The sequence below is a fragment of the Albidovulum sp. genome, from assembly GCF_008933605.1.
GTDB lineage: Bacteria > Pseudomonadota > Alphaproteobacteria > Rhodobacterales > Rhodobacteraceae > Albidovulum.
Window position 1 is genome coordinate 1 of record NZ_WBUS01000009.1, and the last position, 48,539, is coordinate 48,539.

Here is a 48,539-nt window from a genome sequence, read left to right on the forward strand (position 1 = left end):
CCCTCAGTGCTTCCGGCGATCCGTGGCGCGCAGGTAGTCGGTCCAGTACGGGGCCGGTTCGGCGGGCAAGGCCGCCGAAAAGGCGCGGCCGAGGCTGAAGACTGCGCGGGCGAGTGCGCTGAACAGGCCGGTATGGCGTTGTACTGCAAGCATCTTTCGTCCCTCAAGCAAGGTTCCTGTTGCCCGAGGAGATAATCGACGCATGGGGGCGCAACCAGCCCCGTTTCGACAGGCCCGCCTTGCGTCCGGCGCATGGGGATGCGGCGGATGCAAGGCCGGACATCATGCCCCTTTCGGCCAGACGAACGAGGGCTGCAACCCTTCGTAGACCGGGCGGCCGTCAGTGGGCTTCGGGTAGCCCTTCGTCGTGTCCCAGAAGGCGTGGTAGGTGGCCTTGGGGAAGGCGGCATCGTCGTAGCCCATGACGTTCGGGACCGCCACGCGGATGCGCTGCTGCTTGTCGTCGAGCATCAGCACGGCCCCGCATTTCTCGCAGAGGCAGATCTCCAGGGGTCCGTTCGGGTTGTCGGCATTGAAGGGCACGCGCTTCATCGCGGCCTCGTTTTCGGTCTTCACGTCACCGTGATTGAAGAAGGCCACATGGGTCGTGTGCTGGCCGGTGACCTTCTTGCAGACGTTGCAGTGGCATTCGTGGTTGTCGATGGGTTCGGCAGAGGCGCGCACACGATGATGTTCGCATCCTCCCACATACGGGCTGGACATTCGTTCCTCCTCCTGTCGCCGTGCCCTTGCGGGCACGCAACGGAATTGCACACCACCCGAAGGGAAAAAGCGACATGATATTTGGTCGTGTTCTCCGGGATCGGATCGCGGGAGCCCCACGGCGCGTCCAGCCGGTCAGATGCCTGCGTCCGGCAGCGCCATGACACCGAGCGCCTCGAAGCCGCTCAGGATGGAATCGACCGCGACCGTGGCAAGAACGATCCCCATGACCCGGCTGACGACGTTCGCCCCGGTGTTGCCGATGATCCCCTTCAGGGGGCGAGCCAGCAGCAGGATCAGGAAGGTGATGGCAAGGACGAGCACGAGAAGCGCCGCCGTCACCATCTGCTCCGAAACCGTGTTGCGGTGGTTGTCGGTCAGGATCACGACCGCCAGCATTGCGCCGGGCGAGGCAATCGAGGGCATGGCGAGGGGAAAGACTGCACCTGCCATGTGGTCGCGCTCTGCCTCCTCGATCTCGCGCGAGGGCTTCGCGTCGCCGAAGATCATGGTGAGCGCGAAGAGGAACAGGATGATCCCGCCGGCGATCTGGAATGACCCGAGCCTGAGCCCGACCCCCTCCAGCAAGATCTGCCCCGCCACGAGGAAGAAGAACAGCACCGCGCCCGCGACAAGAACGCCGCGAAGGGCGAACCGCCAGTGCAGCGCCGCCGGCACGCCCCGGGTGGCGAAATAGAATACCGGCAGAGTGCCGACCGGGTCGATCACCACGAAGAGCGTCACGAATTCGCGCACGAGGGTTGCGATGTCCAGGTCGGGCAAGCGGAGGTCTCCACGCGTCGGGGGAATCACACCCAAGACTGTAATCCAAATCGCTCCCGGGTCCTCGGCCGGCGTGCACCGCGCCGGCGGGCCGGGGTTCATGGGCGCGGCGCCTCGGCCCCGGAGGTGTTTCGCGGGTTCGTCGCGTCCTGCCAGGCGGTGAGCGCGGGGATCGGATGCACCACGCGGATGGTCGTAAGGATGAGACTGTCGCGCGCGACCAGGGCGGAGAGCGCCTCGAGGGCAAGGATCAGGATCACGCTCCTGCCGGCGCCGAGCCAAACGCCCGCGGCAAAGCCTGCGAGCATGAAGAGATAGTCGCTGACCGCGTTGAGCACCGTGTCACCGATGTAGCCCTGGTAGATCGTCTGACCGCGGAACCGGTCGAGCACCCAGTCCGTGTGCTCCACGATCTCCCATGCGACGCCAGTCGCGATGGCGATCGCATAGGCGAGGGCGAACGGGAGCCAGCGCCCCAGAAGGCGCCCGGCAACCGCGATCAGAAGGCCGTGGATCACATGCGACAGCGTGTACCAGTCGGCGATCTGCTGGGAGTTCTCGTTCGACCAGACGGAATTCACCCAGAGCCGGACCTGCCCGCTGGTGGAGATGAGCGGCTGCCCCCAGGCCCAGAGCGTCATGCCGACTGCGACGCCCCCCAGAAGGGCCGCCAGATGGAGACTCCGCATCGTCACACCCGCTCACCCCCGCCCCGCTCGCGGGCGAGCCTATGTCGCCCGGTTCCCGGCATCAACGGGGTGAAAGCGGCTGGCAATCCATGGCCGGAGGTCCGCCAATGCGGAACGCCCCGCCTTGCGGACGGGGCGTTCGGAGGGTGAGGCCCAGGCGCGGGTCCGGGGCGACGGCGGCCCGTGAGATCAGCCGCGCTCTTCGACGATGGTCACGAGATGCGGGATCTTGTTGACCATGCCGCGGACCGAGGGCGTGTCCTCGAGCTCGCGGGGGCGGTTGATCTTGCCGAGACCCTTGAGCGTCTGACCTGCCACTGGTCTTTCATCCAGCCGCGACCGGAGCCCGGTTGATGTTTACGCCAAATGGCGCGGGTTGAGCAATTGCCCGACGCGCGGAGCTCTCATCTCGCGCAGCGTGTCGGGCAATTGCGGTGGTCAGGTTCCGCGCGAACCCGGCGGGGGTCTGGTATCCAAGGGCCGAATGTGGGCGTTGCGTGTTGTAATCGTCCAGCCAGGCCGCGATCAGATCACGGGCATGGGCGCGTGCTCACTCACCTGATCTTTCTACGACACCCGTCACAATGTACCCGAGGCTTGTATTGAAGAACCAATCGCGGTGCATCAACTCTCCGTTGACGATGTAGAGGTTTGCCGCCTTAAATCGGCTAAGGCCGCCACCGTCATAGTCGATCAAAATATAAGCGGGGGCATCGGCCGTTCTGACCAACGCGAAGTGCTTCTTGTCAGCCTTCTCGTTCAACTTCTCGAGCAATGCGAGAACCTGACCAAAGTCCGTGATCCGCTCATCGGCAAAATAGCATCCGCCTTCGACAGCGCTGACACCGACCGCCGCCACCGCACCTGCGACGATGGTTACGGGCGCGCTAACGATAGAGGCGGCTGTTCCGGCTATGCCAGCCGTTCCGCCTATGATTCCAACCGTTCCGGCAGCGGATGCGCCTGCGGCAGTTGATCCGATCATCGCCGCGCCTGAAGTGGAATGGGTGATGATGTATAAACCCGCAGCATGGAACAGCGCTCCAGTTGCTGCCGCGCCTCCTCCGGCGCCGATTACAGTGGCGGCAGCTGGGGGATTGACCAAGTGGCTGAGCCGATAGTCACATACACCAGCACTTGCGCTACCAGCAATCGCGCCGATGACAGCAACTGACGCCAAAAATGTCTTGCCAATATTCATTGCTCCCCCCCCCCGAGTTGCTCCGTGACTCCCACATCGGATGACGATCACGGAATTTCAAGTCTTCGAGATCTCGCAGGAACAGTAATCGCGGCGGAAAAGTTGAGAACGCCCCAGTTTCCCCAGGGCGTCTGCAGTCTTGTATTGTATCTTATGCTTTGAACTCAGCCGCGCTCTTCGACGATGGTCACGAGATGCGGGATCTTGTTGACCATGCCGCGGACCGAGGGCGTGTCCTCGAGTTCGCGTGTGCGGTTGATCTTGCCGAGGCCGAGCCCTTTGAGCGTCGCCGTCTGGACGGCGGGCCGGCGGGCGGGCGAAGCGATCTGCTTCACGACGATGGTTTTCTTCGCCATGTCTCTCAGGCCTCCGCGGCTTCGGCCACTTCGGGCTTCTTCAGGATATCGGCCACCTTCTTGCCGCGGCGCTGCGCGACCTGGCGGGGGCTCGCCTCCTGCTTCAACCCGTCCATCGTGGCGCGGATCATGTTGTAGGGGTTCTGCGATCCCATCGACTTCGCCACCACGTCCTGGACGCCCAGCATCTCGAACACGGCGCGCATCGGGCCGCCGGCGATGATCCCGGTCCCCGCAACGGCGGTGCGCATCACGACGCGGCCCGCGCCATGGCGGCCCTCGATGTCGTGGTGCAGGGTGCGGCCGTCGCGCAGCGGGACGCGCACGAGGCTGCGTTTCGCCTGCTCGGTCGCCTTGCGGATCGCTTCCGGCACTTCCTTGGCCTTGCCCTTGCCGAAGCCGACGCGGCCGCGCTGGTCGCCGACCACCACGAGCGCGGCGAAGCCGAAGCGCTTGCCGCCCTTCACCGTCTTCGACACACGGTTGATCGCCACGAGACGATCGGCGAATTCCGGGGTTTCCTCGCGCTCGCGCCGGTCTTCGCGGCGGTCGCGGCCTTCCCGGCGGTGTTCACGTTCTGCCATTCGGCATTCCTTGCATGATGGCGCGGGACCCCGCACCGTTTCGGCCGATCCTGGTGCCCCGGATCAGGTCCGGGGCCCGGATCATCGGGGTGGCGCACCCGTCACGGGGCGCCACCCGCATTCGTCAGAACTTCAGCCCGCCTTCGCGGGCCGCGTCGGCAAGCGCCTTGATCTTGCCGTGGAAGAGGAAGCCGCCACGGTCGAAGTAGCACGCCTCGACCCCGGCCTTCCTGGCGCGCTCGGCGATCGCCGCGCCGACCTTCTTGGCCGCCTCGACGTTGTTCTTGCCGACGATCCCCAGATCCTTTTCGAGGCTGGAGGCCGCGGCGAGCGTCACGCCCTTCACGTCGTCGATCAGCTGCACGCTGATGTTCTTCGACGAACGGTGGACCGAGAGGCGCGCCCGCCCGTCGGCCATCTTGCGAAGCTTGTTCCGGACGCGCAGGCGGCGCTTGAGGAACAGATCCCGTTTGCTGTTTGCCATCTCTGTCGTCCTTACTTCTTCTTGCCTTCCTTGCGGAAGATGAACTCGCCCTTGTAGCGGATGCCCTTGCCCTTGTAGGGCTCGGGGCCGCGCCATTCGCGGATGTTGGCCGCGACCTGGCCGACGAGCTGCGGGTCGATCCCTTCCACAACGATCTCGGTCTGCTTCGGGGTCGTGACGGTCACACCCTTTGGCACGTCGAAGTTCACCTCGTGGCTGTAGCCGAGCGACAGCTTCAGGACGTTGCCCTGAATCGCCGCGCGGTAGCCGACGCCCTGGATTTCAAGCTCTTTCTTGAAGCCCTTGGTCACGCCGGTGACGAGGTTCTCGATCATGGACCGCGACATGCCCCACTGCTGGCGCGCGCGCTTCGAGGTGCCGCGCGGCGCGACAGAGACGCTGCCGTCGGCGAGCGTGATCGTCACATCGTCGGTGGCCGTGAAGACGAGGGTCCCCTTGGGGCCCTTCACTTCGACGGTCTGGCCCGAGACATTGGCGGTGACGCCAGCCGGGACGGGAACGGGTTTCTTGCCGATACGAGACATAGACCCCTCCTCAGAACACGGTGCAGAGCACTTCGCCGCCGACATTGGCGGTGCGTGCGGCTGCGTCCGACATCACGCCCTTGGGCGTGGACACGATGGAGACCCCGAGGCCCTGGCGGACCGAGGGGATGTCCTTGACGCCGGCATAGACGCGGCGGCCTGGCGTCGAGACGCGCTTGATCTCGCGGATCACCGGCGTGCCCTCGAAGTACTTCAGGCTGATTTCCAGCTCCGGCTGGCCACCGGCCGCCGAAACCTTCTCGTAGCCGCGGATGTAGCCTTCGTCCTTCAGGACGTCGAGCACCCAGGCGCGCAGCTTGGAAGCCGGCGTGCGGACGGTGGATTTGCCACGCATCTGCGCGTTGCGGATGCGGGTCAGCATATCGCCAAGAGGATCGTTCATCGACATACCTCGGTCCTCCTTACCAGCTCGACTTGACCATGCCCGGGATCTGGCCCATCGAGGCGAGATCGCGCAGCATGATCCGGCTGAGCTTGAGCTTGCGATAGTAGGCGTGCGGACGGCCCGTCAGCTGGCAGCGGTTGTGAATCCGCGTGGCCGAGGAGTTGCGGGGCAGCTTCGCCAGTTTCATCGAGGCCTTGAACCGCTCTTCCATCGGTTTCGACTGGTCCTCGATCACCGCTTTCAGCGCCGCGCGCCTGGTCGCATACTGCTTGACCAGCTTGGCGCGCTTCGTTTCGCGGTTCACCATGGATTTCTTTGCCATTCGTTCGTCCTCCGCGATCAGCTGGTGAAGGGCATGTTGAAATGCTTCAACAGCGCCTTCGCTTCCGCGTCGTTGGTCGCGGTGGTGCAGATGATGATGTCCATCCCGAGAACCTCGTCGACCTTGTCGAAGTCGATTTCGGGGAACACGATGTGTTCCTTCAGGCCCATCGCATAGTTGCCGCGGCCGTCGAACGATGTGCCCTTCACGCCGCGGAAGTCGCGGATGCGGGGCATGGCGACGTTGATCAGGCGGTCGAGGAATTCGAACATCCGGTCGCCGCGGAGCGTGACCTTGCAGCCAAGCGGCATCTCTTCACGGACGCGGAAGCCGGCGATCGACTTCTTGGCCTTGGTGACGACGGCCTTCTGACCGGCGATGAGCGTCAGCTCCTCGGCGGCCTGCTTGACCTTCTTGGTGTCCTTGACGGCTTCGCCGACGCCCATGTTGAGAACGATCTTCTCGAGCTTCGGGATCTGCATCTCGTTCTTCAGGCCGAACTCTTCCTTGAGCGCGGCGCGGATCGTCGAGACGTAGAGCGCCTTCAGGCGCGGGGTGTAGGTTTGAGCGTCGAGCATCAGAGCGCCTCCCCGGTGGTCTTGGCGAAGCGGACCTTCTTTTCGCCTTCCATGCGGAAGCCGACGCGGGTCGCCTTGCCGTTCTTATCCAGCGCGGCCAGGTTCGACAGGTCGACCGGCATCGCCTTCGGCTGGCGGCCGCCCTGGTTCGTCTGGGTCTGGCGCTGGTGGCGGATCGCGATGTTCACGCCTTCGACCACGGCCTTGTTGGCCTTCGGATCGACCGAGGTGATCTCGCCCTTCTTGCCCTTGTCCTTGCCGGCAAGGACGACGACCTTGTCGCCTTTACGGAGTTTCGCAGCCATCACAGCACCTCCGGCGCCAGCGAGATGATCTTCATGAAGTTCTTCGCGCGAAGCTCGCGCACCACCGGCCCGAAGATGCGGGTGCCGACCGGTTCGCCCTGGTTATTCAGGATGACGGCGGCGTTGCGGTCGAAGCGGATGGACGTACCATCTTCGCGGCGAACTTCCTTGGCGGTGCGCACGACGACGGCCTTGCGGACGTCGCCCTTCTTCACGCGGCCGCGCGGGATGGCTTCCTTGACCGACACCACGATGATGTCGCCGACGCTGGCGTAGCGGCGGTGGGAACCTCCCAGGACCTTGATGCACTGAACCCGGCGCGCGCCGGAGTTGTCAGCGACATCCAGATTGGTCTGCATCTGGATCATTTGGTTTCTCCCGACCTATGGGCACGAGGCCCAGGGTTTCGTTTGAAGGATGGTGTGGGGTCAGGCCCTCAGGCCTCCGTCACGACCGTCCAACGCTTCGTCTTCGAGATCGGCGCGCATTCCTCGATGCGGACGGTGTCGCCGACCTTGAACTTGTTCTCCGCGTCATGGGCGCGGTATTTCTTCGACTTCCGCACCGTCTTTTGCAGCAGCGGATGCTTGAAGCGGCGTTCGACCAGGACGGTGATCGTCTGGGCGTTCTTGTCCGAGGTGACGACGCCTTGCAGGATACGTTTGGGCATGGGTCGGTCCTCTTACTTCGCGGCTTCTGCGGCTTTGGCGTTCAGCACCGTCTTTATGCGGGCGACGTCGCGGCGGACGGCGCGCATGCGGGCGGTGTTCTCGAGCTGGCCGGTGGCCTGCTGGAAGCGGAGGTTGAACGCCTCCTTCTTGAGCGCCACCAGCTCGTCGCGGAGCTGGTCGGGCGTCTTCGCTTTCAGTTCGGTGGCGTTCATCTCGCCGTCTTCCTTCTCTCACATCACCGGAAGGCCCTGTGCTGGGTGACCCTTTGCCCGGTGGAGTCAATGATGGACCCCCGAATCCGGGGAGCCCGGAATCGCAGGATGCGTCCCTATAGTGGAGGCGGGGCCGGGGGGCAAGCGGAAGTTTGGCTGACGCCGTGCAGGTCCTCTGCCGGCCGCCCTACTTCAGCGGAATGAGGTCGCGCGACGAGAGGCTCAGCTCCACCGCGCTGCCGACGGCCGGTGGCGGCATGTCGGGCCGGTTGAAGGTGTCGAGCGCGATGCGCGCGCCGGCGGCGGCGGCGGTCACGCGAATGACGGAGCCGAGGAAATGCACCTCCTCGACCGTGGCCGGAAGGACGATGTCGGACTCCGCCTCGCGGCCGAGATGCACGGCTTCGGGCCGGGCGGCGAAGTCCCCCTGCCCCACCGCCACGCCGCCGATGCGGCCCGCGTCGTCGGCCTTGAAGAGGTTCAACTGGCCCACGAAGTTCGCGACAAAGCGCGTGGTGGGGCGGTTGTAGATCTCGAAGGGCGTGCCGACCTGGTCGGCGATCCCGGCGTTCATCACCACGATTCGGTCAGAGATCGACAGCGCTTCCTCCTGGTCGTGGGTCACGAAGATCGTGGTGATGCCAAGATCGCGCTGGATCGCGCGGATTTCGTTCCGCAGCGACACCCGCACCTTGGCGTCGAGCGCCGACAGGGGTTCGTCGAGGAGCAGCACGCGGGGCTTCGGCGCCAGCGCGCGGGCCAGTGCCACGCGCTGCTGCTGCCCGCCCGACAACTGGAACGGGTAGCGCGCCCCGAGGTCGGGGAGGCCGATCAGCGCCAGCATCTCGGCCACGCGGGCGGTGATCTCGTCGCGCCGCGCGCCCTTGATCTTCAGCCCGAAGCCGACATTCTCCGCCACCGTGAGGTTGGGGAAGAGCGCGTAGGCCTGGAACACCATGCCGATGTTGCGCTGGTTCGGACGCTTGCCGACCACGTCCTCGCTGCCGATGCGGATTGCACCGGACGACGGCCGCTCGAACCCCGCGACCATGCGCAGGACGGTGGTCTTGCCGCAGCCCGAGGGGCCGAGGAGCGAGATGAACTCCCCCTGTTCGACCCCGAGGTTGAAGTCCGTCACGACGCGGTTCGCGCCGAAGGACTTTTCCAGGCGGGCAATCTCGAGATACGGCATCAGGACTCAGCCTTCATGTGTTTGGAAAACCGGGTGACAAGCTGGATCAGGCCCATGCAGGCCCAGGTGATCGCGAAGGCGATCACCGAGAGCGCGAAGGGCTCGTAGGGCTTGTTTGCGCCGATCCGTTGCAGGTAGGGCCCGAAGGCCGGGCGGTCGAGCAGGGCCGCGAGCGTGAATTCCCCGATGACGATGGCGAAGGTCAGGAAGGCGCCGGACAGCACGGCGGGCAGCACGTTGGGCAGGATCACCCTGGTCAGGATGGTCGCCCAGCCGGCACCGAGGCTCTGCGCCGCCTCGGTCAAGGTGGCGACGTCGATGGTCCGCAGGCCGGTATCGACCGCCCGGTACATGTAGGGCAGCGCCAGGACCGTATAACCGAACGCCAGGAGCAGGTTCGTACCCGTCACCGTGCCGGTCAGCGGCAGCCAGCTCGACGTGTTGTAGAGCCGGATGTAGCCGAAGACGATGACGATGGCGGGGATCACCAGCGGCAGGAGCGTCAGGAACTCCACATAGGGGCGCGCCCAAGGCATCTTCAGCCGGACCCAGAAGGCGGTCGGCACGACGATGAGGATGCCGAAGGCAATCGTCACCAGCGCCATGACCACCGAATAGCTGAAGGTCGCCTGGAACTCGGTATCGCCGATGATCTTGGCATAGGCGTCAAGGCTGTAGACCCCGCGGCGCGCCTTGAGCGAGAACTCGGTCAGGCCGAGGAGCGGAATGAAGAAATAGCCAAGGCCGAACAGGAGGACGATCCAACCGGTGAGGCGGGCATAGAGGCTCATTTCAGCCACCGTTCCGCGCGTATCCGCAGCCAGATGTAGAGCACGTTGGCGATGGCGGTGATGACGATCATGCCGAAGGCCATGGCATAACCGAGGTTCGGATTGCCGAGCACGTCACCCCTGATCTGCGCGAAAAGCTGGATCGGCACGATGTTGAGCGCCGATCCGGTCAGCGCGATCGCGGTGGCCACCGCCCCGAAGGCGTTGGCGAAAAGGAGGGCAAACGTGCCCAGGAGGGACGGGAACAGGATCGGCAAGGCGACCATCCGCCAGTATTGCGCCGTGGAGGCGCCGAGCACCTCGGCCGCCTCGCGCCATTCGCGGCGAAGGCCCTCCAGCGCGGGCGTGATGATCAGGATCATCAGCGGGATCTGGAAGAAGAGGTAGGTGACCGTCAGGCCCCAGAACGAAAGGATGTTGAAGCCAAGGTCCCGGCTCAGCACGATCCCGAAATTGTTGCGCAGGAAGACCGTCACGAGGCCCACCGGCCCGAAGGTCGCGAGGAAGGCGAAGGCAAGCGGAACGCCCGCGAAGTTCGAGGCGACGCCGGAGAACGTCATCAGTGGCGACTTGACCCAGCGCGGCACCGCGCCGAACACCACCGCCGCCGCCATGCCGAAGCCGATAAGGCAGCCGAGCGCGGCCGAGGCGACGGAGATCTTAACCGATATCCAGTAGCTCGACGGAATCGTGCCGGTGTTCAGGTCGCGGAGGTTCTGCAGCGTGAACGCACCGGAGCGATCCTGGAACGCACCGATCACGATATGCATCGTCGGCAGGACCAGGAACAGCGTGACGAAGATGACGAAGGGCATCAGGCCCAGCCAGGTCAACGGCAAATGCCGCCTTGGCGTGGCGGAAGGCGCAGGCATGCAAGGTCCGTCCCGTTGGAGTGGTCTTGTTCTCGTTGGCGCCCCGGCCTGATCGGATCGGGCCGGGGCGGTGTTCGCATCGGGTGCGGTTACTGGACGTTTGCGCCCACGACCGCATCCCAGCCGCCGGTGACCGCGGCCTTGTTGGCATCCACCTCTTCCAGCGTCGGGAAGTAGGCGGCCTCGTAGGATTCCGCCGGCGGCAGTTTCGCCATGGCGTCGGCGTCGAGCTTGCCCGCCGCGGCCATCGCGTTGAACCGTGCCGGGTGGCAGTAGCCCTTGAGCCAGAGGTTCTGCCCTTCATCGCTGTAGAGGTATTCCATCCAGAGCTTCGCGGCGTTCGGGTGCGGCGCGTAGGCCGAGATGCCCTGGACGTAGACACCGGCGAGCACGCCGCTCTTCGGCACCACAACCTCCACCGGCGGGTTGCCGGCGAGCTCATCCGCCCAGGCGAGCGCGTTGTAGTCCCAGGCGATGGCGATCGGGGTCGCGCCCTGGGCGATCGTGCCCGCCTTGGCGATGACCGGGACGAAGTTCCCTGCCTTGTTCACCTCTGCGAAGAAGTCGAGACCGGCCTTGCCAGCCTCTTCGCCGGCCTTGGCGCCCTTCGACAGGCCCGCCGCGAGGACGCCGAGAATCGCCTGGTTCGAGGCGCGCGGATCGCCCGCGAGCGCCACCTGCGCCGCATACTCCGGCTTCGTGAGATCCGCCCAGTCGGTGGGGGTATTGGCCACGAGGTCCTTGTTCACGATGAAGGACATGACGCCGTAGTAGTCACCGTACCAGTGGCCATCGGCATCCTTGATGCTGTCGGGAATCTCGTCCCAGGTGGAGACCTTATAGGGCTGGAGCAGCCCTTCCGCCTTCATCGAGGGACCGAAGGCAAGGCCCACGTCCACGACGTCCGGCGCCTGCGGGCCCTTGTTGTCCTTGTTGGCCTTGACCGCCTCGACCTCGTCGGCCGAGCCGGCGTCGGGGTTGAGTTCGTTGACCTGGATCTCCGGGTATTTCGCCTTGAACCCGGCAATCACGTCGCCATACCCGCACCAGCTGTGCGGCAGCGCGATCGTTGTGAGCATCCCCTCCGCCTTCGCGGCGGCCTCGATCTCTGCCAGCGACTGCGCGCTCACCATGCTGGTGGACGCGAGCAGTGCCGCAAACATTAGCCCGGCGGTGGTCGTCGTCTTTGTCATTTCCATCTCCCTAGGGCACAGGGCCCGGTGCGTGACGATTTCGTCCTATTGTTATCGTGTGACAGTTTCATGGAACTGTCCCGGTGCGATCTAATCAATGAAACGCGCCCCCCGCAATCGGGGCGTTACAATTCTGTTACGTTTTTGTTGCGTTTCTCTCCGGCCGACGGCCGGAGGGCACCGGCACGCATCGCCGCGCCAAAGGAAAAGGCGCGCCGATGGGGCGCGCCTTCCAGGAAAAAGCGAGGTTTCCCCCGGTCGGACCTACCAGTCCTCGCGCATCACGATGCGGGTCGTGACGGGAAGCTTCATCGCGCCGAGGCGGAGCGCCTCGCGGGCGATGACTTCGCTGACGCCGTCGATCTCGAACATGATCCGGCCCGGCTTGACCTTGGCCGCCCAGTAGTCGACGGAGCCCTTACCCTTGCCCATCCGCACCTCGGTCGGCTTCGACGACACCGGCACGTCCGGGAAGACGCGGATCCAGACCCGGCCCTGGCGTTTCATGTGGCGGGTGATCGCGCGGCGGGCCGCCTCGATCTGCCGCGCCGTGACGCGCTCGGGCTCGGTCGCCTTCAGGCCGAAGCCGCCGAAGTCGAGGTTGAAGCCACCCTTGGCCTCGCCGTGGATGCGGCCCTTGTGCTGTTTGCGGAACTTCGTCCGTTTCGGTTGCAGCATCTTGCGTACTCCTTAGCGCGCGTCGCGACGGTCGTCGCGGCGATCATCGCGGCGCGGACCGCGCGGCGCCGGACCGTCCTGGGCCTCGGCCGACTTGCGGTCGCGGGCCTGCGGGTCGTGTTCCATGATCTCGCCCTTGAAGATCCAGACCTTCACGCCGATGATCCCGTAAGGTGTCGTGGCCTCGGCGAGCGCATAGTCGATGTCGGCGCGCAGCGTGTGCAGCGGCACGCGGCCTTCGCGGTACCATTCGGTCCGGGCGATCTCGGCACCGCCGAGGCGGCCCGCGACGTTGACCCGGATGCCGAGGGCACCCATCCGCATGGCGTTCTGCACGGCGCGCTTCATCGCCCGGCGGAACGAGACCCGGCGCTCGAGCTGCTGGGCGATCGACTCGGCCACCAGCGCGGCGTCAAGCTCCGGCTTCCTGACCTCGACGATGTTGAGGTGCAGTTCCGACGCGGTGAAGTTCGCCAGCTTCTTCCTGAGCGTCTCGATGTCCGCGCCCTTCTTGCCGATGATGACACCGGGGCGGGCGGTATGGATCGTCACGCGGCACTTCTTGTGCGGACGCTCGATGATGACCTTCGAGACCCCGGCCTGCTTGGCGTAGTCGTGGATGAACTCGCGCATCTTGAGGTCTTCAAGAAGCAGGTTGCCGTAGTCCTTGCTGTCGGCGAACCAGCGGCTGTCCCAGGTCCGGTTGACCTGCAGGCGCATCCCGATCGGGTTGACCTTCTGTCCCATTACGCCTGCTCCCCGACGGTTTCTTCCACCTGCCGTACCTTGATGGTCAGCTCGCTGAAGGGTTTCATGATCTTGCCGAACCGGCCACGCGCCCGCGGACGACCGCGCTTCAGGGTGATGTTCTTGCCGACCCAGGCTTCGGCCACGACGAGCGCGTCCACGTCGAGACCGTGGTTGTTCTCGGCATTGGCGATGGCCGACTGAAGGCACTTCTTCACGTCACCGGCGATGCGCTTCTTCGAGAAGGTGAGGTCGGCCAGCGCCTTTTCCACCTTCTTGCCGCGGATCAGCGCCGCGACGAGGTTCAGCTTCTGCGGCGAGGTGCGCAGCATCTTCGCCTTGGCGAAGGCTTCGTTGTCGGCCACGCGGCGCGGATTCTTTTCCTTGCTCATGGCTTACTTCCTCTTGGCTTTCTTGTCGGCGGCGTGACCGTAGTACGTCCGCGTCGGCGAGTATTCACCGAACTTCTGGCCGATCATTTCCTCGGTGACGTTCACCGGGATGTGCTTCTGGCCGTTGTAGACGCCGAAGGTGAGGCCGACGAACTGCGGCAGGATGGTGGAGCGGCGCGACCAGATCTTGATCACTTCCGACTTGCCCGAGGCCTGCGCCTTTTCCGCCTTCTTCAGAAGGTAGCTGTCGACGAAGGGGCCTTTCCAGATAGAACGCGACATGGATTACCGCCCTTTCTTCGCGTGGCGCGAGCGAACGATGTACTTGTCGGTCGCCTTGTTCTTGCGGGTCTTGTTGCCCTTGGTGCCCTTGCCCCAAGGGGTGACCGGGTGGCGGCCACCGCTGGTGCGGCCTTCGCCGCCGCCGTGCGGGTGGTCGATCGGGTTCATGGCAACACCGCGGACGGTCGGGCGGACGCCCATGTGCCGCTTGCGGCCGGCCTTGCCGAGGTTCTGGTTCGAGTGGTCGGCGTTCGACACCGCACCCACCGTGGCCATACACTCCTGGCGGACCATGCGAAGCTCGCCCGACGAGAGGCGGATCTGCGCGTAGCCGCCGTCACGGCCAACGAACTGCGCGTAGGTGCCGGCGGCGCGCGCCAGTTGGCCGCCCTTGCCGGGCTTCAGCTCGACGTTGTGGACGATCGTGCCGATCGGCATGCCCGAGAACGGCATCGCGTTGCCCGGCTTCACGTCGGTCTTGGCGCCGGCGACGACATTGTCGCCCACGGCGAGGCGCTGCGGCGCGAGGATATAGGCCTGCTCGCCGTCCTGGTACTTCACCAGCGCGATGAAGGCGGTCCGGTTCGGATCGTATTCGATCCGCTCGACCGTCGCCGAAACGTCGAACTTGCGGCGCTTGAAATCCACGATCCGGTAGAGACGCTTCGCGCCCCCACCCTTGTGCCACATCGTGACGCGTCCGGTGTTGTTCCGGCCGCCGGTCTTGATGAGGCCCTCGGTGAGGGCCTTGACCGGGCGACCTTTCCAAAGCTCCGAACGGTCGATCAGAACCAGCCCACGCTGGCCAGGCGTCGTCGGCTTGTACGACTTGAGTGCCATGCTCTCTGTCTTCCGTTGCTCTGGACCTGTCGGTCCTCAGGTTGAAGGGCCCCGAAGGTCCCCTGGGTATAGGGCCCCGAAGGTCCCCGGTTTCAGTAAAATGCCACGGCCCCGGAATCCGGGGCCGCGAGATTCGGCGCCTTCTATCAGAGCCCGGAGGACACGTCGATAGTGTTCCCCTCCTCGAGGGTCACGTAGGCTTTCTTCACGTCGCTGCGCTCGCCGGGGCGGCCGCGGAACTTCTTCGTCTTGCCCTTGGTGATGGTGGTATTGACCGCCTTCACCTTCACGCCGAAGACGGCCTCGACCGCCTCCTTGATCTGGGGCTTCGTCGCCGATTTCGTCACCTGGAAGACGACCGCGCCGGCTTCCGAGGCCATGGTCGCCTTCTCGGTGATCACCGGCTTGACGATGACATCGTAGTGTTCGGGTTTCACGCTCATTTCTGGTCCCCTTTGCCGAGACGGGCTTCCAGAGCCTCGACACCCGCCTTGGTGAGCACGAGCGTGTCGCGCTTCAGGATGTCGTAGACGTTCGCGCCCATCGACGGCAGCACGTCGATGCCCTCTATGTTCGCCGCCGCGCGGGCGAAGTTCGCGTTCACCTCGGCGCCGTCGATGATCAGGACGCGCTTCCAGCCGAGTTCCTTCGCCGCCTTGGCGAGGATCTTGGTCTTGGCCTCCGTCATGTCGAGACTGTCGAGGATCACGAGCTGGCCCGCGCCGGCCTTCGCCGAGAGCGCGTGCTTGAGGCCAAGAGCCCGGAACTTCTTCGGCAGGTCATGGGCGTGGCTGCGCGGCGTCGGCCCCTTGTAGGTGCCGCCGTGACGGAAGATCGGCGCCTTGCGGGAACCGTGACGGGCGCCGCCGGTGCCTTTCTGGCGATAGATCTTCTTGGTCGAATAGCTCACGTCGGACTTGCCGAGCACCGAATGGGTGCCTGCCTGTGCCTTGGCGCGCTGCCAGCGCACCACGCGATGCAGGATGTCGGCGCGCGGCTCCAGCCCGAAGATCTCGTCGTCGAGATCGATCGAGCCCGCCTTCTTGGCGTCGAGCTTGATCACATCGAGTTTCATGCTTGCTCTCCTTCGGGCGCGGCGGCGGCTTCAGCCGCGGGCTTGGCGGCCGATTTCAGCCCGGCGGGGCGGACGGCATTCTCGGGGACCGGCTTCTTCACCGCGTCCTTAATCGTGACCCAGCCGCCCTTGGATCCGGGGACCGAACCCTTGACCATGATCAGCCCGCGGTCGCTGTCGGTGCGCACGACCTGCAGGTTCTGCGTGGTCACGCGCACGGCGCCGAGATGGCCGGCCATCTTCTTGCCCTTGAACACCTTGCCGGGGTCCTGGCACTGGCCGGTGGAGCCGTGCGAGCGGTGGCTGATCGACACGCCGTGCGAGGCGCGCAGGCCGCCGAAGTTGTGCCGCTTCATGACGCCGGCAAAGCCCTTGCCGATCGAGGTGCCGGCGATGTCGACGAACTGGCCCGCGAAGTAATGGTCGGCCGTAAGCTCCTCGCCCACGCCGATCAGGTTGTCGGGGCTCACGCGGAACTCGGCGATCTTGCGCTTGGGCTCCACCTTCGCCTTGGCGAAGTGGCCGCGCATCGCCGCCGTGGTCCGCTTGGCCTTGGCCGCACCCGCGCCGAGCTGGACGGCCGAATAGCCGTCCTTCTCGAGCGTGCGCTGCGCCACGACCTGGCAGCCGTCGAGTTGGAGAACCGTCACTGGAACCTGCCGGCCGTCCTCGAGGAAGAGCCGGGTCATGCCCAGCTTCTTTGCGATCACACCAGAGCGCAACATGGTCAGTGCCCTCCTCAGACCTTGATCTCGACGTCGACGCCGGCGGCGAGGTCGAGCTTCATCAGCGCGTCCACCGTCTGGGGCGTCGGATCGACGATGTCGAGAAGCCGCTTGTGGGTGCGGATTTCCCACTGGTCGCGCGACTTCTTGTCGATGTGCGGACCGCGGAGAACCGTGAACTTCTCGATCTTGTTCGGCAGCGGGATCGGCCCGCGGACCTGGGCGCCCGTGCGCTTGGCCGTGTTCACGATTTCCTGCGTGCTGGCGTCGAGCACGCGGTAATCGAAGGCCTTGAGCCGGATGCGGATATTCTGACCACTCATTTCTCTCGCCTCTTGCGGGGCTTTCAGTTGAGAGGCAGACGGGGCCTCATGCCCCGCCTGCTTCGAACCGTTCTTGTTACTTCAGGATCTTCGAGACGACGCCGGCGCCGACGGTGCGGCCGCCCTCGCGGATGGCGAAGCGCAGCTTTTCCTCCATCGCGATCGGCGCGATGAGTTCCACCTCGAACTTCAGGTTGTCGCCCGGCATCACCATCTCGGTGCCCTCGGGAAGCTTCACCGTCCCGGTCACGTCCGTCGTGCGGAAGTAGAACTGCGGACGGTAGTTGGCGAAGAACGGCGTGTGCCGCCCGCCCTCCTCCTTCGTCAGGATATAGGCCTCCGCCTCGAAATGCGTGTGCGGCTTCACCGAGCCGGGCTTGCAGAGCACCTGGCCCCGCTCCACGCCGTCACGGTCGATCCCGCGCAGGAGCGCGCCGATGTTGTCGCCCGCCTCGCCCCGGTCGAGAAGCTTGCGGAACATCTCAACGCCGGTGCAGGTCGACTTCTGCGTCGCCCGGATGCCGACGATCTCGACCTCGTCGCCGACGTTGATCACGCCGCGCTCCACCCGGCCCGTCACCACCGTGCCGCGGCCCGAGATCGAGAACACGTCCTCGATCGGCATCAGGAACGGCTGGTCGATCGGGCGGTCCGGCGTCGGGATGTACTCGTCCACCGCGTCCATCAGCGCGCGGATCGACGACTCGCCGATCTCCGGACGCTCGCCGATCAGCGCCTGGTGCGCCGAGCCCTTGATGATCGGGATGTCGTCGCCGGGGAAGTCGTAGGACGACAGAAGCTCCCGCAGCTCCATCTCCACCAGCTCGATCAGCTCCTCGTCGTCGACAAGGTCGATCTTGTTCATGTACACGACCAGCGCCGGAACCCCCACCTGGCGCGCCAGGAGAATGTGCTCCCGCGTCTGCGGCATCGGGCCGTCCGAGGCCGCGCAGACGAGGATACCCCCATCCATCTGCGCCGCGCCCGTGATCATGTTCTTCACGTAGTCCGCGTGGCCGGGGCAGTCCACATGCGCGTAGTGACGCTTCGCCGTCTCGTATTCCACATGCGCCGTCGAGATCGTGATCCCCCGCGCCTTCTCCTCCGGCGCCGCGTCGATCTGGTCATACGCCTTGAACTCGCCGAAATACTTCGTGATCGCCGCCGTCAGCGTCGTCTTGCCGTGGTCAACGTGGCCGATCGTCCCCACGTTCACGTGCGGTTTCGTCCGTTCAAACTTTGCCTTTGCCATGATGGCCTCCTGTTTCGTTCGGTGATGCCAGGGTGAACCCCGGCCTACGGGCTGGTAGGGCGGGGCTCACCCCGCCACACCGTCATGCGTATTTCTTCTGGATCTCGTCCGAGATGTTTTGCGGCACGGCGTCGTAGTGGTCGAACTGCATCGTGAACACCGCGCGGCCCGAGGACATCGAACGCAGGTTGTTGATGTAGCCGAACATGTTGGCAAGCGGCACCATGGCGTTGATCACGTTGGCGTTGCCGCGGCTGTCCTGGCCCTGCACCATGCCCCGGCGCGAGGTCAGGTCGCCGATGATGCCGCCGGTGTATTCCTCCGGCGTCACCACCTCTACCTTCATGATCGGCTCCAGGAGCTTGGCGCCGGCCTTCTTCAGGCCCTCGCGCATCGCCGCACGGGACGCGATCTCGAACGCCAGCACCGAGGAGTCGACGTCGTGGAACGCGCCGTCGATCAGCGCCACCTTGAAGTCGATCACCGGGAAGCCGGCGAGCGGACCACTGTCCATGACCGACTTGATGCCCTTCTCGACGCCGGGGACGTACTCCTTCGGCACCGCGCCGCCGACGATCTTCGATTCGAACGAGTAGCCGACGCCGGGTTCCACCGGGGTGATCACCAGCTTCACGCGGGCGAACTGGCCCGTGCCGCCGGTCTGCTTCTTGTGGGTGTAGTCGATCTCGGCCTCGCGGCTGATCGTCTCGCGGTAGGCGACCTGCGGGGCGCCGATGTTCGCCTCGACCTTGAACTCCCGCTTCATCCGGTCGACGAGGATGTCGAGGTGAAGTTCGCCCATGCCCTTCATGATGGTCTGGCCCGATTCCAGGTCGGTCTCGACGCGGAAAGATGGATCTTCGGCAGCCAGGCGCGCGAGGGCGAGGCCCATCTTTTCCTGGTCGGCCTTCGACTTCGGCTCCACGGCGATCTCGATCACCGGCTCGGGGAAGGTCATGGTCTCGAGCACCACCGGCTTCGCGGGATCGCAGAGCGTGTCGCCGGTCGTCGTCTCCTTCAGGCCGGCGAGCGCGATGATGTCGCCCGCGAAGGCTTCGTCGATCTCTTCCCGGTTGATGGCGTGCATCATCATCATCCGGCCGACGCGCTCGCGCTTGCCCTTCGTGGAGTTCATCATCTGGTCGCCCTTCTTGAGCTGACCGGAATAGATGCGGGTAAACGTCAGCGAGCCGACGAACGGGTCGTTCATGATCTTGAACGCCAGCGCCGAGAACGGCGAGGCGTCGTCCGCCGGGCGCTCGATGTTGCGCTCCTCGGACTCGTCATCGGGGGCGAAGCCCTTCAGGACCGGAACGTCGACCGGCGACGGCAGGAAGTCGATGACCGCGTTCAGAAGCGGCTGGACGCCCTTGTTCTTGAAGGACGAGCCCGCGAGGACGGGGAAGAACGTCAGCGACAGCGTGCCCTTGCGGATCAGCTTGCGCAGCGTGTCCACATCCGGCTCGTTGCCTTCGAGATAGGCTTCCATCGCCTCGTCGTCGAGTTCGACGGCGAGCTCGATCATCTTGCCGCGCCATTCCTCGGCAAGATCTTTCATGTCGTCGCGGATAGGCTGACGGACCCAGCTCGCGCCGAGGTCTTCGCCCTTCCAGACCCACTCTTCCATCTTGACGAGGTCGACGATGCCTTCGAGCTTGTCCTCGGCACCGATCGGCAGGGCGACCGGGCAGGGAGTGCCGCCGGTGCGCTCCTTGATCATCTTCACGCAGTTGAAGAAGTCGGCGCCGATCTTGTCCATCTTGTTGACGAAGACGATCCGCGGAACCTTGTAGCGGTCGGCCTGGCGCCACACGGTCTCGGTCTGCGGCTCCACGCCGGCGTTGGCGTCGAGAAGGCAGATCGCACCGTCGAGCACGGCGAGCGAGCGTTCGACCTCGATCGTGAAGTCGACGTGGCCGGGCGTGTCGATGATGTTGAACCGGTACTTGGTGTCCGAGGTGCCGTCGACGCTGGGATCTTCCTGGCGCTGCCAAAAGGTCGTGGTCGCAGCCGAGGTGATGGTGATGCCGCGCTCCTGCTCCTGCTCCATCCAGTCCATCGTCGCGGCGCCGTCATGCACCTCGCCGATCTTGTGGGACTTGCCGGTGTAATAGAGGATCCGCTCGGTCGTGGTGGTCTTGCCCGCGTCGATGTGGGCCATGATCCCGAAGTTGCGGTATCGGTTGAGGGGATAAGCGCGTGCCATCGTATTCGTCCTCGCTGCCGCCGGATTACCAGCGGTAATGGCTGAACGCCTTGTTGGCGTCGGCCATCTTGTGGGTGTCTTCGCGTTTCTTGACCGCGGTGCCGCGTCCGTTGACGGCATCGGCCAGTTCGGCGGCCAGACGCTCTTCCATCGTGTTCTCGTTGCGGTTCTTCGCGGCGGTGATCAGCCAGCGGATCGCCAGCGCCTCGCGGCGCTCGGGGCGAACCTCGACGGGCACCTGGTAGGTCGCGCCGCCGACGCGGCGGGAGCGGACCTCGAGCGAGGGCTTCACGTTGTCGAGCGCCTCGTGGAAGCATTCGACCGGGGACCGCTTCAGCCGGCCTTCGACCCGCTCGAGCGCGTTATAGACGATGCGCTCGGCGACCGACTTCTTGCCGTCCACCATCAGGTTGTTCATGAATTTCGTCAGCACCCGGTCGCCGTACTTGGCATCGGGCAGGACTTCGCGCTTTTCGGCAGCGTGACGACGCGACATCTGGTGATCTCCTTACTTCGGACGCTTCGCGCCGTATTTCGAGCGACGCTGGCGGCGGTCCTTGACGCCCTGCGTATCGAGCACACCGCGGAGGATGTGGTAGCGCACGCCCGGAAGGTCCTTCACCCGGCCGCCGCGGATCAGGACCACGGAGTGTTCCTGCAGGTTGTGCTTCTCGCCGGGAATGTAGCTGATCACCTCGAAGCCGTTCGTGAGACGGACTTTCGCCACCTTCCGCATGGCCGAGTTCGGCTTCTTCGGCGTGGTGGTGTAGACGCGGGTGCACACACCGCGCTTCTGCGGGCAGGATTCCAGGTGCTGCGACTTGGATTTCTGCGGCTTCGCTTCCCGGGGCTTCCGGATCAGCTGTTGGATCGTCGGCATTAACTCTCGCCCTATCTTGCAACCCGATCGACGTTCGCCCGTCAGCGACGTTCCCGGGGGCTTTCGCTCATCTGCGTGCCTTGCGCGTCCGCAAAACACCAAAACCGCATTCGTCCCCTGCGCGGGGGCGACGCGGTGGAATTCCAGAGGATCGGGGCTGGTGCCCGGATCGTGACCACTTCAGTTCTGATACCCGCCCACGCGCAATACACCCGTGGCCGAGTGCGGGCCGTATAGGGGGAGTCGCGGGGGTTGTCAACACGGGCTCTCGGCCCTCAGCGCCCCTTCAGCAGGAGCCGGTGAAGGCCCAGCGCCAAGGCCAGAACAAGGAGCACGGCGAAGATCGTGTCCGAAAGGAAATGCCGCCCCGTCATGATCCTCAGTGCGAGCCCGGTTGCGGGCAGGACCAGGCCCGCAAGCGCATAGAGCGCGAAGGCCCGGCGTGGGAAAAGCCGCCAGGCATCGGGCGCAAGAACCACGAAGGCAAGGAGAAGCGCGGTCGCCGCCGAGCCCTCGCCCGAGACGAAGGAGCAGTTGGCCACGCACTGGTCGGCCGGAAGCCAGGGCGGCGTGAAGGTGGCCGCCCCGCCGAACTCCGCCACATCAACCGGGCGGGCGCGGCCCCAGTAGGTCTTGAGCACGCCGTTGACGAGGAGGATCGGCCCAAGAAGGTAGAGAAGGAAGATGAACCCCGCCTCGCGCGCATCGACGCCGAGAAGCGGCCGGCGCGCGACGGCGAAGCCGAGCGCCAGGATGGAGAAGGCGAAGACGGCGATGGAGAGGTCCCATATGCCGTTGCGCACCGCCTCGATCCAGGGGTTTCGCGCCAGCCAGAACCCCTCCCCCGCGCGGTGGAACCAGCCCGAGACGGTGAGGTCGATCCGCGGAAAGACCGCGAAGACGCCAAGCGCGGCGATGGTCAGGAGGGCGAGCGCGATGGCGGCCTTGCCGTGGTCAAGGCGCGGCATTGGCGCAATCCGCGGTAAGGCGCCAGGCGGCGAGGTCCATCCTGGCGTAGGCCCCGTGCGCGGTGTCGAACCCGGCAACCGGCGGGTCGAAGGCGCAGTCGGGGGCAGCCGCCGCGACGAAGAGGACGGGCATCGGCCCCGCGCCGAGAGGATGGGTCTGCTCGTAATAGTTCTGGGCCCGCCCTTGCGGCGCCGGCGCGGCGAAGGTGAGACCCGAGGCGCGGCCAGTGTGGAAGAGATCGGCGAGGATGTCGCGGTTGGCACTGACGACGGTCGTCAGCCCCGCCCCCTCGGCCGCGGCGATGATCTGCCGGCTGAGGTCGGACCGGCCGAGGTAACGGGCCAGCAGCGGCTCGCCCCGCCATGCCGGCCATGGTGCGAGCACGACCAGGACGGGCAACAGGACCGAGATCGATCCGTTCACCGCCAGCGACACCGGCAGGAGCCGCGGCGCTCGGGCGAGAAGCACACCCACCGCCAGCACGGTGCCTGCGAAATAGGCCGCAAGCGCCCAGTTGGCATAGGCCTTGTCGAGAACCGCCTGGACCGAGACGATCAGAAGCGGCGGTGCCGAGATGAGGGCCAGCGCCCGAAGGGCGGGTTCGCCGGGCCGGACATATCCCCAGAGAAGCGCCACGAAGACGACGGGTCCCGCGACGGCGAACTGCGCGAGGAGGAACTCCGCCAGCCCGGCGGGGTTCAGGCCGGAAAACCAGCTCTCCCCGCGCACCCAGCCGACGTTGTCCATCGTGTGCGCCACGGTCGCCAGTCCGTTCCCGATGTTCCACAGGACGTTCGGCAGGATGGTCGCGGCGAAGCCCAGGGCGAGCGCCAGGGCGGCACGGGGCGGGATGCGGACGGCGGGCACGAAAACCGCCGCCAATCCAAGGCCGATGAGGAGATAGATCGCGGCATATTTTGCCAGGAAGGCACATCCCGCGAGCACGCCCGCCAGCATTGCCGGACCGGCCCGACCGGTCTCGGCCGCCCTGAGATTGAACAGGAGCGCCGCCGCCAGGAAGGGCGCCATCACCGTGTCGGTGGAAAAGAGGAGCGAGCCGAGCGCCGCCATCGGCAGGGTGAGGTAGGTCACGGCCGTCCAGAGGGCCGCCCGGGCATCGAGAAGCCGCGCCGCCACGCCGCCAAGGAGAAGCGCCGTCGCCCCGTGAAGGACCGCACCCGGCAGGCGCACGAAGAAGGCCGCGTCGGAGCCGAACAGCCCCGTCACGCCGCGGATCACCCAGGCGATGAGCGGCGGCTTGGAATAGTAGCCCAGATCGAGGTTCCGCCCCCAGAGCCAGTACTGGCTTTCGTCGACGAAAAGGTCCGTCTGGCCGAACCAGAGGGCAACCAGACGCAGCGCCGTGACCAGGGCGACGATGGCCGCCGCGGGGCCGAACCAGCCCCTAGCCAAGCCCGTTCTCCCGCGCTTCCCGGTGGATGAGAACGAGGTTCCTGAGATAGATGAAGACGCCGAGCGACTGACCGAGGATGAAGACCGGATCGCGCCGGTAGATGGCATAGGCCAAAAGGATCAGCCCGCCCGCGAGCGAGAAGTACCAGAACACGACCGGCATCACCGACCTGCGCGCCCGTTCCGAGGCAATCCACTGGACGAGGAAGCGGCCGGTGAACATGAGCTGGCCGAACAGGCCGAAGGCGACCCACCAGAACTCGGTCCCGCTTTCGACATGGAGGATGGCGAAGAGCCGCTCCATCCTAGGCCCCCTCCCTCGGACGGGATTTCTTCTTCCGCCGGATGAGCCACATCACCCCGAGAAGGTCGATCGCGCCGACAAAGCCCCGCTGGAGGTTGCTGTAATGCGAGCGGCCCGCGTGGCGTGGCGCGTGGGCGACATCGGTATGCGCGACCGCCCAGCCATCGCGGGCGAAGAGCGCGGGCAGGTACCGGTGCATGTGGTTGAAGAAGGGGAGACGCAGGAACCCCTCGCGCCGGAAGGCCTTGAGCCCGCAGCCGGTGTCGCGGGTGCCGTCCTTGAGCGCCTTCGCGCGGATCCAGTTGGCGAAGCGCGAGGCGAGCTTCTTCGAGGCCGTGTCCTGCCGCCCGACGCGCTGTCCGGCCACGAGCCCGATCCGGTCGGACCCGGGCGCCAGCAAGGGGGCGAGAAGCTTCGGCAGTTCCGACGGCGGGTTCTGGCCATCGGCGTCGAGCGTGCAGACGATTCCGCCCCGTGCTGCCAGCACGCCGGAATGGACGGCAGCACTCTGCCCGCCCGAGACATCATGGCGGATCAGCCGCAGGTTCGGACGCGACTGCATCCGGGCGCGGATCACCTCGGCCGTGGCGTCGGTCGAGCCATCATCGACGACGAGCACCTCGTAGCCGTCCTGCGCGGCCATCGCCGCCTCGATGCCGTCGAGCAGCAGGGGGAGGTTTTCGGCCTCGTCCTTCGCGGGAATGACGATGGAGATGGTGACCATGGGTCTCGCTTCCCGGCCTGCGGTCCGCCTGTTGACGCCGGGCGGTCGTACTTCACGCAAGCCCGGTTGTAAATGTGGCGCTCAGCGAAGCCGCAAGGCCGGCGCGTCCGGCATGGCGACGGACCGGCCGAGCCGGCGTTCGCGGTGGAAGCTGTAGATGCCCGTCAGGATCACGATGCCGGCACCGGCGAGCGTCAGCGTGTCGGGCAACTGCCCGAAGGCCGCCCAGCCGAGGCCGATCGCCGCGATGAGCGCGGTATAACGGAAGGGCGCGACGAGGCTGATCTCGCCCACCCGCATCGCCATGACGATCAGCAGATAGCCGGCGATGAGGCAGGTCGCCGCGGTCGCGACCAGCGCCGCCTCCGCCGCCCCGACCGGCGCCCACCCACCGAAGGGCACGAGCGCGGCCCCGGTGAGCGTGACCGAAACCGCGGCGGTCACGGCGACGGTGACGGAGGGAAGCGCGCTCGACATGCGCCGCGTGGTCAGGTCGCGCAGGACGACGAAGGCCACCGAGGCGATGCCGACGAGCGCCCAGCGGTCGAAGCCCGCGGTGCCGGGGCGCACGATGAGGAGGACGCCGGCGAAGCCGACGGCAATGGCGGTGAAGCGGCGCCAGCCCACCGGCTCGCGCAGGAGGAGTGCCGCCGCCAGCGTGACGGCGAGCGGCAGGAACTGCAGGATCGCCGAGAGGTTGGCGAGCGGCATGTGGCGCAGGGCTGACAGGAAGGTCAGCGTGCCGCCGACCTCGCCGAGGGTACGCAGGAAAAGCCACTTGCGGTCGCTCGCCTGCATGGCGAAGCGGAGGCTGCCCATGTGCCAGCCGATGGCCAGAAGTGCGATCGTGGCGAACACGCCGCGCAGGAACATCGCCTGGTAGAGCGGCAGCGCCTGCGTCACCGCCTTCATGCAGGCGTCGTTCACGGTGAAGGCCGTCATCGCAACGCTCATGTAGATCGCGCCGCGCGCGTTCTCGGACAACGGCATTGGGCCTCCCCGACTGCGCCCGCCGGGGCGCGCGCCTCGTTGTCGCTTGGCCGGTGGGAAAAGAAAACCCCCGCCGAAGCGGGGGATTTCAGGCTTTCCGGTTGCGATCAGCCCTCGCGGCTCTCGTAGGTGTCCACGAGCCCGCTGTCGGCGTCGATCTCGATCACGTCGTCGAGCACGGTCTCCGACGGCGCCACCAGTGCCGCCGCCCGCTCGGCCTCGGCCCGGCGCTGCTCGATCACCTTCTGGTCGCGGTCATGGGCGATCTTGCGCACGCGCATCGTCGCCCCACCGGTGCCCGCCGGGATCAGGCGGCCGACGATCACGTTCTCCTTCAGGCCGACAAGCGTGTCGCGCTTGCCCTGCACGGCGGCCTCGGTGAGGACGCGCGTGGTCTCCTGGAAGGACGCCGCCGAGATGAACGACCGGGTCTGCAGCGAGGCCTTGGTGATGCCGAGCAGAACCGGTTCGCCCGTCGCCGGCTTTGCGCTCCGCGCGATGACCTTGTCGTTCTCCTCGTCGAACTCCGCCTTGTCGACGTGCTCGCCCTTCAGCAGCGTCGTCTCGCCCGAATCGAGGATCTCGATCTTCTGCAGCATCTGGCGGACGATCACCTCGATGTGCTTGTCGTTGATCTTCACGCCCTGGAGCCGGTAGACGTCCTGCACCTCGTCGATGAGGTAGTCGGCCAGCGCCTCGATCCCCATGATCCGCAGGATGTCGTGCGGTGCCGGGTTGCCGTCCATGATGTAGTCGCCCTTCTGCACGAAGTCGCCTTCCTGCACAGGGATGTGCTTGCCCTTCGGCACCATGTACTCGACCGGATGCATCGTCTCGTCGGTCGGCTCGATGGTGATGCGGCGCTTGTTCTTGTAGTCCTTGCCGAAGCGCACATAGCCGTCGATCTCGGCGATGATGGCGTGATCCTTCGGACGCCGGGCCTCGAACAGTTCCGCCACGCGGGGAAGACCCCCGGTGATGTCCTTGGTCTTGGCGCCCTCGCGCGGGATACGCGCCACCACGTCGCCCGCCCGGATCTCCTGCCCGTCCTCGATCGAGAGGATGGCGTCGACGGACATCGGATAGCTGACGGGGTTGCCCGCATCGTTGCGCACCGGTTCGCCCGTCCCCGGATCCATGACGATGATCTCGGGCTTGAGGTCGCTGCCGCGCGGCGCGGTGCGCCAGTCGGTGACGATCTTCTGGGTCATGCCCGTAGCCTCGTCGGTCTCGTCGCGGACCGAGATGCCCGAGACGAGGTCGACGAACTTCGCCACGCCCGCCTTCTCGGCGATGATCGGCAGGGTGTAGGGATCCCACTCGAAGAGCTTGGTGCCGCGCTTGACGGCCTGGCCGTCCTTCACGTGGATCTTCGCACCGTAGCTCACCTTGTGGCTCGCCCGTTCCTGGCCCGCCTCGTCGAGGATGGCGACCTGCATGTTGCGGCCGGTCACGATCTGCTCACCGCTGGCATTCTCCAGCAGGTTCGCGTTTCGGAACTCGACCTTGCCTTCCTGGCTCGCTTCCAGGAAGGACTGCTGGCCGCCCTGGGCGATGCCGCCGATGTGGAAGGTCCGCATCGTCAGCTGCGTGCCCGGCTCGCCGATCGACTGCGCGGCGATGATGCCCACCGCCTCGCCGATGTTGACGAGCGTGCCGCGGGCGAGGTCGCGCCCGTAGCACATGGCGCAGACGCCTTCCTCGGCCTCGCAGGTCAGCGCCGAACGGATCCGCACCGAAACGACGCCCGCGGCTTCCACCGCCTCGGACTTGCGCTCGTCGATCAGTTCGCCCCGGCGGACGATGATCTCGTCCGTGCCCGGCACCATCACGTCGTCGGCGGCGACACGGCCGAGGATGCGTTCGGACAGCGGGCTGACCACTTCACCGTCGTTGACCGCGGCCGAGGCCGTGATCGCACGGTCGGTGCCGCAGTCCGGCAGGCGGATGATGCAGTCCTGCGCCACATCGACCAGGCGGCGGGTCAGGTAACCCGAGTTCGCCGTCTTCAGCGCCGTGTCGGCCAGACCCTTCCGCGCGCCGTGCGTCGAGTTGAAGTACTCGAGCACCGTGAGGCCTTCCTTGAAGTTCGAGATGATCGGCGTCTCGATGATCTCTCCGCTCGGCTTGGCCATCAGGCCGCGCATCCCGCCGAGCTGCTTCATCTGCGCCGGCGAGCCCCGCGCACCGGAGTGCGACATCATGTAGACCGAGTTCGGTTCCTTCTCGGCGCCGGCGTCGTCGACGCGCAGCGACGAGATTTCCTTCATCATCTCCGCCGCGACGGCATCGGAGCATTTCGACCAGGCATCGACGACCTTGTTGTACTTCTCACCCTGGGTGATCAGGCCGTCCATGTACTGCTGTTCGAATTCCTTCACCTGATCGCGGACCTCGTTGACGATGGTCCACTTCTTCTCGGGGATGACCATGTCATCCTTGCCGAAGGAAATGCCGGCCTTGAAGGCTTCGCGGAAGCCGAGCCCCATGATCTGGTCGCAGAAGATCACCGATTCCTTCTGGCCGCAGTAGCGGTAGACGGTGTCGATGACGTTCTGCACGTCCTTCTTCCTGAGAAGCCGGTTCACGAGCTCGAACGGCGCCTTTGCGTTCAGCGGCAGGAGCGCGCCTAGGCGGACGCGGCCCGGCGTCGTCTGGTAGCGCTTCCACACCTCGTTGCCTTCGGCATCGATCTGCTTCACGCGCGCGGTGATCCTGGAATGCAGATGCACCTCGCCCGCGTCGAGCGCGTGCTGCACCTCGTCGGCATCGGCGAAGACCATGCCTTCGCCCTTCATGCCCTTGCGCTCCATCGACACGTAGTAAAGACCCAGGACCATGTCCTGCGACGGCACGATGATCGGCGCGCCGTTGGCGGGGCTCAGCACGTTGTTGGTCGACATCATCAGGACGCGTGCTTCGAGCTGCGCTTCGAGCGACAGCGGAACGTGCACGGCCATCTGATCGCCGTCGAAGTCGGCGTTGAAGGCCGAGCAGACCAGCGGGTGAAGCTGGATCGCCTTGCCCTCAATGAGCGTCGGCTCGAACGCCTGGATGCCCAGGCGGTGCAGGGTCGGCGCGCGGTTCAAGAGGACGGGGTGTTCGCGGATCACTTCATCCAGGATGTCCCAGACCTCCGGGCGCTCCTTCTCCACCAGCTTCTTCGCCTGCTTGACGGTCGAAGAGAGGCCCTTCGCCTCCAGCCGCGAGTAGATGAACGGCTTGAAGAGTTCGAGCGCCATCTTCTTCGGCAGGCCGCACTGATGGAGCTTCAGTTCCGGGCCGGTCACGATGACCGAGCGGCCCGAGAAGTCCACGCGCTTGCCGAGGAGGTTCTGGCGGAACCGGCCCTGCTTGCCCTTGAGCATGTCCGAGAGCGACTTCAGCGGGCGCTTGTTGGCCCCCGTGATGACGCGGCCGCGGCGACCGTTGTCGAAGAGCGCATCGACCGATTCCTGCAGCATCCGCTTTTCGTTGCGGACGATGATGTCGGGCGCGCGCAACTCGATCAGCCGCTTGAGGCGGTTGTTGCGGTTGATGACGCGGCGGTAAAGGTCGTTGAGGTCCGACGTGGCGAAGCGGCCGCCGTCCAGCGGCACCAGCGGGCGCAGTTCCGGCGGGATGACCGGGATAACCGTCAGCACCATCCATTCCGGCCGGTTGCCCGACTCGAGGAAGTTCTCGACGATCTTCAGCCGCTTGATGATCTTCTTCGGCTTCAACTCCCCGGTCGCCTCCTTCAGTTCCTCGCGGAGCTGTTCGGCGGTGGCCTCCAGATCAATGGCCGCCAGCATCTCGCGGATCGCCTCGGCGCCGATATTGGCGGTGAAGGCGTCGGCGCCGTACTGGTCCTGCGCGTCGAGAAATTCCTCCTCGGTCAGGAGCTGGCCGTAGGTGAGGTCCGTCAGGCCCGGCTCGATGACGACGTAGTTCTCGAAGTAGAGGATGCGCTCGAGGTCGCGCAGCGTCATGTCGAGCATGAGGCCGATCCGGCTCGGCAGCGACTTCAGGAACCAGATGTGGGCGACGGGGGCGGCGAGCTCGATATGGCCCATCCGCTCGCGGCGCACCTTCTGGAGCGTCACCTCGACGCCGCATTTCTCGCAGACGACGCCGCGATACTTCATGCGCTTGTACTTGCCGCAGAGGCATTCGTAGTCCTTTATCGGCCCGAAGATGCGGGCGCAGAAGAGCCCGTCCCGCTCTGGCTTGAACGTGCGGTAGTTGATCGTCTCGGGCTTCTTGATCTCGCCGTAGGACCAGCTGAGGATGCGCTCGGGCGAGGCGAGCGAGATCTTGATCTCGTCGAACTGCTTCGGCGCGGCCAGCGGGTTGAACGGGTTGTTGGTCAGTTCCTGGTTCATCTTGCGTCCTTCAGATCAGGGGATGGGATAGCGAGGGCGGGGCCGCCCTCACTCCTCCTCCGCATCCAGGAGTTCCATGTTGAGGCCGAGGCCCCGCACTTCCTTGACGAGCACGTTGAAAGATTCCGGCACGCCGGCCTCGAAGTTGTCCTCGCCCTTGACGATCGACTCGTAAACCTTGGTCCGGCCCGCGACGTCGTCCGACTTGACGGTGAGCATCTCCTGCAGGGTGTAGGCGGCGCCATAGGCCTCCAGCGCCCAGACCTCCATTTCCCCGAAACGCTGGCCGCCGAACTGGGCCTTGCCGCCCAGAGGCTGCTGCGTGACGAGGCTGTAGGGCCCGGTCGAGCGCGCGTGGATCTTGTCGTCGACGAGGTGATGAAGCTTCAGCAGATACTTCACGCCGACCGTCACCTTGCGCTGGAACCGCTCGCCCGTGCGGCCGTCGAAGAGGTCCGACTGGCCCGAGACGTCGAAGCCCGCGCGCAGGAGTGCATCGTTCACGTCCGCCTCCTTGGCGCCATCGAAGACGGGCGTGGCGATCGGCACGCCGCGGCGAACCGTCTCCGCCCGTTCGACCAGCGTCCCCTCGTCGAGGTCCGAGAAGGCTTCGTCATAGGCTTCGTCGCCGTAGCCATGCTTCAGCGCGTCGCGCACCGGGGTCAGGTCGCCGGTCCGCCGGTAGTCCTGCAGCGCCTCGTCGATCTTGAGCCCGAGGCCGCGCGCAGCCCAGCCCATATGCGTCTCGAGGATCTGGCCGACGTTCATGCGCGACGGCACGCCGAGCGGGTTAAGCACCATGTCGACCGGGGTGCCATCGCCGAGGAACGGCATGTCCTCGATCGGCACGACCTTGGAAACGACACCCTTGTTGCCATGGCGGCCGGCCATCTTGTCGCCCGGCTGCAGCTTGCGCTTCACCGCGACGAAGACCTTGACCATCTTCATCACGCCCGGGGGCAAATCGTCGCCACGGCGCACCTTCTCGACCTTGTCCTCGAAACGGTGCTCAAGCGTGCGCTTCTGTGCCTCGAACTGGGCATTCAGCGCCTCGACCTCCTGGGCGTCCTTCTCTTCGGCGAGAGCGAGCTGCCACCACTGGCCGCGGCTGAGCGACTCCAGCAGTTCCTCGTCGATCACCGCATTCGGCTTGATGCCCTTCGGCCCCTTCACCGCGGTCTTGCCGAGGATCATGGACTTCAGACGCGCATAGATGTTGCGCTCGAGGATGGCGAGCTCGTCGTCGCGGTCGCGGGCGAGGCGTTCGACTTCCTCGCGCTCGATCTGAAGGGCCCGCTCGTCCTTGTCGACGCCGTGGCGGTTGAAGACCCGCACTTCGACGACCGTGCCGAAATCGCCCGGCGGCAGCCGGAGCGAGGTGTCGCGCACGTCCGAGGCCTTCTCGCCGAAGATGGCGCGCAAGAGCTTCTCCTCCGGCGTCATCGGGCTTTCGCCCTTGGGCGTGATCTTGCCAACCAGGATGTCGCCCGGTCCGACTTCGGCGCCGATATAGACGATGCCGGCCTCGTCGAGGTTGCGCAGCGCTTCCTCGCCGACGTTCGGGATATCGCGGGTGATCTCTTCCGGCCCGAGCTTGGTATCGCGGGCGGCGACCTCGTATTCCTCGATATGGATCGAGGTGAAGACGTCGTCGCGCACGATGCGCTCGGAAATCAGGATCGAGTCCTCGTAGTTGTAGCCGTTCCACGGCATGAAGGCGACGATGACGTTCTTGCCGAGCGCCAGTTCCCCCATCTCGGTCGAGGGGCCATCGGCGATGACGTCGCCCTTGCCGACCCTGTCACCCACCTTCACCAGCGGGCGCTGGTTGATGCAGGTGTTCTGGTTCGACCGCTGGAACTTGCGCAGACGGTAGATGTCGACGCCGGCGTCGCCGATTTCCAGGTCTTCGGTCGCGCGGATGACGATCCGGGTGGCATCAACCTGGTCGATCACCCCGCCGCGGCGGGCAACGATCGCCGCGCCGGAATCGAGCGCGACCTTGGCCTCGATGCCCGTGCCGACGAAGGGCGCGTCAGCCTGAAGCAGCGGCACCGCCTGGCGCTGCATGTTCGAGCCCATGAGGGCGCGGTTGGCGTCGTCGTTCTCGAGGAACGGGATCAGCGAGGCCGCGACCGAGACGAGCTGTTTCGGCGACACGTCGATCAGGTCGACCTGCTCGCGCGGCGCCAACGTGTACTCGCCGGCCTGGCGCGTCGAGACGAGCTCGTTGATGAAATTGCCCTTCTCGTCGAGCGTCGCGTTGGCCTGGGCCACCGTGTGGCGCATCTCTTCGGTCGCGGACATGTATTGCACGTCGTCGGTGACCTGGCCGTCCTTGACCTTGCGGTAGGGGGTCTCGATGAAGCCGTACTTGTTCACCCGCGCGAAGGTGGCGAGCGAGTTGATCAGACCGATGTTCGGGCCTTCCGGCGTCTCGATCGGGCACATCCGTCCGTAGTGCGTCGGGTGCACGTCGCGCACCTCGAAGCCCGCGCGCTCCCGCGTCAGACCACCGGGCCCGAGCGCCGAGAGGCGCCGCTTGTGCGTCACCTCGGAGAGCGGGTTGGTCTGGTCCATGAACTGCGAGAGCTGCGAGGAGCCGAAGAACTCCCGCACCGCCGCCGCCGCGGGCTTGGCGTTGATCAGGTCCTGCGGCATCACCGTGTCGATCTCGACCGAGGACATGCGCTCCTTGATGGCGCGCTCCATGCGGAGAAGACCCACGCGGTACTGGTTTTCCATCAGTTCGCCCACCGACCGGACCCGGCGGTTGCCGAGGTGGTCGATGTCGTCGATCTCGCCCTTGCCGTCGCGCAGTTCCACCAGCGCCTTGACACAGGCCACGATGTCCTCGCGGTCGAGCGTGCGCTGGGTGTCGGGCTTGCCGAGGTCCAGGCGCATGTTCATCTTGACCCGGCCGACGGCCGAGAGGTCATAGCGCTCGCGGTCGAAGAAGAGCGTATCGAAGAGCGCGGACGCGGCCTCCACCGTCGGCGGCTCGCCCGGGCGCATGACCCGGTAGATGTCCATGAGCGCCGTATCGCGGTTCCAGTTCTTGTCCGCGGCCATGGTGTTGCGGATGTAGGGGCCGACGTTGACGTTGTCGATGTCGAGCACCGGGATCGTGGTGATGCCGTTGTCGAGCAGGACCTTCAGCGTGCCGCCCGAGACCTCGCCGTCGCGGTCGAGCGTCTGGGTGATCTCGTCGCCGGCCTCGACATAGATCGCGCCGGTGGCCTCGTTGATGATGTCCTTCGCCACATAGCGGCCGACGATGTGATCGAAGGGCACCAGAAGCTCCGTCACCTTGGCGTCGTCAATCCACTTCTTGACCATCCGCGGCGTGGCCTTGTCGCCCGCCTTGCAGATCACCTCGCCCGTCCCCGCGTCCACGAGGTCATAGGTCGGGCGCGTGCCGCGGACACGCTCGGGGAAGAACCGGGTCACCCAGCCCTTGTTCTTCACCAGCTTGAACTCGACCGTGTTGTAGTAGGCATCCATGATGCCTTCCTGGTCGAGTCCGAGCGCGTAAAGCAGCGTCGTCACCGGCAGCTTGCGGCGCCGGTCGATGCGCGCGAAGACGATGTCCTTGGCGTCGAACTCGAAGTCGAGCCACGAGCCGCGATAGGGAATGATCCGGCAGGCGAACAGGAGCTTGCCCGATGAATGGGTCTTGCCCTTGTCGTGGTCGAAAAACACGCCGGGGCTGCGGTGCATCTGGGAAACAATGACCCGCTCGGTGCCATTGACGATGAAGGTGCCGTTCGGCGTCATGAGCGGCATGTCGCCCATGTAGACATCCTGTTCCTTGATGTCCTTCACCGAGCGCGCGCCGGTATCCTCGTCGACATCGAACACGATCAGGCGCAGCGTCACCTTGAGCGGCGCGGCATAGGTCATGTCGCGGGTCTGGCATTCGTCCACGTCGTACTTCGGCTTCTCGAGCTCGTACTTCACGAACTCGAGGATCGCGTTCTCGTTGAAATCCTTGATCGGAAAGACCGACTGGAAAACGCCCTGGATCCCCTCCCCGTCGGCCGGCTTGTCGCCGTCGCCCGACTTCAGGAAGAGGTCGTAGGAGGATTTCTGAACCTCGATGAGGTTCGGCATCTCGAGGACTTCGCGGATCTTGCCAAAGTATCTGCGGATACGCTTCTGGCCAACGGTCGCCTGCGCCATGCTCGTCGTCACCTTTCGTCGCTTCGCGGGGGCGGCACCGTCGGGGTCACGGGGCCGCGCCGCTTCTGGACAAGGGGGGTCGGTTCCATACCTGCCACCCGTCCCACCGGATGGCTCCCGAACCGTCAACCGCGCCTTGGAAGAGGCACCCCGGCACCGCCCGCGGATGCCCCTTCCAAGACAGGTCAGGCCGGGCCCGGGAAGCGCCCCGGGCCCAGCCGATTTCAGCGATCAGAGTGCCGGGGCACCCTGCCCGATCACTTGAGCTCGACCTTGGCGCCAGCCGCCTCGAGCTTCTTCTTGATGTCTTCGGCCTCGGCCTTCGCCGCACCTTCCTTGACCTTGCCGCCGGCCTCGACGAGGTCCTTGGCTTCCTTCAGGCCGAGACCGGTGATCGCGCGGACTTCCTTGATCACGTTGATCTTGTTCGCGCCGGCATCGGTCAGCACGACGTCGAACTCGGTCTTCTCTTCCACGGCTTCGGCGGCAGCGCCGCCCGCGGCCGGGCCGGCCATCATGACGGCGCCACCGGCGGCCGGCTCGATGCCGTACTTGTCCTTGAGGATGGTTTTCAGTTCTTGCGCCTGAAGGAGGGTCAGACCCACGATTTCTTCGGCGAGTTTGTTCAGATCAGCCATTTCTCTCATCCGTTCCTAGCTATGTGTTCCAACGTCGGGTTTCATCCCCACGAAGGCACGAAGTTGCTCACGCGGCTTCCCGCTCTTCCAGAGTCGAAAGGATGCCCGCGATGTTCGAAGCAGGTGCGCCAATGGCCCCGGCGATATTCGCCGCCGGCGCGCCGATGCAGGCCACGATCGAAGCGATGAGCTCCTCCCGCGACGGCATCGAGGCGACGGCTTTGACGCCGGCCGGGTCCAGAGCCGTGTTGCCCATGGCGCCGCCAAGGATCACGAACTTGTCGTTCTTCTTGGCATAGGCGTCCGCGATCTTCGCCGCAGCGACGGGATCCTCGGAATAGGTCAGCACGGTCATGCCCGTGAGAAGCTTGCCGATGCTTTCGCAGGGCTTGCCGTCAAGGGCGATCTTGGCGAGCCTGTTCTTGGCGACGCGGACGGACCCGCCGACGGAACGCATTTCCGCCCTGAGGTCCTGCATCTGAGCAACCGTCATGCCGTCGTAGCGGGCAACCACCACAACGCCAGAGCTTTCGAAGATCTGGCCGAGTTCCTCGACCACTTTCTCTTTCTGGGCTCTATCCACGGTTTCACTCCAAGTGTGGGGGTTTCCCCCCGGCTCAAGTTTGCCCCCGATGGGATCGGGGGTTCGGGTCCGGATGGTCCCGAGGCCAGGATCGCCCGAGGCCAGGCCCCGGATAGTCCAGTCTCGTTTCCCATCTCAGGAAGGATTTATGGAGTTACCTCCACCCTCCGTCTCGGACAGGACGGGGCGTTTCCGCCCCGCCATTCGCCGGGCAAGGTCGCCCGGCAAATCTCGTGCGCTCAGTGCGCCGTGGCCGACGTCAGATCGACGCTGACGCCCGGCCCCATGGTGGAGGAGAGCGACACCTTCTTCAGATAGGTGCCCTTCGCCCCCGAGGGCTTCGCGCGGCTCACCGCCTCGACGAAGGCGCGGATGTTCTGGGCGAGCTTCGCCTCGTCGAACGACACCTTGCCGACGCCGGCGTGGATGACGCCCGCCTTCTCGACCTTGAACTGGACCTCGCCGCCCTTCGCCGCATCGACGGCCGCCTTCACGTCCATCGTGACGGTGCCGACCTTCGGGTTCGGCATCAGGTTGCGGGGCCCGAGGATCTTGCCCAGGCGACCGACGAGCGGCATCATGTCCGGCGTCGCGATGCAGCGGTCGAACTCGATCTTGCCGCCCTGGATCGTTTCCATCAGGTCTTCGGCGCCGACGATGTCGGCCCCGGCAGCCTTGGCCTCGTCGGCCTTGGCGCCGCGGGCGAAGACGGCGACGCGGACGGTCTTGCCGGTGCCGTTCGGCAGCGTCACCACGCCGCGGACCATCTGGTCCGCGTGGCGCGGATCGACGCCGAGGTTCATTGCGATCTCGACGGTCTCGTCGAATTTCGCCGAGGCGGCGCCCTTGATGAGCTTGACGGCGTCCTCGACGGTCAGGTTCGACTTGCCGTCGAAGGCGGCGCGGGCCGCGGCGGTGCGTTTCGCGATCTTGGCCATGGCTTACCCCTTAACCTCGATGCCGCAGGACTTCGCCGAGCCGAGGATGATCTGCATCGCGGCCTCGATGTCGTTGGCCGAGAGGTCCTTCATCTTCGCTTCCGCGATCTGGCGCACCTGCGCGACGGTCACGGTGCCGGCGACCTCGCGGCCGGGCTTCGTGGACCCCTTCGGCCGGTTGCGCTTGCCCACCGGCTTCAGGCCGGCCGCCTTCTTCAGATAGAAGGAGGCGGGCGAGGTCTTCATCTCGAACGAGAAGGACTTGTCGGCGTAGTAGGTGATGACGACCGGGATCGGCGAACCCGGCTCCATCTCCTGCGTCTTGGCGTTGAACGCCTTGCAGAATTCCATGATGTTGATCCCGCGCTGACCCAGCGCCGGACCGATCGGCGGGGACGGGTTGGCTTGCCCCGCCTTCACCTGCAGCTTGAGGCTGCCCATTACCTTCTTGGCCATCTGGCCTGCTCCTTCGTCACTGGTGCCCGAAGGCACAGTTTAGTGGTCCGGCCCGCCGTTGCGGCGCGGCCTCCCACGGCTCCCACGTCAGGCGACTTTCTGCACCTGCGTGAACTCCAGTTCGACCGGCGTCGGCCGGCCGAAGATCGAGACCGTCACCTTCAGGCGGTTCGAATGTTCGTCCACTTCCTCGACCATCCCCGAGAAGCCGTCGAAGGGCCCGTCGGTGACCTTGACATGCTCGCCGATCTCGAACCGGATCAGGTTGCGGGGCTGGGCCTCGCCTTCCTCGACGCGGTTGAGGATCTGATTCACCTCCGCATCCCGCATCGGCATCGGCTTGCCCTGCGGTCCGAGGAAGCCCGTCACCCGGTTGATCGAGGTGATCAGGTGATAGCCCCGGTCGGTCATGTCCATGTGAACGAGCACATAGCCCGGCATGAAGCGCCGCTCGGACGTGACCTTCTTGCCGCGGCGGATCTCGATGACCTCCTCGGTCGGCACGAGAACCTCGTCGATCTCGTCCTGCAGGCCCTTTTCGGCGACGGAATGCCGGATCTGCTCGGCAACCTTCTTCTCGAAGTTCGAGAGAACGCTCACCGAATACCACCGCTTCGCCATCTGCCCCAGACCTCGCTCGCCCGGCCATAGTCCGCCGGAAAATCCTGTCATTCCAGTGGGTTTCCCCACACTCTCCCGAACAAAAACAGCGCGCATACCGAATCGTTGCGCGCCGGTCCCGGGAAAGTCCGCCTCAGTTACAAGCCTTCCCGTGCGATTTCAAGGCCGAATGGCCCTCAGCCGCCGATCCCGAGGATCGCGGTGAGCCCGGTCCGGATGAGGAGATCGATGAGGAAGAAGAAGATCGAGGTCAGCGCCGCCATGATGAAGACCATGATCGTGGTCGTCATCACTTCCTTGCGGGTCGGCCAGTGGACCTTGGCGGTCTCTGAGCGGACCTGCTGGAGGAACTGGAGGGGGTTGGTGGCCATGCGTCTCTGCCTCGGGCTTCTCATGCAACGGGTGGGAAATACGCCCATCGGCGGGCGAATTCAAGCGCCCCGCATCCGTCGGGTCCGCGCCGGTTTCGCGTCGGTTTTCCGTCCCGACATGCGTCAGTCACGGGCCGCCTGGTCGAGAGCGTCAGAGAAGCCGCCCCGTCTGGTAGACGGCGATGGCGCAGATGAGGACGCCGACCATCGCCATCAGCCGCCGGTGCGGGACGAGGCGGACGACGTAGCCCGCCATGGGCGCCGCGATCAGGCCGCCGACGACGAGTCCCGCTACCGCCGCGCCGTGGGCGCGCAGGCCCTCCGCCTCTTCCCAGTGGCCGGTCAGGAGCGCGGTCAGGAACGACAGCGACACCGCAGTCGTCAGGAAGAACTCGGCGGTGTTGACGGTGCCGATGGTCTGCCGCGGGGCGCCGCCGTTTCCGATCAGCCCGGTGGTGACCACGGGCCCCCAGCCGCCCCCGCCGACCGCGTCGGCAAATCCGCCGAACCCGCCGAGCCCGATGACCACGCCGCTGTGGTGGCTGTCGATGGGGGTCAGGCTGCGCCAGGCCCGGACCAGGATATAGATGCCCATCACCCCGAGATATGCGGCGACGTAGGGCTTCAGCACGTCTCCGTCGATCGAGGTGAGGACATAGGCCCCGGTCACTCCGCCGACGACGCCGGCCGGCACGAGCACGCGGAACAGCCGCCAGTCCACGTTCCGGTGCACCACATGCGACCCGGCCGAGGCCGCGGTGGTGAAGACCTCGGCCGCATGGACCGCCGCCGAGGCCGCGGCAGGCGGCACGCCGAAGGCGAGCAGCACCGAGGCGGACACGACCCCGTAGGCCATCCCGAGCGCGCCATCGACGATCTGGGCGAGAAACCCGACGACAAGAAAGAGTGCGAAACTGTCTTCCATGATGACCTCCCGGTGCTTCGAGAAGAAATCTACACCGATTTGGTAGGTAATCGACTCGATACTTAGTTTTCCTATGTGAAAAGTATGCATTAAGCCGCTGACACCGCCGGTGCTGCACAATTTCCCGGCATACTCGCGATCAGAGGAACGATGTCTTCCGCCCGCCGGCCGCCTCGGCGAGGCTGATTCCCTCCAGAAGCAGCGTGGTCGTGTCGCGGACGGCCAGAAGCGCCGGCCGGATTTCGCAGGATTCGACCGACTTGCAGTCCGGACAGGGCGCGTAGGCGTACTGGCTTGCACAGGGGGCGAGCGCCAGCGGGCCGTCGATGCAGCGCAGGACGGCGGCGAAGGAGATGCTCGCCGCCGGGCGCGACAGGGTGTAGCCGCCGCGCGGGCCGCGCCGGCCGACCACGAGCCCACCGGTCTTCAGCGCCGAGAGGACCTGTTCGAGGAACTTGCGCGGAATCCCCTCCGCCTCGGCGATTTCGGACGCCGTGGCGGACTCCTCGCATTTCGCAAGGAACAGCATGGCATGAAGCGCGTAACGGGCCTTGTTGGTCAGCATCCCGATTGACTAGCACCCACGCGGCGAAAGGCAAACGCCAATCCCGCGCGCCGCCGCCCGCGCCCTTCGTCCGGACCGGGCCTTGCCGTGGCGCACGGGGCGGCCTACCAAGCGGCGGAGTCCCTGGCGGGAGACCCGGCGATGCAACCGACGACACCCGACCGCGTCCGCACCCTGACCGGGGTCGCGCTGATGCTCGGCGCGATGGCGGTGCTGCCGTTCCTCGACGTGGTCGCCAAGCACCTCGGCCAGCGCGGGCTACCGGTGATGCAGGCGGTCTGGGCGCGGATGGCCTTCGGCGCGCTCCTGACGCTGCCCTTCGTCCTGCGGATCGGCGGCGCGGGGGCGCTCGTGCCGGACCGTCCGCTCTACCATCTCTTCCGCGCCGGCTTCCTGATCGCCGCCACCTTCTGCTTCTTCTGGTCGCTGAAGTTCCTGCCCATCGCCGATGCGCTGGCGATCTTCTTCGTGCAGCCGCTGATCGTCACCGCGCTATCGCCCGTGGTCCTTGGCGAACGTGTCGGTCCGCGCCGCTGGGCGGCGGTGGCGGCGGGGTTCCTCGGCACGCTCGTCATCATCCGGCCGGGGTTCCAGACCGTCAGTCCGGGGATGCTCCTGGCGCTCATGGCGGGGCTGTCGCTGGCGCTCTACATGCTGATGACGCGGCGGATCTCGGGGCAGAGCCACGCGATGGTGACGACCTTCCACACCAGCCTTCTCGGCGCGGCGATCGCGACGCTTGCGGTCTGGCCCGTCTGGCAAGCGCCGCAGCCGGTGGAATGGGGGCTGTTCCTGCTCCTTGGCGCCATCGCGACGGGCGGGCATTTCCTGATCGTGCGGGCCTACGACCATTGCGAGGCCTCGCTGCTTGCCCCCCTCGCCTATACCGAGATGATCATGGCGACCGTCGCCGGCTGGTGGTTCTTCGGCGACTTCCCCGACGGCTGGACCTTCTTCGGCGTCGGCATCCTGATCGCCAGCGCCGTCTACATCTCGGTGCGCGAACGCAAGGCGGGCGCGGAGACGCCGCGCGACTTCGAGCAACCCTGATCGGAAACCGGCCTGGCAGGGGCAGCAGGGCTCGAACCCGCGACCTACGGTTTTGGAGACCGTCGCTCTACCAGCTGAGCTATACCCCTGTGGCCGGCCTGTCACCTAAGCCAGCCGCCAGACGAAATCAAGCAGGCTTTTCGCGCGCGAGTGCGGCGATGTCGCGCGCGGCGAGGTGGGGGATCGCGGCGGCGAGGCGGTCATCGGGCCAGTCCCACCAGGCAAGGTCGAGGACTGTCTCGATCTCGGCCTCGGAAAAGCGGCTCCGGATCACCCTTGCCGGATCGCCGGCGACAACGGCATAGGCGGGCACCTCGCCCGACACCACGGCGCCGGCGCCGACGATCACGCCGGGCCCGAGCCGCGCGCCGGGCAGGATCAGCGCGCCGTGGCCGATCCAGCAGTCGGGGCCGATCTCGTTGTCGGGCAGGCCGGTGAAGCTGTCGCGGTAGAACGGCAGCGCCTCCGGATCGAAGACCGGGAAGGGATAGGTCGAGATTCCGTCCATCGGGTGATTGGCCGAGGCGGTGATGAACCGCGCGCCGTGGGCGATCTGGCAGAAGGCGCCGATGGTCAGGGTTTCCGGTGCGCCGGGATAGAGATAGGGCGCGAGCCGCGCCGCCCAGTCCGCGGGCGGGTCGAAGTCGTTGGCATAGGCGTTGCGCCCGATGCGCCAGTTCGGGTGGTCGATGGCGACCGCGAGGTTGACCATCTGGCGATGGGCGGTGCCGTCGGGAAAGACGAGAGGGTGACGCGCGGCGGCGTCGGGCAGGCGGGGCATGGGGCATCCTTTCTGGGTCGCGGGAAGTGCGGGTTCAGAAAAGGTGCATGTCCATCGTCGCCTTCATCGGGTGAGCGGCTTATGCCCGTCGCGCGGCCCGGTGTCAAAGGAAACGGCGCGCCGGCAGGACCGGCGCGCCGAGACCGTTGCGCGGAGGCTCAGAGATTGCCCGCCGCCATTTCGGAAGCGATGTGGTCGGCCTGGCGGATCGCCAGCGCCACGATCGTCAGCGTCGGGTTCTCTGCCGCGCCGGTGGTGAACTGGCTGCCGTCCGAGATGAAGAGGTTGGCGATGTCGTGGCTCTGGCCCCACTTGTTGCAGACGCCGTCCTCGGGCTTCTCCGACATCCGGTTGGTGCCGAGGTTGTGGGTCGAGGGATAGGGCGGCGTCGGGAAGGTGCGGGTCGCCCCCACCGCCCTGTAGATCGCCTCGCCCCGGCCGTAGGCGTGGTTGCGCATGGCGATGTCGTTCGGATGGTCCGAAAAGTTGACGTTCGCCACCGGCAGGCCCCACTGGTCCTTCGTCTCGGAGAGCGTGACGCGGTTCGTCGCCTGCGGCATGTCCTCGCCGACGATCCACATGCCGGCCATGTTCTCGTAGGCGTCGAGCGCGGTGGTGAAGCTGCGCCCCCAGCCGCCGGGGTTGAGGAAGGCCGCCATGAACGGGATGCCGAGCGCGAGCGTTTCAAGCTCGTAGCCGCCGACGAAGCCGCGCGACGGGTCGTGCCGCGCCTCGTCCTGGACGATGCCGGCCATGGTCGTGCCGCGCCACATCCGGACCGGCTTCTCGAAGACGGCATAGACCGAGCCGGTGGTGTGGCGCATGTAGTTGCGCCCGACCTGGTCGGAGGAGTTGGCGAGGCCGTTCGGGAACATCGACGAGGCCGAGTTCAGGAGCAGCCGGGGGCTTTCGAACGAGTTGCCGGCGACGCAGACGATGCGCGCCTTCTGCATCTGCAGGTTGCCGTCCTTGTCGAAATACTCGACGCCCGTCACCTTGCCGGCATCGTCGTGCAGGATGCGCGCGACATGGGCGCGCTCGCGCACCTCGAGGTTCCCAGTCGCCTCGCCGCGCGGGATGTCGGTATAGGCCGCCGACCACTTCGCCCCCCACTTGCAGCCCTGGAAGCAGAAGCCGGTCTGCTGGCAGGCCATGCGCCCGTCGTAGTCGGCCGAGTTGATCGCCATGCGGCCGGTGTGGACCTCCTTGTAGCCGAGCGCCTTGGCGCCCTTCTCGAAGACCTTGAAGTTGTTGTTGCCCGGCAGGCCGGCGCGGTCGCCGGTACGGGTGACGCCGAGCTTCGCCTCGGCCTTGTCGTACCAAGGCGCCATTTCCGCAGCGTCGATCGGCCAGTCGAGAAGGCTCGCGCCTTCGACCGCGCCATAGGTCGTGAGCGCCTTCCACTCGTGGTCCTGGAAGCGGATCGAGGCGCCGGCCCAGTGGGTCGTGGTGCCGCCGACGGCCTTCACGATCCAGGCGGGCAGGCCGGAGAAGTCCTTGGCGACCCGCCAGTCGCCGCTCGTCGTGCGTGGATCGACCCAGGCGAGTTGGCCGAAGCTTTCCCACTCGTCGTTGATGTAGTCCTCGGGCAGGTAGCGCCCGCCCGCCTCCAGCGCGACGACGCTGACGCCCTTCTGGGCAAGCTCGTTCGCAACGACCCCGCCGCCGGCGCCGGTCCCGATGACGACGACGACCGAGTCGTCGTTCAGATCGAATGGTGCTGTCATGGTCCCGCCCCCTCAGAGCCAGTTGATGTCGTCGAAGCCGCGGTCGATGTAACCGCCCTTGGAAAAGCTCTCGCCCTCGTAGCCGAAGATCGGCCAGACCTCCTTCTGGTTGTAGAGCCCGGTGACGAGCCCGCCGCGCACCGTCTGGAAGAAGGGCGTGTCCTCCATTGCCTGGAGAAGCTTCACGCGGTCCTCCTCCCAGCCCACCGAGACATAGTCGGCATGGCCCGCCGCCTGCGCCGCCGCGTCGAGCGCCGCCACGCCCTCGGCCACCATCGCCTTCCGGTCCTCGGCGTCGTAGCCCTTGACGGCGACGGCGTAGTACTGGTCGGCAATGCGGTCGTGCGGGTAGATGTCGCGCGCCATCTGGAGAAGCGTCGCCATCTCATGCTCGCTGATGACGCTCACCTCGAGCGCCCAGGCGCCGTTCGGGGCGGCGATGAAGCCGGCACCGATGACCGCGAGCGTCCCTGCCGCGACCGACCGCGCCAGAAGCGCGCGGCGTGTCAGGCCCTTCCGTTCTTTCGTTGTCATTCTCTCCTCCCTAGAGATCAAAAGGGCGGGCGCCTAAAGGAAACGCCCGCCGCGCTCGAGAACCTCGATCTGGTAGCCATCGGGGTCGGCGATGAAGAAGAACCGCGCCACGAGCGTGTCGCCGTTCCTGAAGTCCACGAGCTTGCGCGGGCCGAGGCCCGCGGCGGTCAGCCGCGCGTGCTCGGCGGTCACGTCCGCGACCGAGACGGCGAGGTGGCCGTAGCCGTCCCCGAGGTCGTAGGGCTCCGTGCGTCCCTTGTTGACCGTCAGTTCAAGCTCGAAGGTCGCTTCGGGGTTCGACAGGTAGATCAGCGTGAAGCTCTCGAAATCGAGCCGGTCGGCGATCTTGAGCCCGAAGGCGCGGGCATAGAAGTCCACCGATCGCGCTTCGTCGAGCACGCGGATCATCGAATGAATTGCCTTGGCCATGCGCCCTCCAAAATCACGCGATTTTGGTAAAGTTAGATGACCAATTCCGGCGGGTGGTAGTAACCCGATACTACAGCCGGATTTTCCGCCTATTCGGCGGCAATGCGCGCGGCGGGCTCGTCGCGGTCAAGCTCGCCCAGGTGGATGGTGCAGGCGCAACGGAGAAGCGAGGTGAAGTTCGGCGCCTCGCCCCTGAGTTCCAGCACCTCGGAGTGAAGCTTCGAGATGAAGGCGGGGGTCGACAACCCCTCGCGCGCGGCGATCTCGTCGAGAATGCGCCAGAAGGCGCGCTCCAGCCGGATCGAGGTGCTCTGGCCGTTGAGCCTGAGCCGGCGGGTCTGGGACTCGTAGCGGCCGGGCTCCTGGCCGGCAAAGATCTGGCACATGGTCCGCCCTCCCAAGCATGACTGTGCGGCGCGCGATTGTGGGCGGCTTCGCACGAATCGTCAACGAGGGCGCGACGGGTGGCTTTCCCGCCGCGCCGCGGGCGACCGCCCCCGGGGATCACGCCGCCGTGCCTGCGCGGTGTGCCTCGATCGCCGCGGCGTGAACTCGCGGCATCGTGACGGGGACCGGTGGGCGCCCGGATTGAAACACAGGCACCGGCGCCGCGATCCCGGCGGGCGCGAAATCACCCCTCTTGCCGCCCCGGCGTCACGCTTTCGGGAGCGGTTCTCACAGCGCGGTGACGATGATCACGAATGAAGCCCCGGCCGTCGCCCGGGCGTGATGTTACGGGAGAAAGACGTGCGTTCGGGCCGGCCGGACCCGCGGCTAGCGTGACCCCGTCGCAAGGTCGCGATCCGGGCGGGACGCCCGGCAACGCCAGTCAACGAAGGGAAACATTCCATGAAACGCACGCTTCTCGCCCTCGCCGCCGTCTCCGCGCTCGCCGGCTTCGGATCGGCCGCGCATGCCATGGCGGAATTCGACATGGTGCAGGACACGCTGAAGGCTTTCCTGATCGAGCTGCGCATCCCGAGCGAGGAGATGGACGGTCTTACGCTGGCCCAGATGCGCGAGATCATCGCCATCGTGGACTCCAAGGAAATGGGCGACGGCGCGCGGGCCCAGGTGCTGAAGATCATCGGCGAGAACTGAGCCCGAAGGCGCGGTCGTGCCGGAAAAGCGTGAGGCGGCCCGTCGGGGCCGCCTCATCTCCAGGGCCGATCCGCTTGGGCGGGCTTACTTCAGGATCTTCGAGACGACGCCGGCGCCGACGGTGCGGCCGCCCTCGCGGATGGCGAAGCGCAGCTTTTCCTCCATCGCGATCGGCGCGATGAGTTCCACCTCGAACTTCAGGTTGTCGCCCGGCATCACCATCTCGGTGCCCTCGGGAAGCTTCACCGTCCCGGTCACGTCCGTCGTGCGGAAGTAGAACTGCGGACGGTAGTTGGCGAAGAACGGCGTGTGCCGCCCGCCCTCCTCCTTCGTCAGGATATAGGCCTCCGCCTCGAAATGCGTGTGCGGCTTCACCGAGCCGGGCTTGCAGAGCACCTGGCCCCGCTCCACGCCGTCACGGTCGATCCCGCGCAGGAGCGCGCCGATGTTGTCGCCCGCCTCGCCCCGGTCGAGAAGCTTGCGGAACATCTCAACGCCGGTGCAGGTCGACTTCTGCGTCGCCCGGATGCCGACGATCTCGACCTCGTCGCCGACGTTGATCACGCCGCGCTCCACCCGGCCCGTCACCACCGTGCCGCGGCCCGAGATCGAGAACACGTCCTCGATCGGCATCAGGAACGGCTGGTCGATCGGGCGGTCCGGCGTCGGGATGTACTCGTCCACCGCGTCCATCAGCGCGCGGATCGACGACTCGCCGATCTCCGGACGCTCGCCGATCAGCGCCTGGTGCGCCGAGCCCTTGATGATCGGGATGTCGTCGCCGGGGAAGTCGTAGGACGACAGAAGCTCCCGCAGCTCCATCTCCACCAGCTCGATCAGCTCCTCGTCGTCGACAAGGTCGATCTTGTTCATGTACACGACCAGCGCCGGAACCCCCACCTGGCGCGCCAGGAGAATGTGCTCCCGCGTCTGCGGCATCGGGCCGTCCGAGGCCGCGCAGACGAGGATACCCCCATCCATCTGCGCCGCGCCCGTGATCATGTTCTTCACGTAGTCCGCGTGGCCGGGGCAGTCCACATGCGCGTAGTGACGCTTCGCCGTCTCGTATTCCACATGCGCCGTCGAGATCGTGATCCCCCGCGCCTTCTCCTCCGGCGCCGCGTCGATCTGGTCATACGCCTTGAACTCGCCGAAATACTTCGTGATCGCCGCCGTCAGCGTCGTCTTGCCGTGGTCAACGTGGCCGATCGTCCCCACGTTCACGTGCGGTTTCGTCCGTTCAAACTTTGCCTTTGCCATCTCGCGGGCGCCTCATGCTCTGGGGGGGCCGGAATGCCCCAAGTCTACGTCGCGCGCTGCCTATCGGCTGGAGGGACAAAAATCAAGCGTCAGTTGGCCGGTTCGGGCGCCGGCGCGGCCGCCGCCTGGGACGACGGTTTCATGGCCGCGACCTCGGCCCCGGACTGCCGCGGCAGCAACGCCCGCGCGGCCACGGCCTCGGGCGTGAACCAGGCCTTGTTCTCGACAAGCCAGGCGTTGATCTGGCGCGCGGCATTGGCGCTGAGCGTCGCCATCTGCTCTTCCCTGGTCTTGGTGAGGCCGGAGCCCACGACGGTATCGCCGGAGAGCCCCTCGAAGACGGTGAACTGCCTCGGCGCGGCGTTCACGGTGCGGCCGGCAGTGTCGTCCCAGACATTGACGGTGACGGCGAGCACCGATTTCGGGCTCAGCACGATCGGCACGCCGGGCACGGCGAGCGCATAGGCATCGACGCCGACGCCGATGTGGTAGAGCTTCTCACCCTGGTAGCGGGCGAACCTCTCGCCGATCGCCGTCTTCAGGGCGGCCTCCCATTCCTCGGCCGTGGCCTTGCGCGAAGGTCCGACGGCCTGGGCGTTCTTCGCCACGACGATGGTGTAGCCGAGCACGAAGTCGCCGAAATCCTCCGGCGGCGCGTTCGGGTCCTCCGCGGCGCAGGCGGCGAGCAGGCTCAGGGCAAGTGCGGCGACGAGGCGGGCAAGGCGCATGGGATCCCCCGGTTTGGGCGTCCCCTCGCCATAGACGAGCCGAGGCGCCGCGGCAATGGCGAGGGCCCCCGGCAGCGCGGCTTGGCGAGGGGCGGCCTTGGCGACGGGCGGCCGACCGCTATATTCGGGGAAAGACGGAGTGCGCGATGGACATGCCCGCCCCCTCTCTCCATCCGGTGCAGGTGCCGCTGGCAACGCGGCCGATGGGGGTCATGGACAGTTTCCGCACCGGACGACGGAACCTCCTCGAACTCATCCCCGAGATCGCAACGCGCCAGCCGATGGTCTCGGGGCGGACGGTGAAGCGCTGGCACATGGTGATGGACCCCGCCGCCAACCGCCGCATCCTGAAGGACCGGCTGGAGGACTATCCGAAGTCCGACGTGACGAAGATGATCCTGCGGCCGGCGATCGGCGACAGCCTGTTCATCGCCGAGGGGGCCCACTGGCACTGGCAGCGCCGCGCGGCGGCGCCGGCCTTCTCGGTCCGCAACGTGGAGGCGCTCGCCCCGGTGATGACCGCCGCGGCGGAGCGCGCGGCCGAGCGCGTCGCGGCACGGACCGGCCGCGCGGCGAACCTCTTCGACGAGATGGTCACCACGACCTTCGAGGTGATTTCCGACGTCACCTTCTCCGGCGGCAGGGCCTTCGACCGGGCGGCGGTGCATGGCGCGATCGACGCCTACATCGCCTCCACCGCGCGGATCTCGCTGCTCGACATCGTCGGCGCGCCCGCCTGGGTGCCGCGGCCGGGGCGGCTCCGCTCTGGCCCGGCGATGCGGTCGATGAAGGCGATGGCCGACACGGCGATCACCGAGCGTCGCATGGCGGGACATGCCGGCGTTCCCGATCTTCTCGACCTGCTTCTCGATGGCGAGGACCCGGAGACCCGGCGGCGGATGACAACGGCGGAACTCAGGGACAACCTCCTGACCTTCATCGTCGCGGGGCACGAGACGACGGCGCTGACGCTGGCCTGGGCGCTCTACCTCGTGGCCTTCGACCAGGGCGTGCAGGAGCGTGCCCGCGCCGAGGCGCGGGGCGTGCTCGGCACCCGCGCCGCCGCCGTTGCCGACCTGCCCGCCCTGCCCCATGTCCGCCGGATCGTGGACGAGACGCTGCGGCTCTATCCTCCCGCTGCCTTCCTTTCGCGTACGGCGCGCGCGCGCGACACGCTTTGCGGACGCGAGGTAAGGCCCGGCGACACGGTGATGCTGCCGATCTACGCGCTGCACCGCAACCACCTGCTCTGGCCCGATCCGCACCGCTTCGACCCCGACCGCTTCGCCGACGCGAAGGCCATCGACCGCTTCGCCTACCTGCCCTTCGGCGGCGGACCCCGCATCTGCATCGGCGCCTCCTTCGCGCTGCAGGAGGCGGTGATCGTGCTGGCGACGCTCCTCGCCCGGTTCCGCTTCACCTCCGTGCCGGGGCGGGAACCGCGGCCCGTCCTCATCCTCACGCTCAGGCCCGAGGGAGGCGTCTGGCTGAATGTCGCCGAGGCGTGACGCCGCGGGATTTTCCCCCTGACGGAGCGGACGCGCGCCCCTACGCTCGGCACCGTGGTTTCAGGTAAAGG

Annotated in this window: 59 protein-coding genes, 1 tRNA gene and 1 pseudogene; 3 read left to right on the top strand and 58 right to left on the bottom strand. The window is 66.3% G+C overall.

Annotated features, from left to right (window positions below; genetic code table 11):
* Positions 1-3: 3 nt before the first annotated feature.
* The 50 genes and pseudogenes from F9K34_RS02305 to F9K34_RS02550 all read right to left on the bottom strand — a co-directional run bounded on the left by F9K34_RS02305 (position 4) and on the right by F9K34_RS02550 (position 39,350).
* Positions 4-153, bottom strand: a complete 150-nt coding sequence (locus F9K34_RS02305; protein ID WP_291334993.1) for a hypothetical protein — start codon at positions 151-153, stop codon at positions 4-6.
* A gap of 129 nt (positions 154-282) precedes the next feature.
* Entirely contained in the window at positions 283-723 is a 441-nt protein-coding gene (locus F9K34_RS02310) for a GFA family protein (protein WP_291334995.1), read from the bottom strand.
* Between the two features lie 135 nt (positions 724-858).
* On the bottom strand, positions 859-1,506 hold the full coding sequence (locus F9K34_RS02315; RefSeq protein WP_291334997.1) for a MarC family protein: 648 nt from the start codon (positions 1,504-1,506) through the stop codon (positions 859-861).
* Positions 1,507-1,604: 98 nt separating this feature from the next.
* Complete coding sequence (locus F9K34_RS02320) at positions 1,605-2,195, bottom strand: DUF2585 family protein (RefSeq protein WP_291334999.1); 591 nt, start codon at positions 2,193-2,195, stop codon at positions 1,605-1,607.
* Between the two features lie 189 nt (positions 2,196-2,384).
* Positions 2,385-2,528: a 50S ribosomal protein L30 gene (gene rpmD, locus F9K34_RS02325; RefSeq protein ID WP_291335105.1), complete on the bottom strand. Its 144-nt coding sequence runs from the start codon at positions 2,526-2,528 to the stop codon at positions 2,385-2,387.
* Positions 2,521-2,739, bottom strand: a pseudogene (locus tag F9K34_RS02330) (integrase core domain-containing protein); the annotation flags it as partial. The gene rpmD (F9K34_RS02325) and the pseudogene F9K34_RS02330, both read right to left, overlap by 8 nt.
* Before the next feature lie 6 nt (positions 2,740-2,745).
* Positions 2,746-3,396 (bottom strand): hypothetical protein, encoded by a 651-nt coding sequence (locus tag F9K34_RS02335; RefSeq protein WP_291335001.1) that lies wholly within the window; start codon positions 3,394-3,396, stop codon positions 2,746-2,748.
* A 164-nt stretch (positions 3,397-3,560) separates the two neighbouring features.
* Entirely contained in the window at positions 3,561-3,752 is a 192-nt protein-coding gene (gene rpmD / locus F9K34_RS02340; protein WP_291335003.1) for a 50S ribosomal protein L30, read from the bottom strand.
* Between the two features lie 5 nt (positions 3,753-3,757).
* On the bottom strand, positions 3,758-4,336 hold the full coding sequence (rpsE, locus tag F9K34_RS02345) for a 30S ribosomal protein S5 (protein WP_291335005.1): 579 nt from the start codon (positions 4,334-4,336) through the stop codon (positions 3,758-3,760).
* 124 nt (positions 4,337-4,460) lie between these two features.
* Positions 4,461-4,820, bottom strand: coding sequence for a 50S ribosomal protein L18 (gene rplR, locus F9K34_RS02350; protein WP_291335007.1), 360 nt, complete (start codon positions 4,818-4,820; stop codon positions 4,461-4,463).
* Between the two features lie 11 nt (positions 4,821-4,831).
* Positions 4,832-5,365 carry a 50S ribosomal protein L6 gene (gene rplF / locus F9K34_RS02355; protein WP_291335009.1) on the bottom strand — a complete coding sequence of 178 codons (534 nt, stop codon included), beginning with the start codon at positions 5,363-5,365 and terminating at the stop codon, positions 4,832-4,834.
* A 10-nt stretch (positions 5,366-5,375) separates the two neighbouring features.
* Positions 5,376-5,774: a 30S ribosomal protein S8 gene (gene rpsH / locus F9K34_RS02360; protein ID WP_291335011.1), complete on the bottom strand. Its 399-nt coding sequence runs from the start codon at positions 5,772-5,774 to the stop codon at positions 5,376-5,378.
* Positions 5,775-5,787: 13 nt separating this feature from the next.
* On the bottom strand, positions 5,788-6,093 hold the full coding sequence (gene rpsN / locus F9K34_RS02365) for a 30S ribosomal protein S14 (protein WP_291335013.1): 306 nt from the start codon (positions 6,091-6,093) through the stop codon (positions 5,788-5,790).
* A gap of 17 nt (positions 6,094-6,110) precedes the next feature.
* A complete protein-coding gene (gene rplE / locus F9K34_RS02370; protein WP_291335015.1) occupies positions 6,111-6,671 on the bottom strand; it encodes a 50S ribosomal protein L5 in 561 nt (186 codons plus the stop codon).
* Positions 6,671-6,976, bottom strand: coding sequence for a 50S ribosomal protein L24 (rplX, locus tag F9K34_RS02375; protein ID WP_291335017.1), 306 nt, complete (start codon positions 6,974-6,976; stop codon positions 6,671-6,673). The genes rplE and rplX overlap by 1 nt, the downstream gene beginning before the upstream one ends.
* Complete coding sequence (gene rplN / locus F9K34_RS02380) at positions 6,976-7,344, bottom strand: 50S ribosomal protein L14 (protein WP_035714274.1); 369 nt, start codon at positions 7,342-7,344, stop codon at positions 6,976-6,978. The genes rplX and rplN overlap by 1 nt, the downstream gene beginning before the upstream one ends.
* 68 nt (positions 7,345-7,412) lie before the next feature.
* On the bottom strand, positions 7,413-7,646 hold the full coding sequence (gene rpsQ, locus F9K34_RS02385) for a 30S ribosomal protein S17 (RefSeq protein ID WP_291335019.1): 234 nt from the start codon (positions 7,644-7,646) through the stop codon (positions 7,413-7,415).
* A gap of 12 nt (positions 7,647-7,658) precedes the next feature.
* On the bottom strand, positions 7,659-7,859 hold the full coding sequence (gene rpmC / locus F9K34_RS02390) for a 50S ribosomal protein L29 (protein WP_291335022.1): 201 nt from the start codon (positions 7,857-7,859) through the stop codon (positions 7,659-7,661).
* Between the two features lie 187 nt (positions 7,860-8,046).
* A complete protein-coding gene (locus F9K34_RS02395; RefSeq protein WP_291335024.1) occupies positions 8,047-9,051 on the bottom strand; it encodes an ABC transporter ATP-binding protein in 1,005 nt (334 codons plus the stop codon).
* Positions 9,051-9,842, bottom strand: coding sequence for an ABC transporter permease (locus tag F9K34_RS02400; RefSeq protein ID WP_291335025.1), 792 nt, complete (start codon positions 9,840-9,842; stop codon positions 9,051-9,053). Before F9K34_RS02400 ends, F9K34_RS02395 begins: the two co-directional genes overlap by 1 nt.
* The gene (locus tag F9K34_RS02405) at positions 9,839-10,714 is read right to left on the bottom strand and encodes an ABC transporter permease (RefSeq protein WP_291335026.1); all 876 of its coding nucleotides are present in this window, start codon (positions 10,712-10,714) and stop codon (positions 9,839-9,841) included. Before F9K34_RS02405 ends, F9K34_RS02400 begins: the two co-directional genes overlap by 4 nt.
* Before the next feature lie 89 nt (positions 10,715-10,803).
* Positions 10,804-11,877, bottom strand: coding sequence for an ABC transporter substrate-binding protein (locus F9K34_RS02410; RefSeq protein WP_291335107.1), 1,074 nt, complete (start codon positions 11,875-11,877; stop codon positions 10,804-10,806).
* A gap of 294 nt (positions 11,878-12,171) precedes the next feature.
* Positions 12,172-12,585: a 50S ribosomal protein L16 gene (gene rplP / locus F9K34_RS02415; RefSeq protein WP_291335028.1), complete on the bottom strand. Its 414-nt coding sequence runs from the start codon at positions 12,583-12,585 to the stop codon at positions 12,172-12,174.
* A gap of 12 nt (positions 12,586-12,597) precedes the next feature.
* Positions 12,598-13,332 carry a 30S ribosomal protein S3 gene (gene rpsC / locus F9K34_RS02420; RefSeq protein ID WP_291335029.1) on the bottom strand — a complete coding sequence of 245 codons (735 nt, stop codon included), beginning with the start codon at positions 13,330-13,332 and terminating at the stop codon, positions 12,598-12,600.
* Positions 13,332-13,724, bottom strand: coding sequence for a 50S ribosomal protein L22 (gene rplV / locus F9K34_RS02425; protein WP_291335030.1), 393 nt, complete (start codon positions 13,722-13,724; stop codon positions 13,332-13,334). The genes rpsC and rplV overlap by 1 nt, the downstream gene beginning before the upstream one ends.
* A 3-nt stretch (positions 13,725-13,727) precedes the next feature.
* Positions 13,728-14,006: a 30S ribosomal protein S19 gene (gene rpsS, locus F9K34_RS02430; protein WP_291335032.1), complete on the bottom strand. Its 279-nt coding sequence runs from the start codon at positions 14,004-14,006 to the stop codon at positions 13,728-13,730.
* 3 nt (positions 14,007-14,009) lie between these two features.
* Positions 14,010-14,846: a 50S ribosomal protein L2 gene (gene rplB / locus F9K34_RS02435; protein ID WP_291335034.1), complete on the bottom strand. Its 837-nt coding sequence runs from the start codon at positions 14,844-14,846 to the stop codon at positions 14,010-14,012.
* Between the two features lie 146 nt (positions 14,847-14,992).
* Positions 14,993-15,289: a 50S ribosomal protein L23 gene (locus F9K34_RS02440; RefSeq protein ID WP_291335036.1), complete on the bottom strand. Its 297-nt coding sequence runs from the start codon at positions 15,287-15,289 to the stop codon at positions 14,993-14,995.
* Positions 15,286-15,921, bottom strand: coding sequence for a 50S ribosomal protein L4 (gene rplD, locus F9K34_RS02445; RefSeq protein WP_291335038.1), 636 nt, complete (start codon positions 15,919-15,921; stop codon positions 15,286-15,288). The genes F9K34_RS02440 and rplD overlap by 4 nt, the downstream gene beginning before the upstream one ends.
* Positions 15,918-16,643, bottom strand: a complete 726-nt coding sequence (rplC, locus tag F9K34_RS02450; protein ID WP_291335109.1) for a 50S ribosomal protein L3 — start codon at positions 16,641-16,643, stop codon at positions 15,918-15,920. Before rplC ends, rplD begins: the two co-directional genes overlap by 4 nt.
* A 17-nt stretch (positions 16,644-16,660) precedes the next feature.
* Entirely contained in the window at positions 16,661-16,969 is a 309-nt protein-coding gene (rpsJ, locus tag F9K34_RS02455; protein WP_013066043.1) for a 30S ribosomal protein S10, read from the bottom strand.
* A gap of 76 nt (positions 16,970-17,045) precedes the next feature.
* A complete protein-coding gene (gene tuf, locus F9K34_RS02460) occupies positions 17,046-18,221 on the bottom strand; it encodes an elongation factor Tu (RefSeq protein WP_291335051.1) in 1,176 nt (391 codons plus the stop codon).
* A gap of 82 nt (positions 18,222-18,303) precedes the next feature.
* A complete protein-coding gene (gene fusA / locus F9K34_RS02465) occupies positions 18,304-20,427 on the bottom strand; it encodes an elongation factor G (RefSeq protein ID WP_291335053.1) in 2,124 nt (707 codons plus the stop codon).
* Between the two features lie 25 nt (positions 20,428-20,452).
* On the bottom strand, positions 20,453-20,923 hold the full coding sequence (gene rpsG / locus F9K34_RS02470) for a 30S ribosomal protein S7 (protein ID WP_291335055.1): 471 nt from the start codon (positions 20,921-20,923) through the stop codon (positions 20,453-20,455).
* A 12-nt stretch (positions 20,924-20,935) separates the two neighbouring features.
* Entirely contained in the window at positions 20,936-21,307 is a 372-nt protein-coding gene (gene rpsL / locus F9K34_RS02475; protein WP_263340580.1) for a 30S ribosomal protein S12, read from the bottom strand.
* 275 nt (positions 21,308-21,582) lie between these two features.
* Positions 21,583-22,275, bottom strand: coding sequence for a phosphatase PAP2 family protein (locus tag F9K34_RS02480; RefSeq protein ID WP_291335058.1), 693 nt, complete (start codon positions 22,273-22,275; stop codon positions 21,583-21,585).
* The gene (locus F9K34_RS02485) at positions 22,262-23,689 is read right to left on the bottom strand and encodes an ArnT family glycosyltransferase (protein WP_291335060.1); all 1,428 of its coding nucleotides are present in this window, start codon (positions 23,687-23,689) and stop codon (positions 22,262-22,264) included. The genes F9K34_RS02480 and F9K34_RS02485 overlap by 14 nt, the downstream gene beginning before the upstream one ends.
* Positions 23,682-23,993, bottom strand: a complete 312-nt coding sequence (locus F9K34_RS02490; protein ID WP_291335062.1) for a lipid-A-disaccharide synthase N-terminal domain-containing protein — start codon at positions 23,991-23,993, stop codon at positions 23,682-23,684. Before F9K34_RS02490 ends, F9K34_RS02485 begins: the two co-directional genes overlap by 8 nt.
* Position 23,994: 1 nt before the next feature.
* Positions 23,995-24,717 carry a glycosyltransferase family 2 protein gene (locus F9K34_RS02495; protein ID WP_291335064.1) on the bottom strand — a complete coding sequence of 241 codons (723 nt, stop codon included), beginning with the start codon at positions 24,715-24,717 and terminating at the stop codon, positions 23,995-23,997.
* Positions 24,718-24,798: 81 nt separating this feature from the next.
* Complete coding sequence (locus F9K34_RS02500; RefSeq protein ID WP_291335066.1) at positions 24,799-25,707, bottom strand: DMT family transporter; 909 nt, start codon at positions 25,705-25,707, stop codon at positions 24,799-24,801.
* Positions 25,708-25,814: 107 nt separating this feature from the next.
* Positions 25,815-30,071 carry a DNA-directed RNA polymerase subunit beta' gene (rpoC, locus tag F9K34_RS02505; RefSeq protein WP_291335068.1) on the bottom strand — a complete coding sequence of 1,419 codons (4,257 nt, stop codon included), beginning with the start codon at positions 30,069-30,071 and terminating at the stop codon, positions 25,815-25,817.
* Between the two features lie 48 nt (positions 30,072-30,119).
* Entirely contained in the window at positions 30,120-34,253 is a 4,134-nt protein-coding gene (gene rpoB, locus F9K34_RS02510) for a DNA-directed RNA polymerase subunit beta (protein ID WP_291335070.1), read from the bottom strand.
* Positions 34,254-34,510: 257 nt separating this feature from the next.
* Complete coding sequence (rplL, locus tag F9K34_RS02515; protein ID WP_291335072.1) at positions 34,511-34,891, bottom strand: 50S ribosomal protein L7/L12; 381 nt, start codon at positions 34,889-34,891, stop codon at positions 34,511-34,513.
* Between the two features lie 67 nt (positions 34,892-34,958).
* On the bottom strand, positions 34,959-35,474 hold the full coding sequence (gene rplJ / locus F9K34_RS02520; RefSeq protein WP_291335074.1) for a 50S ribosomal protein L10: 516 nt from the start codon (positions 35,472-35,474) through the stop codon (positions 34,959-34,961).
* A gap of 239 nt (positions 35,475-35,713) precedes the next feature.
* Entirely contained in the window at positions 35,714-36,412 is a 699-nt protein-coding gene (rplA, locus tag F9K34_RS02525) for a 50S ribosomal protein L1 (protein ID WP_291335076.1), read from the bottom strand.
* Positions 36,413-36,415: 3 nt separating this feature from the next.
* On the bottom strand, positions 36,416-36,868 hold the full coding sequence (rplK, locus tag F9K34_RS02530) for a 50S ribosomal protein L11 (RefSeq protein WP_291335078.1): 453 nt from the start codon (positions 36,866-36,868) through the stop codon (positions 36,416-36,418).
* An 87-nt stretch (positions 36,869-36,955) separates the two neighbouring features.
* Positions 36,956-37,489, bottom strand: coding sequence for a transcription termination/antitermination protein NusG (gene nusG / locus F9K34_RS02535; protein ID WP_291335080.1), 534 nt, complete (start codon positions 37,487-37,489; stop codon positions 36,956-36,958).
* Between the two features lie 176 nt (positions 37,490-37,665).
* Positions 37,666-37,860: a preprotein translocase subunit SecE gene (gene secE, locus F9K34_RS02540; protein ID WP_291335082.1), complete on the bottom strand. Its 195-nt coding sequence runs from the start codon at positions 37,858-37,860 to the stop codon at positions 37,666-37,668.
* Between the two features lie 151 nt (positions 37,861-38,011).
* Positions 38,012-38,785, bottom strand: coding sequence for a sulfite exporter TauE/SafE family protein (locus tag F9K34_RS02545; RefSeq protein ID WP_291335084.1), 774 nt, complete (start codon positions 38,783-38,785; stop codon positions 38,012-38,014).
* Positions 38,786-38,924: 139 nt separating this feature from the next.
* Entirely contained in the window at positions 38,925-39,350 is a 426-nt protein-coding gene (locus F9K34_RS02550; protein WP_291335086.1) for an RrF2 family transcriptional regulator, read from the bottom strand.
* A 141-nt stretch (positions 39,351-39,491) separates the two neighbouring features.
* Between F9K34_RS02550 and F9K34_RS02555 the strand changes: the two genes are divergently transcribed.
* A complete protein-coding gene (locus F9K34_RS02555; protein ID WP_291335088.1) occupies positions 39,492-40,400 on the top strand; it encodes a DMT family transporter in 909 nt (302 codons plus the stop codon).
* A 13-nt stretch (positions 40,401-40,413) separates the two neighbouring features.
* Here the strand turns inward: F9K34_RS02555 and F9K34_RS02560 are convergent.
* The 6 genes from F9K34_RS02560 to F9K34_RS02585 form a co-directional block, all read right to left on the bottom strand.
* Positions 40,414-40,489 (bottom strand) — tRNA-Trp (locus F9K34_RS02560).
* A 38-nt stretch (positions 40,490-40,527) separates the two neighbouring features.
* Entirely contained in the window at positions 40,528-41,181 is a 654-nt protein-coding gene (locus F9K34_RS02565) for a CatB-related O-acetyltransferase (RefSeq protein ID WP_291335090.1), read from the bottom strand.
* Between the two features lie 158 nt (positions 41,182-41,339).
* Entirely contained in the window at positions 41,340-42,908 is a 1,569-nt protein-coding gene (locus tag F9K34_RS02570) for a GMC family oxidoreductase (RefSeq protein ID WP_291335092.1), read from the bottom strand.
* Positions 42,909-42,920: 12 nt separating this feature from the next.
* Positions 42,921-43,442 (bottom strand): Twin-arginine translocation pathway signal, encoded by a 522-nt coding sequence (locus F9K34_RS02575; protein ID WP_291335094.1) that lies wholly within the window; start codon positions 43,440-43,442, stop codon positions 42,921-42,923.
* A gap of 33 nt (positions 43,443-43,475) precedes the next feature.
* A complete protein-coding gene (locus tag F9K34_RS02580; RefSeq protein ID WP_291335096.1) occupies positions 43,476-43,871 on the bottom strand; it encodes a VOC family protein in 396 nt (131 codons plus the stop codon).
* Between the two features lie 89 nt (positions 43,872-43,960).
* Positions 43,961-44,257 carry a ribbon-helix-helix domain-containing protein gene (locus F9K34_RS02585; RefSeq protein WP_291335098.1) on the bottom strand — a complete coding sequence of 99 codons (297 nt, stop codon included), beginning with the start codon at positions 44,255-44,257 and terminating at the stop codon, positions 43,961-43,963.
* A gap of 463 nt (positions 44,258-44,720) precedes the next feature.
* Here F9K34_RS02585 and F9K34_RS02590 point away from each other — a divergent pair, with 463 nt between their 5' ends.
* A complete protein-coding gene (locus F9K34_RS02590; protein ID WP_291335100.1) occupies positions 44,721-44,972 on the top strand; it encodes a hypothetical protein in 252 nt (83 codons plus the stop codon).
* 84 nt (positions 44,973-45,056) lie between these two features.
* On the opposite strand, the gene tuf (F9K34_RS02595) is transcribed toward F9K34_RS02590, so the two are convergent.
* On the bottom strand, positions 45,057-46,232 hold the full coding sequence (gene tuf / locus F9K34_RS02595; protein WP_291335051.1) for an elongation factor Tu: 1,176 nt from the start codon (positions 46,230-46,232) through the stop codon (positions 45,057-45,059).
* Positions 46,233-46,321: 89 nt separating this feature from the next.
* The gene (locus tag F9K34_RS02600) at positions 46,322-46,960 is read right to left on the bottom strand and encodes a hypothetical protein (RefSeq protein ID WP_291335102.1); all 639 of its coding nucleotides are present in this window, start codon (positions 46,958-46,960) and stop codon (positions 46,322-46,324) included.
* 146 nt (positions 46,961-47,106) lie between these two features.
* On the opposite strand from F9K34_RS02600, the gene F9K34_RS02605 reads away from it, so the two are divergent.
* Complete coding sequence (locus F9K34_RS02605) at positions 47,107-48,468, top strand: cytochrome P450 (protein ID WP_291335104.1); 1,362 nt, start codon at positions 47,107-47,109, stop codon at positions 48,466-48,468.
* Positions 48,469-48,539: the final 71 nt, after the last annotated feature.

Coding starts and splice junctions, on each gene's coding strand:
- F9K34_RS02600 (WP_291335102.1), bottom strand. CDS start 46,960: ATGCGCCTTGCCCGCCTCGTCGCCGCACTTGCCCTGAGCCTGCTCGCC.
- rpsJ (WP_013066043.1), bottom strand. CDS start 16,969: ATGAGTGGTCAGAATATCCGCATCCGGCTCAAGGCCTTCGATTACCGC.
- rpmD (WP_291335003.1), bottom strand. CDS start 3,752: ATGGCGAAGAAAACCATCGTCGTGAAGCAGATCGCTTCGCCCGCCCGC.
- F9K34_RS02440 (WP_291335036.1), bottom strand. CDS start 15,289: ATGAGCGTGAAACCCGAACACTACGATGTCATCGTCAAGCCGGTGATC.
- F9K34_RS02565 (WP_291335090.1), bottom strand. CDS start 41,181: ATGCCCCGCCTGCCCGACGCCGCCGCGCGTCACCCTCTCGTCTTTCCC.
- F9K34_RS02550 (WP_291335086.1), bottom strand. CDS start 39,350: ATGCTGACCAACAAGGCCCGTTACGCGCTTCATGCCATGCTGTTCCTT.
- F9K34_RS02570 (WP_291335092.1), bottom strand. CDS start 42,908: ATGACAGCACCATTCGATCTGAACGACGACTCGGTCGTCGTCGTCATC.
- rpsC (WP_291335029.1), bottom strand. CDS start 13,332: ATGGGACAGAAGGTCAACCCGATCGGGATGCGCCTGCAGGTCAACCGG.
- rplX (WP_291335017.1), bottom strand. CDS start 6,976: ATGGCTGCGAAACTCCGTAAAGGCGACAAGGTCGTCGTCCTTGCCGGC.
- rplE (WP_291335015.1), bottom strand. CDS start 6,671: ATGCTCGACGCTCAAACCTACACCCCGCGCCTGAAGGCGCTCTACGTC.
- F9K34_RS02405 (WP_291335026.1), bottom strand. CDS start 10,714: ATGCCTGCGCCTTCCGCCACGCCAAGGCGGCATTTGCCGTTGACCTGG.
- F9K34_RS02555 (WP_291335088.1), top strand. CDS start 39,492: ATGCAACCGACGACACCCGACCGCGTCCGCACCCTGACCGGGGTCGCG.
- rplV (WP_291335030.1), bottom strand. CDS start 13,724: ATGAGCAAGGAAAAGAATCCGCGCCGCGTGGCCGACAACGAAGCCTTC.
- F9K34_RS02480 (WP_291335058.1), bottom strand. CDS start 22,275: ATGCCGCGCCTTGACCACGGCAAGGCCGCCATCGCGCTCGCCCTCCTG.
- F9K34_RS02320 (WP_291334999.1), bottom strand. CDS start 2,195: ATGCGGAGTCTCCATCTGGCGGCCCTTCTGGGGGGCGTCGCAGTCGGC.
- F9K34_RS02410 (WP_291335107.1), bottom strand. CDS start 11,877: ATGTTTGCGGCACTGCTCGCGTCCACCAGCATGGTGAGCGCGCAGTCG.
- rpsE (WP_291335005.1), bottom strand. CDS start 4,336: ATGGCAGAACGTGAACACCGCCGGGAAGGCCGCGACCGCCGCGAAGAC.
- F9K34_RS02500 (WP_291335066.1), bottom strand. CDS start 25,707: ATGCCGTTGTCCGAGAACGCGCGCGGCGCGATCTACATGAGCGTTGCG.
- F9K34_RS02585 (WP_291335098.1), bottom strand. CDS start 44,257: ATGTGCCAGATCTTTGCCGGCCAGGAGCCCGGCCGCTACGAGTCCCAG.
- rplA (WP_291335076.1), bottom strand. CDS start 36,412: ATGGCCAAGATCGCGAAACGCACCGCCGCGGCCCGCGCCGCCTTCGAC.
- fusA (WP_291335053.1), bottom strand. CDS start 20,427: ATGGCACGCGCTTATCCCCTCAACCGATACCGCAACTTCGGGATCATG.
- rpmC (WP_291335022.1), bottom strand. CDS start 7,859: ATGAACGCCACCGAACTGAAAGCGAAGACGCCCGACCAGCTCCGCGAC.
- F9K34_RS02335 (WP_291335001.1), bottom strand. CDS start 3,396: ATGAATATTGGCAAGACATTTTTGGCGTCAGTTGCTGTCATCGGCGCG.
- F9K34_RS02580 (WP_291335096.1), bottom strand. CDS start 43,871: ATGGCCAAGGCAATTCATTCGATGATCCGCGTGCTCGACGAAGCGCGA.
- secE (WP_291335082.1), bottom strand. CDS start 37,860: ATGGCCACCAACCCCCTCCAGTTCCTCCAGCAGGTCCGCTCAGAGACC.
- tuf (WP_291335051.1), bottom strand. CDS start 18,221: ATGGCAAAGGCAAAGTTTGAACGGACGAAACCGCACGTGAACGTGGGG.
- F9K34_RS02490 (WP_291335062.1), bottom strand. CDS start 23,993: ATGGAGCGGCTCTTCGCCATCCTCCATGTCGAAAGCGGGACCGAGTTC.
- rpoB (WP_291335070.1), bottom strand. CDS start 34,253: ATGGCGCAGGCGACCGTTGGCCAGAAGCGTATCCGCAGATACTTTGGC.
- F9K34_RS02395 (WP_291335024.1), bottom strand. CDS start 9,051: ATGCCGTATCTCGAGATTGCCCGCCTGGAAAAGTCCTTCGGCGCGAAC.
- rpsS (WP_291335032.1), bottom strand. CDS start 14,006: ATGTCGCGTTCTATCTGGAAAGGCCCCTTCGTCGACAGCTACCTTCTG.
- F9K34_RS02590 (WP_291335100.1), top strand. CDS start 44,721: ATGAAACGCACGCTTCTCGCCCTCGCCGCCGTCTCCGCGCTCGCCGGC.
- tuf (WP_291335051.1), bottom strand. CDS start 46,232: ATGGCAAAGGCAAAGTTTGAACGGACGAAACCGCACGTGAACGTGGGG.
- rpsQ (WP_291335019.1), bottom strand. CDS start 7,646: ATGCCCAAACGTATCCTGCAAGGCGTCGTCACCTCGGACAAGAACGCC.
- rplB (WP_291335034.1), bottom strand. CDS start 14,846: ATGGCACTCAAGTCGTACAAGCCGACGACGCCTGGCCAGCGTGGGCTG.
- rplK (WP_291335078.1), bottom strand. CDS start 36,868: ATGGCCAAGAAGGTAATGGGCAGCCTCAAGCTGCAGGTGAAGGCGGGG.
- F9K34_RS02495 (WP_291335064.1), bottom strand. CDS start 24,717: ATGGTCACCATCTCCATCGTCATTCCCGCGAAGGACGAGGCCGAAAAC.
- nusG (WP_291335080.1), bottom strand. CDS start 37,489: ATGGCGAAGCGGTGGTATTCGGTGAGCGTTCTCTCGAACTTCGAGAAG.
- rpsH (WP_291335011.1), bottom strand. CDS start 5,774: ATGTCGATGAACGATCCTCTTGGCGATATGCTGACCCGCATCCGCAAC.
- rplD (WP_291335038.1), bottom strand. CDS start 15,921: ATGAAACTCGATGTGATCAAGCTCGACGCCAAGAAGGCGGGCTCGATC.
- F9K34_RS02545 (WP_291335084.1), bottom strand. CDS start 38,785: ATGGAAGACAGTTTCGCACTCTTTCTTGTCGTCGGGTTTCTCGCCCAG.
- F9K34_RS02605 (WP_291335104.1), top strand. CDS start 47,107: ATGGACATGCCCGCCCCCTCTCTCCATCCGGTGCAGGTGCCGCTGGCA.
- rpsN (WP_291335013.1), bottom strand. CDS start 6,093: ATGGCAAAGAAATCCATGGTGAACCGCGAAACGAAGCGCGCCAAGCTG.
- rpoC (WP_291335068.1), bottom strand. CDS start 30,071: ATGAACCAGGAACTGACCAACAACCCGTTCAACCCGCTGGCCGCGCCG.
- rplR (WP_291335007.1), bottom strand. CDS start 4,820: ATGGCAAACAGCAAACGGGATCTGTTCCTCAAGCGCCGCCTGCGCGTC.
- F9K34_RS02400 (WP_291335025.1), bottom strand. CDS start 9,842: ATGAGCCTCTATGCCCGCCTCACCGGTTGGATCGTCCTCCTGTTCGGC.
- rplN (WP_035714274.1), bottom strand. CDS start 7,344: ATGATCCAGATGCAGACCAATCTGGATGTCGCTGACAACTCCGGCGCG.
- rplL (WP_291335072.1), bottom strand. CDS start 34,891: ATGGCTGATCTGAACAAACTCGCCGAAGAAATCGTGGGTCTGACCCTC.
- rplF (WP_291335009.1), bottom strand. CDS start 5,365: ATGTCTCGTATCGGCAAGAAACCCGTTCCCGTCCCGGCTGGCGTCACC.
- rpsL (WP_263340580.1), bottom strand. CDS start 21,307: ATGCCGACGATCCAACAGCTGATCCGGAAGCCCCGGGAAGCGAAGCCG.
- F9K34_RS02575 (WP_291335094.1), bottom strand. CDS start 43,442: ATGACAACGAAAGAACGGAAGGGCCTGACACGCCGCGCGCTTCTGGCG.
- rplP (WP_291335028.1), bottom strand. CDS start 12,585: ATGCTGCAACCGAAACGGACGAAGTTCCGCAAACAGCACAAGGGCCGC.
- F9K34_RS02310 (WP_291334995.1), bottom strand. CDS start 723: ATGTCCAGCCCGTATGTGGGAGGATGCGAACATCATCGTGTGCGCGCC.
- F9K34_RS02305 (WP_291334993.1), bottom strand. CDS start 153: ATGCTTGCAGTACAACGCCATACCGGCCTGTTCAGCGCACTCGCCCGC.
- rpsG (WP_291335055.1), bottom strand. CDS start 20,923: ATGTCGCGTCGTCACGCTGCCGAAAAGCGCGAAGTCCTGCCCGATGCC.